We start from the raw sequence: 54,387 nt of genomic DNA on the forward strand, positions 1-54,387 counted from the left end.
CACCGGCCTGTATCCCCTTGATCTTCCACATGCTTTAGGCATGGAAGCGGCTGGTACCGTTGAAGCGGTTGGGGAAGGGGTAACGCATCTTCAGCCGGGGCAGCGGGCCGCTTACGCCGCAGCCCCGCCCGGTGCATATTGCGAGGCGCGCGTGATGCCCGCAGCGCAGGTTTGCCCGCTACCGGATGGCATCACATTCGAAGCCGGCGCCGCGATGATGCTGAAAGGTCTGACGGTTGAATACCTGTTTCATCGGACCACACCATTGAAACGGGGCGATACGGTTCTGTTCCACGCGGCAGCAGGTGGGGTCGGGTTGATTGCATGCCAATGGGCTAAATCCGAAGGCATCACCTTGATCGGAACGGCGGGGAGTGACGAAAAATGCAGCCTTGCCCGGTTTAACGGGGCCGCACATTGTATCAATTATCGGTCCGAAAATTTCGCCGAACGCGTGGCTGAGATTACAAAGGGTCAGGGCGTCGACGTGGTGATGGACTCGGTTGGGGCGGACACGTTCGAAGGATCATTGGATTGCTTGAAACCGCTGGGCATGATGATTTCCTTCGGCAACGCCTCGGGCCCGGTTCCACCGTTCAACCTTGGGATTCTGGGCCAGAAAGGCTCGCTCAAGATCACCCGGCCCACGTTATTTACACATATCGCGGATCATGCGGTGTGTCAGGCAATGGCGCGTCGCCTGTTTGGCAAAGTCGAGGGGGGTGAGGTCAAAATCCATGTCGATCAGCGTTTTGCCTTGGATCAGGTTGCTGATGCGCATCGTGCGCTTGAAGCGCGGCAAACGACCGGCAGCACAATTCTGGATGTGTAACGCAGTACCCAAACGCCATCGTCCTTAGGATGCGGATATATGTTTCGCCCGCTGGGGAAGGATGAGAGGTGTTCAAAAAACATACGGCGGCGGAAAACCCGCCGCCGCTGTGCCTGAAATAGTCAGATCTTACTGCGATTGCAGCTCTGCCGGGGATTTTTCAGCAATCGTTTCCCAGTTTGCGCTCGCGCTTTCGATGAAACCCGGGATGTCGCCTTCCCAGCGCTCCTGAATGTCTTTGGACAGATTCAGGTACAGCTTGTTGTCGACGATCTTCCAGTGGTTCGGGTCGCCGTCGAATTTAAAGCCCATGGCCGCGCCGAAGGCACAATAGCCACCATATGCGGGCAGGTATGCTTCGGGGTTGGCTTCAAAGGCTACTTTGTTTTCTTCCGACGAGAACCGGTACAGTGCCTCATCGTGCAACGCAGTGATGCGGTAGTCGCCTTTGGTTGCCTCGCCAGCAGTGAAATACGCCACCGGATCATAACCCTGCATCGCCAGACCGGTCGAGCTTGCGTTGATTTCAACACCAGCCGCCAGCGCGGAGGTTGCCAATGTGACAGACAGTGCCACGCCACTGATCAGAGATTTAAACTTGTTCATTGCTTCACCTTTCGTGAAAAGAGTCCGTTCGGCACCGCGAAAATTGCCGCCGTAAGGCCCAGATTGTTGTCCTGTGTGGCCCGTAATTGACCGTCACGATAGCGATTTGGGAAGCGGGCTGATCACGTTCAAAACAATGATTTGTGATTGTGCGCAGGTGATAGAGCCACTGTTCTTTTTTGCCGATCTCGCCTCAGGCATCCGGCCTTAGGTTCAGGACAAATGCGATGACTTTGCATGCAGACATTTCACAGGGTCTTAGCAACGCGCCGCTGCCCATGGTTTGATACAGGTTCAGGCTGATATAGTCGGCTCCGCCCAGTTCGTGTGCAACCAGCTTGTGGGAATTACCACCCGCCATTCGTTGACGCACAACAACATAGCGCCGACCGCCGCAGGTTCCGGTGAAACTGCCCAAGGGCAGTGCAAAAAGGGCAGACAGAAACCCGTCTGGCGCGATCACGGCTTTCCGATTCTGGGTTCCGTTCCGGCCTTGATCCGCGCGACGTTCGAGCTGTGCCGCCAGTAGACCAGAAGTGTCAGAATTATCCCAAGGATAAATGTAGTCCCGTTTGACAGCAACAACACCCAAGTCGTTGACAGCGCGGCCGCAGCCAATGCGCCAACCGAGGATATCCGCCAGATTGCCGCCGCGACCAGCCAGGTCAGGCAGCAGGCAACACCGATGCGCCAGTCCAGTGCCAGCCAAAGCCCCAGAAAGGTTGCCACGCCCTTGCCACCCTTGAAGCTCAGCCAAACCGGAAAGCAATGGCCTAGAAACGCCATAAGCGCGGCAACCTGGGCCGCATCTTCACCCGCATATGCGCGTGCGATCAGAACGGCTGCCGCCCCCTTGCCTGCGTCAAACAGCAAGGTCAGTGCCGCAGCGGCCTTGTTGCCGGTGCGCAGGACATTTGTCGCCCCGATATTCCCGGACCCGATCTCGCGCAGATTTCCCAGCCCCATGATCTTGGCAAGCAACAAGCCGAAGGGAATGGAGCCCATCATGTATCCAACCACCGCCCATTGGAGCAGTTCGCTAGTCGAGTTGTCGATTGGGGGCATCAGGGTCTCCGGAACACTTCATTACCTGCCACATAGGTCGAAATGACCTTACCTTGCATCCGCTGGCCGTCAAATGGAGTGTTCTGAGATTTTGATTTTAGTGCAAACCGATCAAGCACAAAAGGCACATCTGGGTCGAACAGAACCAGATCCGCTGGCGCGCCTTTCGACAGGCGACCGCTGTCCAGTCCAAGCCGCTTGGCCGGGTTAAGGGCCATGGCCCGAAACAGCGTCGGCAAATCCAGCTGGCCCGCGTGATACAGACGCAAGGCCGCGGGCAGAAGCGTTTCCAGTGCGACCGCACCCGAGGCCGCTTCTTCAAACGGCAGCCGCTTGCTCTCTTCGTCCTGAGGGGTGTGCATCGAGCTGATGATATCGATCAGCCCGGTGCGAACGGCTTCGATAACCGCCTGCCTGTCATCTTCTGATCGCAGCGGCGGTTTGACCTTGAAGAAGGTGCGATAGTCGGCCACGTCAAGCTCGTTCAGCGTCAGGTGGTGGATCGACGTCCCTGCCGTTATATCCAGCCCATTGCGCTTGGCACGCTCCAGTGCAGGCAGCGCTCGGGCAGTGGTGATTTGGTCGGCGTGATAGGCGGCGCCGGTCATCTCCAGCAGGGCAATGTCGCGGTCCAGCCCCATCCGCTCTGCCATCGGTGACACTGCGGGCAGGCCGCGCAATGCCGCGAACTTGCCACTGGTCGCTGCGGCCCCGGCGCTCAGCCCTGGCTCTTGCGGGTGGGCTATCACAAGCGCGCCACAGGATTTCGCATAGGTCAGGGCACGGGAAAACACCTTGGTATTAGTGATGACGTGATCGCAATCAGTGAAGGCGATCGCGCCCGCGTCCATCAGAAACCCGATCTCAGTCATCTCACGCCCTTCGCGCCCTTTGGTCAGGGCAGCCATCGGCAGAACATTGACTGGCGCATCGGCCTGCGACCGGCGTGTCGCGAATTCCAGCGTTTCCGGTGTGTCGACTGCTGGCAGAGTATCCGGTCGGGTGACAATCGTCGTGACACCGCCAGCTGCAGCAGCAAGTCCTGCTGACCGATAGCTTTCCTTATGACGTTCACCGGGTTCACAGACCTTGACGCCAATATCGATGATGCCAGGGGCGAGGCACTTGCCGTTGCAATCTACGATATGCCCTTCAGTACTCGGCGCGCTTCCTTCGCCTCGGGCGGTAATCCGGCCATTGTTTACCTGCAACCAGCCAGTTGACTCTGTTCCGGCTTCGGGGTCGATCAGGCGGGCGTTGGCGAAAAGAACGGAAGTCATGGAACAGCCCTTTCGATGGCGGCCTTCGTGGCGGCGGGATCGGCCTGATACTTGATCAGGTGTTTATCGCCGCCCTTGGTAACGACTTGTACGAAACTGCCCATGGTTTTGACCGCCTCGATCTGGTTCAGCGATACTTTGCGTGGACCGGGGCCGGTCAACAAAGTGCCGGTCATCTCCCAGTTAGCAGCCAGTTCTTCCGACGCCAGATACCACGCGCGGATGCCAATTGCGGCGAGGCCGGCAGGTGCTCCGGTCCAGACATAGGGGTTGCCGGTCAACCACAACACAGCCATTGCACCGGCCATGGCAGCCGCCGCAAGCCATGCATTAGTGCGGATGTACGCGCCCTTGTCCGGGGTAAAGACTACAGGATCAGCCATAGAATCCCTCCGGTGATCAAAAGTACTACCAACGCCATAACGGCCGAGCCTATGCGGAGCGGTTTGTTGCCAACCGGCGCGGTTTGCGGGGCGGAGAAAGGCTTGGCACTTTCGGTTTCGATCACACCTCCGGTCCAATTGGTTGCCACTTCCGTGAAAAGACCCGTCAGGTGAAGCCGGGGATCGGGTTCAAGGGTCGTGGCCTGGTCTTTAAACGCTGCGCTGCGCAGAACCATGACCCATCCGCCGATCTGCGCCAGCGCCGCACGGTCCAACTGATCCTCGGACACGCCGCACCCTTCGTTCAGATAGCCGTAAAGCCCAAGTTCTTCGAGGTCGGATACCGGAAAGATGTCGATCTGCTCGGGGTCCAGCCCGTCGACGCCAAGCACCTGATCGGCGGCACCCGGTTCGCGCAGGAACTTTGCCTCTTCCGGGCGCATGTCCAGTGTGAACAGGCGCAGAACGCCGCGTTCATGGGGGGCGACTATCAGAGTGCTCATGCAACCTCACGCAGGTTGCGGGCCAGAAGGTCCATGGCGGCCATGCGGACAGCGACCCCCATCTCCACCTGCTCCTGTATTACGGACCGATTGATGTCATCAGCCAGGGTTCCGTCGATCTCAACCCCGCGGTTCATTGGGCCGGGGTGCATGACGATGGCATCGGGCTTGGCCAGCGCCAGCTTATCCGCATTTAAGCCGTAACGGTGGTAGTACTCGCGTTCTGACGGGATGAAGCCTCCGTCCATTCGTTCTTTCTGAAGGCGCAGCATCATGACCACATCGACGTCTTTGAGACCCTCGTTCATGTCGTCATAAACCTCGGCCCCGAACTCGGCGAATTGCGACGGCACGAGTGTGGGCGGGCCGATCAGACGAATGCGGTTTTCCATCTTGCCCAGCAGGATCAAATTGGATCGAGCAACACGAGAGTGCGCGACATCGCCGCAAATGGCGATGTTCAGACGGTGCAGGCGACCTTTGGCGCGGCGGATCGTCAGCGCGTCCAGCAAAGCTTGAGTCGGATGTTCATGCCGCCCGTCGCCTGCGTTCAGAACAGCGCAGTTGACCTTTTGCGCCAGCAGGTCGACCGCGCCCGAATGCGGGTGACGCACCACCAAAAGGTCGGGATGCATCGCGTTCAGGGTCAGCGCAGTGTCGATCAGCGTCTCGCCCTTTTTGATCGAACTGGCCTGCATCGCCATGTTCATCACATCTGCACCCAGACGCTTGCCAGCCAGTTCGAAGCTTGCCTGCGTTCGGGTCGAGTTTTCAAAGAACATGTTGATCTGGGTGAGCCCCGACAACACATCCGAATGTTTGGTCGACTGGCGGTTCATGTCGACATAGGTTTCGGCCAGATCGAGAATTTCGGTGATATCGGATTGCGACAGATGCTCGATGCCAAGAAGGTGACGATGGGCGAAACGCATGGGCGGGCTCCTGTCTGACAATCGGGCCGCTTATAGAAAGCCACGCGGTGCAAAGCAACCTAAGGATCAGAACCCTCTGGCAGTTTTTCGCAGCCACCCTCTGGCAGACATTGTTCACCCGGTTTGCACCATTTGCCGTATCCGCAGTCGATGGCTTTGATCGGCACGCAACCCTGATGGTCCGAGCATTTGAATCCCGGACGGCACTGCGAGCCTGTTTCTTCGCATAGGAACCATCCCGGACGGGAACACCCCCCACCCGGCAGACAGGACGAGCCTCGCGCACAAGTTCGGCCATCCTCGCATATCGTAGGAGGGGCTGTATCCGGATCTGGTGTGATCCGTTCACATTCGCCGCGCCCATTGCAAAAACTGTCACCGGGGCAATCCAGACGCGATGTGCATTTGTTCACGCCTGCGGGTGCACAACGCGCTCCTCCCGCTACGCAGCGTTCAAACGGGCCGCAGCTGCGCCCGCCACCGCAATAGGTACCGCCCAGCGGTATGCAGTGCCCATCAAAGCTGCATCTTTGACCGCCGGAACAGCAGGTGGTGCCGCATTTGAACTGGCCCGCACGGCACTGGCCCTGTGCGTTGTGGAACGTCGCCAATGCCGGATTGCCGGTAAGCACCAGTCCAAGCCCGATCAGGAGGATTCGCAAGGTTCTGAGCATCGTGCTCTGATGGTCGGCGCGACAGAGCGACCGATCAAGCCCAATTCGCTTTCCATCAGCCCTCAGGCGGGTAAATTATCCATATGGAATCGGGCTTGGACTATTACTCTGCACGGGCCTTGCTGGAATGGCAGGTCGAACTGGGCGTGACCGAGGCAATCGGGGATGCTCCGGTTGATCGATATTCGGTGCCGGACACATCACCAAAGCCCAAGAAGGCAGAAGTTGCGGCAGCCATCCCGTCAAAGCCCGGGCAGACCGACCCGGTAACGGTTGCGCAAGCAGCGGCCAAGGGAGCGGGGTCACTGGATCAGCTGCGCGATGCGATGGAAGCTTTTGATCACTGCGAGCTGAAGCGCGGGGCGCGGCAGTTGGTTTTTGCTGATGGAACGCCCGGTGCGCGGGTGATGATTATTGGTGAGGCTCCGGGCCGCGACGAAGACCGCGAGGGCAAGCCTTTTGTCGGGCGCGCGGGCCAGTTGCTGGATCGCATGTTGGCCGCGATTGATCTGGATCGCAGGCAGAACGTCTATATCACAAACGTACTGCCATGGCGGCCCCCACAGAACCGTGACCCAAAGCCCGAAGAAATCGGGATGATGAAGCCCTTTCTGGAACGTCACGTGGCGCTGGCCCGGCCCGAGGTTCTGGTGGTGATGGGCAATATCAGCTGTCAGGCCGTTCTGGGCAAGCGCGGGATTACCCGATTGCGCGGCCAATGGGATCAGGCGATGGACCTGCCTGTGATCCCAATGTTTCATCCAGCTTATTTGCTGCGCCAGCCGCAAATGAAGCGGCAGGCCTGGGCTGACCTGCTGGAGTTGCAAGCCCGGCTGCGAGGTGAGTCATGAAGGTCTTGGCGTTTTCCGATCTTCATATGGCGCGCAACCGCGCCGTTGATCTGGTGGCGGCCAGCGCTGATGCCGACCTGGTTATCGGCGCAGGGGATTATTGCAATATGCGGCAGGGTCTGGATGAGGCGATGCAAATGCTTTCGGGCGTTTCAGCGCCGCTGGTCCTGATACCCGGGAATGCAGAAAGCGCAGAGGATCTGGGCAAAGCTGTGCCCGAGGGTGTGCATGTTCTGCATGGAACGGGAATGACGGTGGATGGATTGCGCCTGTTCGGGCTTGGCTACGGTGTTCCACCCACACCGTTTGGTGATTGGTCCTGTGATCTGACCGAGGGTGAGGCCGCCGAACTGCTGGCGCGCTGCAGCGGAGCAGATATCCTGATTTCGCACTCACCGCCCAAGGGCCATGGGGATGTGACCTCGCAAGGCATGGCTGTTGGTTCGGTCGCTGTTCGGAACGCGATCGAGCGGATACAGCCCCGTTTCACGTTTTGCGGCCATATTCACGACAGCTGGGGATATCGCGGCTCGATCGGCCGCACCCGGATCGCCAATCTTGGTCCCAAGGTAAACTGGTTCGAGGTCGCCGTATGATTGAGTTGGTAACACTGCTTGCCTTCATTCCCGCTGCGCTGGCGCTGAACCTGACACCGGGCGCGGATATGATGTTCTGTTTCGGTCAGGGCCTGCGATCAGGTCCGCGCGCCGCAATTGCCGCAAGTGCCGGGATATCCGCGGGTGGAATGATACAGGTCCTTCTGGCTGGGCTGGGCCTCGGCGCGGCGGTTGCGGCCTTGCCATGGCTGTTCGATGTCATTCGCTGGGTTGGTGTTGCATACCTGTTGTATCTTGCCTGGGGTGCTGTTCGAAATGGCGCAGTGTCGGCCGAGGCCCCCGTCAAACCGGCCCGGTTGTCCTTTCGGGATGGGATGCTTGTCAATCTGACGAACCCCAAGGTAATTCTGTTCGTTCTGGCCTTTATCCCGCAATTTGTAGACCCGTCGCGGGGGTCGGTCCTAATGCAGTTTTTGATCTTCGGCACAATCATCGGCATCGGTGGGTTCGTCGTGAACGGGCTGGTTGGTGTTTTCGCCGGAAGCGCGGGGCGCCATCTGGTCTCGAATCCGCGCGCCTCACGTATTCTGGGCTGGATTACAGGGGGCATTTTTGCGGCCCTTGCGGTCCGGCTTGCCATTCTGGAAAGGGCCTGACACCACATGTCGCGCATTGACGAAACCATGGAGTTCATCCCGGTTAAGATCGCCGTACTGACTGTTTCGGATACCAGATCGGTGGAAGAGGACCGCTCGGGTCAGACATTGGTGGACCGGATTGAAAAGGCAGGACATGTCGTCGCGGATCGCAGGATAATTCGGGACGAGCGCAGACAGATTGCAGATCAGTTGCGCGCGTGGGTGGCGGACGAACAGATCGACGTCGTGATTTCGACCGGCGGCACGGGTCTGACTGGGCGCGATGTCACCGTCGAGGCGCATCGCGATGTCTATGAAAAAGAGATCGAAGCCTTTGGCACTGTCTTCACGATCATCTCGATGGAAAAGATCGGAACTTCGGCGGTGCAGTCGCGGGCGACGGGGGGCGTTGCGGGGGGGACATACCTGTTCGCCTTGCCCGGCAGCCCGGGGGCCTGCAAGGACGCGTGGGACGGTATTTTGGAAAAACAGTTCGATTATCGCCATCGCCCGTGCAATTTTGTGGAAATAATGCCCAGATTGGACGAACATCTGCGACGGAAGTAGACTGGTCATACGTTCCATTCCGTATAACCGCCTTGTGGCTTGGCATATTTCCTGATCCAGCTACATGTTGTGGACGGCAGCGTGGTGCAACCGGGGTAACTGATTGATGCGATTTCTGCGGCATAGTCTTGTCGGTATTTTTCTGGCGTTTCTGGCGCTGGCTTTGTTGTTTGTTGCCGTGCAGATGATCGTTGGGGCCGCTCAGGAGGCTTTGACGCACGATAACGCGACACCTCCCGCTCGAGAAAGGATCTTTGCTGTTTCGGTTCGGCCTGCCGAGGCGGAAACCGTCACCCCATATCTTGAAGCTTTCGGAGAGGTTCAAAGCCGCCGCAGGCTGGAGTTGCGCGCGGCGCTTGGTGGTCGCGTTGTCGCGCTGGCGGAAGACTTTGAAGATGGTGGAAATGTTGAGGCTGGCGAAGTGCTGGTTGAACTGGACCCGGCAGATGCGCAATCCGCACTGGATCGGGCCAAGTCCGACCTCTTGGACGCTCAGTTTGAAGAGCGCGATGCAGAACGCTCGTTGCTGCTGGCGCAGGACGAGTTGAAATCGGCTGAGGCTCAGGCGGAACTGCGGGAAAGGGCGTTGCAACGTCAACGCGATCTGGAAATACGGGGCGTGGGGGCCGCCGCTAGCGTGGAAGAGGCCGAACTGGCTGCCGCAGCGGCGCAACAGGCCGTACTGGCGCGGCGTATTGCGCTGGCACAGGCTGAATCCCGTGTGGATCAGGCATCAACCCTGTTGGCCCGCGCCATGATTGCACTGGAAGCTGCGGAACGTGATCTGGGCGACATGACAATCCGGGCAGGCTTTGGCGGTACTTTAACGGATGTGACTCTTGTGGAAGGGCGGCTGGTATCGGCAAATGAAAAGCTGGCTGAACTGGTTGATCCCAACGACCTTGAGGTGGCATTTCGGGTGTCAACTGCGCAGTATGTGCGGCTTCTGGATGGCGGTGATCGTCTGATCAACGCGCCGGTCACCATATCTCTTGAAGTCACAGGGACCGATCTGACCGCGATTGGCCAGATTAGCCGCGACAGCGGGTCTGCCGGTGAAGGTCAGACCGGGCGGTTGGTCTATGCCCGTCTGCAAGAGGCATCGGGGTTTAAACCCGGGGATTTCGTTACGGTTTCAGTTCAGGAACAACCGCTTGCCGGAGTTTACCGACTGCCGTCCTCGGTCCTAGATGCATCCGGAACAGTTCTGGTGCTTGGCCCTGATGACCGTTTGGAAAGCCTACCGGTTCAACTCATCCGCCGCCAGGGGGACGAGGTTCTGCTGCGGGGCGACGGTTTGGAAGGGCGAGAGGTCGTCGTCGGGCGAACCCCCCTGCTTGGGTCGGGCGTGCGGGTGCGGCCCCTGCGGTTTGAGGCGGGTGCAGACCCCGGAATGGTCGAGCTGACGGACGAGAAGCGCGCCGAACTTGTGGCGCAAGTCGAGGCGAACAGTGCGATGCCTCCGAAGGAAAAGACGCAGGTTCTAACCCGGCTGCGCGAAGCTCGTGTGCCGATGTCTTTGGTGCGCAGCATTGAAACCAGGGCTGGGGGATAAACGCCATGATGCGCGAGATACCTGGCGCGGCGGGCGGCATTCTCAGTTACTTCACGCGGCATCGGACAGTTGCCAACCTGCTGTTGCTTGTCATGCTGGTTCTTGGCGCGGCAGCAATCCCGAACATGCGGGCGCAGTTCTTTCCGGACGTCATTCTGGAACGCGTCGATGTATCCGTAACCTGGGATGGTGCCGGGCCCGAGGACATGGACGCCGGGATCGTGCAGCTGCTGGAGCCTGCGCTGCTGGCTGTCGAAGGGGTGACCAGTACCGAAGCTTCCTCGCATCCAGGTTGGACCCGGATCAGGCTGGAATTCGAACCTAACTGGGATGTGTCCCGCGCTGTTGAGGAAGTCCGGACCGCTATAGACGCTGTCACAGATCTGCCGGAAGACGCTGAGGAGCCCAAGATTCAACGCGGTGCGTGGCGTGATCGGGTGACGGATGTAGTGATCACGGGGCCGACCGATACTGCTCAACTGGCGAAGCTGACGGATGAGCTTATCAATCGTTTATTCGCATCTGGTGTGACCCGCACGACAATTCGGGGTATTGCCGCACCGCGCATTGTTGTCGAGGTCACCACTGCACAGTTGATCGCAAACGATATCACGATGGCCGAAATCGCGGCAGCGATAGGTGCCGAAGTCAATACGGACCCCGCTGGCAATGTCGAAGGAGCGGGTGCTCGTGTTCGGGCGGGAACCGAGAAACGCACGCCGGAACAGATCGAAGGCATCGCGCTGCGGACGAACGAAGACGGGTCGAAGCTGAAGGTTGGCGACATAGCCACGATTCGGATTGAAGGCGTCACTCGCGACCGCAGCTATTATGTGGGCGATAATCCCGCCATGTCCATCAGAGTGGACCGGTCGAACCAGGGAGATGCGATAGGTATTCAGCACACGGTCGAGGACGTAGCCCGCGAGATGCAGGCCAGCCTGCCTGAAGGTGTGAGAATTGATCTGATCCGTACCCGGGCGCAAGCGATTACCGACCGGCTGAACATCCTCGTGGATAACGGGCTGATGGGGTTGGGGCTGGTTGTCATCCTGTTGTTCCTGTTTCTGAATGCGCGCATTGCGTTTTGGGTCGCGGCGGGTATCCCGGTGGCGATGTCGGCGGCGATTGCGCTGATGTATCTGGGCGGTCTGTCGCTGAACATGGTTTCGCTGTTTGGTCTGATCATTACCTTGGGGATCGTCGTAGATGACGCCATTGTCGTGGGCGAGCACGCCGATTATCGCGCCCGCCGATTGGGTGAGACACCTGTGGAAGCCGCTGAGCGTGCCGCCCGTCGAATGGCAATGCCGGTTCTGGCCGCCACAGTAACGACCGTGATTGCGTTTTTCGGCCTGACGTTGGTTGGAGGACGTTTCGGAGAGCTGATCCGCGATATCCCCTTCACGGTGATCGCCGTTCTGGTTGCGTCGCTGGTGGAATGCTTCCTTATCCTGCCCAATCACATGGCGCACGCAATTGCGCATTCGGCCAAGGAACACTGGTACGATCTGCCGAACCGTGTCGTCAATCGTGGTTTTCGTTGGGTCCGGGATCACTTGTTCCGCCCGTTGATCGCTTGGGTGATCTGGGCGCGTTATGTGGTCGCCGCGTTGATGATTGCTATTCTGGCCAGTCAGGTTGCATTGTTCATTCGCGGCGACGTGAACTGGCGGTTCTTCAACGCACCTGAACGCAGCTCAGTCAGCGGCGGGTTTATCATGCGCGAGGGGTCGACCCGGTCAGATACGCTTGAAATGATGCGCATTCTACAGGATGCGACCAACGAGCTGGGCCGAATCTACGAAGAGCGTCATGGCCGAAATCCAATTGACTATGTCCTGGCCGAGGTTGGTGGCAATGCCGGGCGTGCTCTTGCTGCGGCTGACGGCAAGGACGGCAGTGTGCTGGGGGGCATTTCGATTGAACTGATCGACGCCGATCTGCGCCCATATTCGAGTTTTGAGTTTGTGGGCGAGCTACAGGATTTCGTACCGCGCCACCCCAAGGTCGAGGTGATCAGCTTCCGCGGTTGGCGGTCCGGCCCCGGTGGCGACGCCATCGACGTGCAGTTCTATGGCTCGGACGTAAATGTCCTGAAAGCCGCATCAGAAGATCTGCAAACCGCGCTGTCGAAGTTTCCTGAAGTCTCGGCGCTCGAAGACACTCTGGCATATGACAAGGAAGAGTTTCTTCTGGACCTGACAGCGCAGGGTCAGGCGCTGGGCTTTCGGATCGAAACGCTGGGGCGGGCTTTGCGCAACCGTTTGAACGGGATTGAGGCCGCAACCTTCCCCGACGGGCCGCGCAGTGCCGAGATCCGTGTCGAACTGCCCGAAGGTGAACTGACGGCAGATTTTCTGGAACGAACTCTAATGCGTTCTCCTGATGGGGTCTACGTACCTTTGGCTGATATCGTTTCGGTCGAGCGCAAGTCCGGGTTTTCGACGGTTCGGCGTGAAAACGGCCTGAGGGTGGTTTCGGTAACAGGTGACATTTCGGAAGACGATCCGGCACGGGCCGCCGAAATTGAACGCGTGATGCAGGACGAGATCCTGCCCAATATCGCAGCCGAAAGGCAGGTTGAGTGGCGCATGTCGGGTCTGAGCGAACAGGAAAACGAGTTCCTGTCCGAGGCCCGCAACGGTCTGATCCTGTGCCTGACCGGTATTTACCTTGTACTGGCCTGGGTTTTTGCCAGCTGGACACGGCCCCTTGTGGTCATGGCGATTATTCCCTTTGGCCTGGTCGGGGCGATTTGGGGCCATTACATCTGGGAGGTGCCGCTTAGCATGTTCACGGTTGTCGGGCTGCTGGGCATGACAGGGATCATTATCAACGACTCCATCGTTCTTGTGACGACAATCGACGCATACCAGCAGGATCGCGGGTTGATTCCGTCAATTCTGGATGGCACGGCGGACAGGTTGCGACCTGTCATGCTGACCACGCTGACGACGGTTCTTGGGCTAGCACCCTTACTATATGAAGGCTCTCAACAAGCGCAGTTCCTGAAACCGACTGTAATCACACTGGTCTACGGGCTTGGTTTCGGAATGTTACTGGTGTTGGTGCTTGTGCCCGCCTTGCTGGGAATTCTCAATGACGTGGCACGTCCGATGGCAGCCATGCGCCGTGCTGCACGGGCCCCTGACAAGGTTGTTCGTGGCGCGTTGGCCGGAACCGGCGTGATGCTTGGGATCTGGTTTGCCTTGACGATGATCTGGCCCGCCGTCAACGGTGCACCGCTTGCCATGCTACAAAGCCTTTACCCCGGTGAGGATGGCATTGCCGCATTGAAAATGGGGCTGGGAGCGTTTGTTGCCGGCGCTGTGCCGATTGTGATTCTGAGCATTGTTGCCTCAGGCATGCTCTATGGTCGCCTCACGAAATCGGCAGGTGCTTAAACCGCACGCAAGGCATATTCCATTAGCTCTATGACGCGCGCGCTCATGGGCAGGTTGCCTTGGCGTATCTGATCAATGGGAAACCACCGGGCATCAAGTGCGTCGTCACCGGCCCTCGGCGTGCCCGAGCGATACTGACATGCGACCCCGACCAGCAGGTAATGGGACACGACCACCCCATCTGGGGCTCGGCGCAGAAGGTCCAGACTGTTCAGATAATGTGATGGCTGCGCGATCACCGAGGTTTCTTCCAACAATTCGCGTTGCGCCGCTTCCAACACGGTTTCACCCCATTCGACATGGCCACCAGGAAACCCCCACAGCCCGGCGTCGGGCTGTTTGCTGCGCTGGACCAGAAGAACCTGATCCTGATGCAGAACAACGGCCAGGGCACCGATTTTTGGCGATTGGGTCATGAATTCAGCCTGCGCTGCAGCCCTGAATATCAACTGCGTGATTGGCGCCCAGAACCGTAATCCGGATTTCAGACCGATCCAGCGCAAAGGGTGTGCCCGATGCATTGATAATCTCGGCCTCGGCCACCAACGTATCGCCCTGCCGATGCGCAACCGACTGCGAAGCCCAGAGGGTGGGATTGCCGGGTTCGATCACAGCAACTTCATGACCACCTGCCGATGGCATGGTCACCCGTGCTTCGATACGCATACCATCCTTCGTTGGCGTCAGACGACACGTGGCACTGGACACGCGAGCTTCGGCTGCGGAATAGGGGCGTTGCGCCAGTGCGGCGGCAATCGCGGGATGGCGCCCGGCATTGGCGTCGAGCGTGTGGTCAAAGCCCAGACGTTCCGGAATACAAACGTCTTTGCAAACGCCCAAATCCATTTCGCCCTGCAATCGGACCGGCTTGGCAGGGTTGCGCGGCGTAATCTCAATCGGAAGAACCAGTTGGTTCTTGTAACCAATCGACTGCAACCCGTTCTGGTCGAAGACATCGGGGGCAGGCCATGTGATCTCAACACGCCCGACATTGCTTGAGCGTTTCCAGTTGATTTCCGGCGGGATGCCAGCATCTCCCGGCGCGCGCCAGTAGGTTTTCCAACCATCCTCAAGCGTCAGCTTCAAGGCGGTAAGATAAGCGCCGTTTGCAGTCCGGCCGCCATCCAGAACATCCAGCTGAACCACACCATCCAGATCCTGTGCGGCAACCGGGGCGGACAGTTGCAGGCAAGCGAGTGCGGCGACGGCAGTGTGTTTCATCGACATCTTCATCCTTCTTAAATGCGCGGCGTTGGCCCGGATTCCAAGTCACGTTCTGTTCACTGGGATGAAATCCGCCAAAATACCTGTTGTTCTCTTGCCAATAGACATGCTGCGGGGCCATTGTTGAGGTGTTCTGAGAAAGAGATGGCGGCCCATGGACCTGACCGGAAAACTGTTGATTGCGATGCCCGGTATGGGAGATCCGCGATTCGACCATTCGGTGGTGTATGTGTGCAGTCATGGTGACGACGGTGCCATGGGTTTGATTGTGAACAAGCCCTCGGACCTGCGGATAAAGACCTTGCTGGGTCAACTGAATATCGCCTGCCGTGTACCGATTGTCGGCGAACGCCTTGTGCATTTCGGTGGGCCAGTCGAGATGTCACGCGGCTTTGTCCTTCACAGCGCCGATTACGAGGCCAACCTGCATTCAATGCAGATTTCCGAGGATTTCAGCATGACGGCGACACTTGATGTGCTCGAGGATTTGGCGTCAGGCACTGGGCCGCTGAACTCGATGCTGGCGCTGGGTTATTCCGGCTGGGGGCCCGGTCAGCTTGAGGATGAAATTGCGATGAACGGCTGGCTAACCACTGAGGCAACGTCGAAACTTGTTTTCGATGTGCCCGATGATGCGAAATGGGAGGCAGCGTTGGCTTCTTTGGGCGTGGACCCGCTGACCCTTTCTGCCAGCGCGGGGCGAGCGTGATCAGCTGTCACGGGGTGCCGCCGCGCGCCGCAGCCGGTCATTGATTGCCGCCCCCAAACCCGTGTCAGGGATCGGAGAAACGGCAATCGGTCGCCCGGTTTCGTTCAGCTGATGCAGAAACGCAAACAGATTTGCCGCCGCTTCGATCAAGTTGCCAGTGGCGGACAAGTTCAGGTCGCACTCTACCTGCCCAAATCCCAGTAACACCTCGTCACCCTGACGGGTTATGGCATTCAAACGGACCGGAGCGTCCGGCGCATAGTGTGATTGCAACTGGCCGGGGGCGGTCAGAAGATCACCGGATTGATGCAAATGCAGACGCGTTTTCAGCGTCTCTTCGACCTGCTCCAGCGCGATGCCTCCTGGACGCAAAAGTGCAGGTTCCCCAGCCAGGCCGATGATGGTGGATTCAAGCCCGACATCGCACGGCCCGTCATCCAGAACAGCCGCAATTTTGCCGCCAAGACCCGACCAGACATGACTTGCCGTGGTCGGACTGATCTGACCCGACGGGTTTGCCGAAGGCGCCGCAACCGGGCCATCAAATTCGGCCAGCAGCGCGCGCGCTGTCGGATGTGCCGGAACGCGCACGGCCAACGTATCCAAACCTGCCGTCACCAGCGATGAAATCCCGTGCCCTTCGCGCAAGGGCAAAACCAAGGTAAGCGGACCGGGCCAAAAGGCCTGCGCCAGATGCTCGGCCTGATCTGACCATTGCACATACCGTTGCGCCGCGGCGACCGATGCGACATGTGCGATCAGCGGATTGAAGCTGGGCCGCCCCTTGGCCTCGTAGATCGATGCCACCGCCTGCCCGTTGCGGGCATCGCCGCCCAGGCCATAGACCGTCTCGGTCGGGAAAGCGACCAGAAGGCCCTGTCGCAACATATCTGCAGCCCGCGCGATACCGCCGGGATCCGCCGTCAATTCCTGAGTGCCGGTTGAGATCATAACTGGTGACGCCGCGTTTTGGTTGCTTGAAACATAAGGGACAGTAGGTAATTGATCCAAGCTCATACGCTTACCGGCGCTTGCCCACAATTCCAAGCCTGCCGATATGTTCTGAATTGTTAGCCTTCGAGAGTGATCATGCCCTATCGCACCCCAATTTCAGATTACCAGTTCCTGCTGGACCAAGTGGTCGGGTTCGACCAGGTCGCTGCGACGGATAAATTTGCTGATGCCAGCGGGGATGTGGTCAATGCGATCCTGACCGAAGCTGGAAAGATGTGCGAAGAGGTGATGGCCCCTCTGCAGCGTCCCGGTGATCTGGAACCTGCACGGCTTGAAAACGGCGTGCTGCGAACTTCTCCGGGATATGCAGACGGCTGGAAGGCAATTGCCGAAGGTGGCTGGATCGGGATCAGTGGTAATCCTGAATACGGGGGGATGGGGCTGCCTATGACCATCACCACGGCGGTCAACGAGATGATGAGTGCCGCCTGCCTGTCGCTGCAACTTGCGCCGCTTATGTCTCAGGGCCAGATCGAGGCGTTAGAGCATCACGCCAGCGACGAATTGAAAGCGCTGTATCTGCCTAAGATGATGACGGGGGAATGGTCGGGCACCATGAACCTGACCGAAGCTCAGGCTGGATCGGATGTTGGCGCGCTGTCTGCGAAGGCTGAGCCGAACGGTGACGGGACATATTCGATCACCGGTCAAAAGATCTTCATCTCGTGGGGCGATACCGATTTCACCGAGAATGTCTGCCATCTGGTACTGGCCCGCCTTCCCGATGGGGTGCCCGGCACCAAAGGGATCTCGTTATTCCTTGTCCCCAAATTCTTGCCTGATGAAAATGGTGATCCTGGCGCGGCCAATGATCTGAAAGTGGTTTCGCTGGAACACAAGATGGGCTTGCACGGGTCGCCCACCTGCGTGATGCAATATGACAAAGCCAAAGGCTGGCTGGTGGGCGCCAAACATGGCGGTATGGCGGCCATGTTTACCATGATGAACAATGCGCGTCTGGGTGTGGGCGGACAGGGTGTGGGTGTGGCCGAAGGTGCATATCAGCACGCGGTGGCTTATGCGCTGGAACGGAAACAAGGCAAAACGCCGTCCGGGACGATCATCGATCATGCGGATGTGCGCCGTATGCTTTTGGATATGCGTGCTGATGTTTATGCCGCGCGCGCGATCCTGTTGGCCAATGCGGTTGCGATCGATATGGCAGAGGCCACTGGTGACGCCGATTGGGCTGCGCGGGCCGCGCTGTTGACGCCGATCAGCAAGGCGTTTGGTACTCAGACCGGGATGCGTGTGGCTGAAACAGGGGTCCAGGTGCATGGTGGCATGGGATATATTGAGGAAACCGGCGCAGCTCAGTTCTATCGCGATGCGCGTGTCACCGCGATCTACGAGGGCACCAACGGCATTCAGGCGATGGACCTTGTTGCGCGGAAGATGATGGACGGGGGCGAGGCTGCTTCGAACCTGCTGGATGAGATTGAAGACCAGGCTGAACGCGCCCGTGCATCACTGCCTGATCTGGCGGGCCCTGTTTGGGAAGCCACCGAAACGCTGCGCGAGGCGACAGAATGGCTGGTGGCACAGGACGATATGAATAACCGCTTTGCAGGCGCAGTTGCTTATCTGCAGGCTTTTGCCCGAGTGCTGGGCGGGCACTATCACCTGACCGCCGCCCTTGCCGACCCAGAGGGGCCGCGGGTGAAACTGGCGCGGTATTATATCAACGCCCTGTTGCCCGAACATACGGGCCTTTTGGCACGGGCACAGAACGGGGCGGATGACCTTTTCGCGCTGAGCACGGACGAGTTTGCAGTTTGATGGACGGGGATCACGTATTGGGGATCAGATATCCGTGGTCTGAACCGCCCGCGCAGGGCGAAGCCACCGAGATTGCCCAAGGTGTTCTCTGGATGCGCCTGCCCCTGCCTATGGCGCTGGACCATGTAAATATCTATGCACTGGACGATGGCGACAGCTGGACGGTGATCGATACGGGGCTGTCCTCGAACAAGACGCGGCGCATCTGGGAAGCGTTGATGGCCGGACCTCTCGCAGGCAAGCCGATCAGGCGGGTGGTGGTGACTCACCATCATCCCGACCATGTTGGCAATGCCGGATGGTTTCAGACGGAACACGGCGCCGAGCTGGTGACAAGCCGCACCTCGTGGCTGTTCGCGCGGATGCTGACGCTGGATGTGCAGGAAACCTGGCCGCAAGAAACGCTGGATTTCTATCGCAGCGCGGGCATGGCATCCGAAGTTTTGAACAAACGGATGGCGGACCGGCCCTTTAATTTTGCCGACACGGTCTATCCCATGCCGCTGGGTTTTACCGGGATCCAGCAGGGTGATGTGATCCGTATGGGCGGACGTGACTGGGACGTTCATATGGGCAATGGCCATGCACCGGAACACGCCACCTTCTGGAGCCGCGATGACAATCTGGTACTCAGCGGCGATCAGATCTTAAGTTCGATCAGTCCCAATCTGGGTGTCTATGCGACCGAACCCATGGCCGATCCGGTGTCAGGATGGATGGAGGCCTGTGAGAGGCTTCAGGCGCTCGCCCGTCCCGATCATCTGGTTTTGGGCGGGCACAAACTGCCCTTCACGGGTCTACCGTTGCGTATGAAGCAGCTGATTGACAACCACCATGGCGCGCTGGAACGGCTGCTGGATCATCTGGATCAGCCCAAATCTGCCGCTGACTGCTTTATGCCGCTGTTCAAACGTACAATCCGCGAGGGTGAGTATGGCCTTGCGCTGGTCGAGGCGGTTGCACATGTAAATCACCTCTACCACATTGGTGCAGTAACCCGGACGCAACGCGCGGATGGGGCATGGTTGTATCAACGCAAAGGGTAGACGAATGCAGGACCAGATCGAAACCTCGGCCGAGGCCGCAGAAGCCGCAGCTTTGCCAAAGTGTTACGAGGTGCACGCCGATCCCAAAGCCGAATCCGGAAGCAAAAAACTGCCCGAGACGTTGAAAAAACCGGTGGCTAGCAAGAGCCCCGCACAATGGGCATACGAGCGGTTAATCCTGTACATCCAGAATTTCGAACAGACGCTGGACGGCGATCATGAGGTCGCGATGGGGTTCACCGGTGGCGATGCAGGTGTAATGCGGATCGAGGGGATGGGTTATTTCGACCCCGACATGATAACCTTTTACGGGTCCGACGGGACCGGAGCCCGCACGCAACTGGTGCAACATGTCAGCCAGTTGAACGTGATGTTGCGTGCGCTTCCCAAATCGGTTGAAGACAAGCCAGCCAACCGCATCGGGTTCCGCCTAGCTGCAGACCTGAAAGACAGCTGACTTGCAATTCACGTTTGCGCGCCTTTGAATGAATGTATCAGTTCGGAGGCGACCGCGTGAGCAGATATTTCCATGCCGTAACACATGCCTACGCGGGGGCCTGGGCCCGGCGTCGGGTTTTTGTGCCTATCTATATCGCTGTCCGGTTGCTGCTTGTGGCGTTGATTGCGCCAGGGGTGGCGCTGGCGGTCAATCTGGCAGTCTCTCTGTCTGACCAGACGGCCTTGACCGATCAGGACATTGCCATGTTCCTGCTGTCTCCGGTCGGGTTTATCTCGTCTGTTGTAGTTCTGAGTTTGTTTCTGTTGGCTGAGGTCTTTGTGTTCTCGGTCATGGCCGGGTCGCTGCGCATGGGCGAACAGGATCCCTGGCGTGCTGGCAGTGCGGCGCTCGCATTGATCCTGTCCCGTTTCCCGGCGTTGTTCGGATTTGCCGTGCGTTTCATCCTGCGTGTCCTGTTGCTTGCCCTGCCATTCGTGGCTGTCGCTGGCCTGATCGCTTGGTGGACGCTGACTGAATATGACATCAACTATTACCTGACCTTCCGCCCCCCCGCCTTCAAGGTGGCGGTTCTTCTGATCGGAGTGGTTGTTCTTGTACTGGCGTGGCTTTTGATCCGCCGCCTGTCCGCCTGGGCGCTGGCCCTGCATTTGGTCCTTTTCGAACGAACTGCGCCCCAAGCAGCGTTTGCCCAAAGTGCGCAGAAAATGGAGGGCAAGCGCGGGCGGTTGAAGATCGAGCTTGTCCTTTGGCTGGGGATGCGCCTTGTCATCGCCGCTTTGATTGCCGCAGTGGCCAGCCATTTGTTTACTTTCGTACCCGTGCAGGACGGCGGCAACCTCAAGCTGGCCCTGACCTTCAGTTTTGTCGTCGCTGGGCTCTGGTCATTGGCGGGGCTGGTTTTGGCAGCAACGGCGCTGGGCGCGCTGGCCGTCTTGCTGGACGGGTTTTTCGATACAGACGGAAAAAAGATCGCTCACCCAGAGCCCCGGAAAATTCGGGTGCCTGTATTTGTGACAGTGGGTGCATCCCTAGCCGCGTTGGGTATTGGCCTTTGGTCAGGTCAAAGTCTGCTGGAACGTGTGCAGGCCCCAGATCATGCCGAGGTCATTGGCCACCGAGGTGCTGCGGCCTTGCGGCCGGAAAACACGATGGCCTCGGTTCTGAAAGCCATCGAGGACGGCGCGGATTGGGTTGAAATCGATGTTCAGGAATCCGCGGATGACGTAATCATCGTGGCCCATGACAGCGATTTCATGAAGCTGGCGGGTGTTAACCTGAAGGTCTGGGATGCCACAATGGCGGATGTGGCCGATATCGACATCGGCAGCTGGTTCGACCCGGAATACGCCTCGGAACGCACGCCAACTCTGCGTGATGTGCTGGAGGCGGCCAAAGGCAAGTCCAGGGTTCTTATCGAACTGAAATACTATGGCCATGATATCGATCTGGAAAACCGGGTGATCAAACTGGTGGAAGAGTTGGAGATGCAGGACGACGTCGCCACCATGTCGTTGAAATACCCGGCTGTCCAAAAGATGAAGAAACTGCGCCCGGACTGGCGTTCGGGTGTATTGGCGGCCACAGCCGTTGGTGATCTGTCGGGGTTGGAGGGCGAGTTTGTCGCCGTTAACGCAGGGATGGCGACGCCGGGCCTGATCCGAAAGGTTCACGATGCCGGCAAGGATATCTATGTCTGGACAGTGAACGATCCGCTGCAGATGTCCAAAATGGCGTCTATGGGCGTTGATGGTCTGATTACCGATCGCCCGGCTATGGCCAATGAGGTTCTGCGCGTGCGCGCTGAAATGGGACCGGCAGAGCGGCTGATGTTGTGGCTGGCCACGGCGTTCGGATTACAGGTCGACACCAAGGCGATGCGCGATGAAAGCCCTTAATCTGTCGCTGCTGTTACTCATCATTCCGCATGTTGCCTTGGCACAGGACTTGATGCGCCGGTTCGAAATGCCTGCCCATCGCGCCTTGATGGACCAGAGCAACGGAGCCGAGCTGCAACCATTTGAAACAGACGGGTGTTCGGGTGGGTTGTCTGCAAGCTGGCGCTGGGTGGCAAAGCAATTCCCGCAGGTTGGTGAACTTTTTGAAGAACATCCACCTTGGGAAAACTGTTGTGTGATCCACGACCGGGCATATCACAATGCTGGCGGCGCGGATTCGGCCGAGGAAAGCTATGACGCGCGTTTGGCGGCGGACGATGCCCTGCATGCCTGTGTTGCGGCGCATGGAGATCTGAACGCCGACGAATATGCGGATCGCTACGATATGGAACCTGATCAGATCCGCACCATTCATGCGATCACTGCGGATGCCATGTATGGGGCGGTTCGTTTCGGTGGCGGGCCGTGCAGCGGCCTGCCCTGGCGGTGGGGGTTTGGGTATCCAGGATGCTCGGTCCTCAAGTAAGCGCGCCCTGCGCGCGAATGACGTGGTGACAGGCGTTTTGTTTTCCATTATCCAACAGGTCAAACACGCGAATTGGGATTCTGAGACTCATGGCTGAATACAAGCACGGCGAAATGAACATCGACGTTCAAACCAAAACTTTTAACGGTTTCATCAAAGCCACTACCTGGTGTGTGGTTGCAATCGCCTTGTTGTGCCTGTTCCTGGCAGTTTTCGCCTCGTAAGCAACTCGGGGGCGGCTTTGCTCAGGATATTGACTGCGTGTCTTTTGGCCGCAACGTTGACTGGTTGCGCTGCATCACAGCGCCCGCAGGCGGATCAGACTGAAATCACGTCCCGCTCCTATCGCGATCCGGGGCCATCGACCCTGACCTTGTACACGATGATCAGCACCCGGACTGGTTCGGGCGCGCATACGTCGCTGATGATCAGCGGCAGTGAGCGGGTTATTTTCGACCCGGCAGGATCGTTCCGGGCGGATGTTGTACCGATCAGGAACGATGTGCTGTACGGTATTACCCCGAATGTCGAACGTGCATATCGCAGCAGCCACGCCCGCGAAACACATTATGCGCGCATCCAGACGATCGAGGTCACTCCGCAGCAGGCCGAAATTGCACTGCAACTGGCCAAGCAGATGGGCCCGGTAGCTGGTGCATTCTGTGCAAACTCTACCTCGCAACTGTTGCAGCAGGTTCCGGGGTTCGAACAGATCACGACCACATTCTATCCGGTCAAACTGTCCGATCAGTTTGGAGCGTTGCAAGGCGTTCAAACGGCGGAGTACCGTGAAAACGACGACGCGGACCTGCAGAAGGGACTGGCGTTCAACAATGCGCGCCTGAACCAGCTGGACGCGGCTTCATCCAACTAAATACAGCAATATGTAAAGTGTTGCCGCCCCGGTAAAGATGGCGGCCAGCACATTCTTGGTTAGAATGCCCACAGACAATGCAACCGCTGCGGCCGACATACGGGGTATATCCGGTTGTCCTTCGGTGGCTGCAGGCCAAACCACCAGCGGCGCGATCAGTGCGGGCAGGATGGCCACGGCTGTATATCGAAGGTGACGTAACAACCAGGGCGGCATCGGGCGATCACCGACGAGACCGATGAAGGTAAAGCGCAAAGCATAGCTGCCCACCGCAAGACCCGCGATGATGATCCATATTGTTGTCTGGTCGATCTGGTTCATGGCGCGTTCCGCTTTAGCATCAATTCTGCCTGCGCACCGGCCATCATCCCTGCTGCGCCCGCGATCAGCAGGCCCAGATTGAACGGCACACTCACGGTCAGCAGGGCAACAACAATGGCGACCAGGGCGGCAATGACATGGGCCAGCGTACGCATCATTGGCCCAATCATCGCCAGAAAGGTGATCGGCAGGGCAAAGTCCAGCGCCCAGCTTTCCGGTATTTGAGCACCCAGCACGGCACCCAGACAGGTTCCCAAAACCCACAGCGGTGTGATCGGAGTGACCGAACCCAGGAAATAGGCCATTCGCTGGGGGATCGTCAGATCAGGCTCTTTTTCGAACTGCGCGATTGAACAGGCGTAAGACTGATCAACGATCAGGTAAGCCGCACATGCTCTCTGCCACAAGGGCGCGGCACCCAGAAACGGCGTCAGTGATGCGGAATACATCGCAACCCGCAGGTTCACTGCCAGGGCCGAGATCAAAACGATGATTGTCGGCGTTTCATCCTGCAGAAGTTGCAGAGCTGTAAACTGCGCAGCGCCTGCAAAAACGGTGATGGAAAAGGCGATGGTCTGCACGATATTCAACCCGGCTTCTGTCGAGAAGACACCGAACAACAGACCAAAAGGCACAGCCACGAAGACAAACGGCGTGCCGTCGCGAAAACCTTTCCAGAAGTATGACTTGGATGTGGCAGAGGCCATGGCTAAATCCTATGGTGACGCCAGCAGCAGTATCGGTCTTGTGGAGGGGTTGCAATTGGTCACCGAAACCGACGTGTCAGACTATGTAATCGCTCCTGATCCGGGCGCGGCCCGCCTGACCCGTGCGGTCGAGGGTGTGGACCAGAATGGCGAGGTCAGCCAGATTTCAGTAGTTGAAGAGCGCCCACTGACGATCTTCCTCAACGCGCAGGAAATTGTGACGGCGATGACCATTGGCGATTATCCCGAGTACCTGGCGCTGGGTTTTCTGCGAAATCAGGGCATGTTGCTGGCTGATGATGAGATTACCCGTGTCGATTACGATGATGATCTTGAAACCGTTGTTGTCCGCACCGCACGCGCGACTTCGTACGAAGACAAGCTGAAGAAAAAGACACGCACCAGTGGCTGCGCTGTGGGAACGGTGTTCGGGGACATGATGGAGGGCCTTGAGGGCGTTCAACTGCCACAAGTGCAGGTGCGGACCTCGTGGCTTTACGAACTGGCGGCCAAGATCAACCGCACCCCGTCGCTTTATCTTGAGGCCGGGGCAATTCATGGGACTGTACTGTGCCGCGAAAACCGCCCGCTGGTTTATATGGAAGACGTGGGTCGCCATAACGCTGTCGACAAGATCGCAGGCTGGATGCTGTCCGAGGGTGCTTCGGCAGAGGACAAGATCCTTTACACCACCGGTCGCCTGACATCCGAGATGGTGATCAAAACGGCGATGATGGGCATTCCCGTGTTGGCGTCCCGTTCCGGCTTTACCGCCTGGGGTGTCGAGATCGCGCGTGAGGTCGGCCTTACGCTGATCGGTCGGATGCGCGGACAGCGCTTTGTTTGTCTTTCCGGTGAGGAACGGTTGGTTCGTGATGTGGACCCGTCGACGGTTGTGGCCGAAGACAGGAAACACCGGCGGAAGAGTAGCCAATGAGTGATGAAAACAGAAAACCTCTCGGCGTTATCCTCGCAGGCGGGCAGGCCACCCGGATGGGCGGTGGTGATAAAGGCCTATTGAAGATTGGCGGGCAGACCCTACTGTCCCATGTCGCTGACCGGCTGTCTCCTCAAGTCGATGGTTTGGCCCTGAACGCAAATGGTGACCCCAAGCGTTTCAGCGGTCTGACACTACCTGTTCTGCCTGACACAATTGAAGGCTTCGCTGGCCCTTTGGCCGGCGTTCTGGCGGGGCTAGATTGGGCGGCAGATCAGGGGGCCGACAGCATCGTAACGGCTGCCGCAGATACACCGTTCTTCCCTCGTGATCTGGTGGCGCGTCTGCAAGAGGCGGCAGCGGGGCAGGTGCATCCTCTGGTCTTGGCCACTACTCCGCGAACGGGCGACGAAGCGCTGAAATCCGGTGGGGGCAGGCGGGTCAACCGGCACCCGACCTTTGGGCTCTGGCCTGTGGCTCTGCGCGATGATCTGCGGGCGGCTCTGACGGACGGGTTGCGCAAGGTCGTGCTGTGGACTGATAAACACGACGGGCGCGAGGCTTTGTTCCAGGCCGACCCGTTTGATCCGTTCTTCAACGTCAATACGCCTGACGATTTGGACCGCGCCCGGACATTGTTGGAGCAGGTATGAGAGTCTACGGCGTCACTGGCTGGAAAAACGCAGGCAAAACAGGGCTGATGGAACGGCTGGTGGCCGAGATCACGGGGCGGGGCTTTACCGTCTCAACCGTCAAGCACGCGCATCACGGCGTCGATGTGGATCAGCCGGGCACGGACAGTCATCGTCACCGCGTTGCTGGCGCCAGCGAGGTGTTGCTTGCGTCGGGGCAGCGCGTTGCCTTGATGCAAGAGCTGCGCGGCGCACCCGAGCCGCCATTGGGCGAACTGCTGGCGCGGCTTTCACCGGTTGATCTGGTGCTGGTTGAAGGCTTCAAGCGGGAAGGCCACCCAAAGATCGAGGCGTTTCGCGCCGAGGCGGGAAACCCTCTGATCGCGATTGAAAACGATACCATTCGAGCCGTTGCCAGCGACACGGCGCTGGAACTAGATCGCCCGGTTTTCGACCTGAACGACACAGTCAGGATCGCGGACTTCATATTGGATGAGGTCGGTTTGTGACCCTGTTCCAGACCTTTGCCATGGTGGACTGGTCTGGTGGAAATGACACCGGACCAACACCGCGCAAAGACGCGATCTGGGTCTGTCTTGCGCGTGAAGGGCAGGCACAGGAACCCGAATACCTGCGCAACCGGGCGCTTGCCGAGGCGTGGCTGGATGCCCTGATCCGCACCGAACTGAAGGCAGGTCGCCGCCTGTTTCTGGGGTTCGATTTCCCTTTTGGATACCCGAAGGGCTTTGCCCGCGCGATCACCGGAACGGATGACCCCTTGACCTTGTGGGACTGGTTCGAACAGCATGTCGAAGACGGTCCGAAAACGAACAATCGTTTCGACTTGGCGGGCCGGGTCAATCGACAACTCGGAGGAAGAGGCCCATTTTGGATGAATGGCCTCGGGCGTGACATTGATGGTTTGCCGCGAACCAAGACGGGCTATTCCAATCCGTTTTCCGACCGTCGTGCGGTTGAAGCCTTGGCAAAAGGCAGTTTCACCTGCTGGCAGATGGCGGGTGCAGGCGCGGTCGGTGGGCAGGTGATGATGGGGCTTCCAGTTCTGAGCAGGCTCCGCCATCGCTTTGCCGGACAAGTCGCGGTCTGGCCGTTCGAGTCGTTGGATAGACCCGTTGCCTTTGTGGAAATCTGGCCGTCGCTCAGCTTGGGTGCGCCACCGGACGGGCGGATCAAGGATGCTTGGCAGGTCGAACAGGTCGCCTTGACTCTGTCGCGTTTGACAGAGCAGGAGTTGAAAGCGCAATTAGATGTTTCAGCGGCAGAGGAAGGCTGGATATTGGGTGTGACTCAGAAAAAGCCGAACATAGCCCCGCCACCATTGCGCAACGATTGTTTTGCGCTGCCAGCGGGTGTGGAGTGGACGCCGGTTGATGACGCCTTGGCCTATTTGCGCGGCAGGTTGCATCCGATTACCTCGGTCGAGGTGGTCGCGCTGAAAAAGGCGAGTGGGCGCATTCTGTCAGAAGATGTGACAGCCCAACGTTCCAACCCGCCGCAGCCGAATACAGCCGTGGATGGGTTCGGGTTCGCTGGTCCGGTTTCAGATGGGCCACAGGTCCTGCCGCTGGTCGATGGGCGTGCAGCAGCCGGTATCCCGTTCGACGGTGATGTTCCCGAGGGTCAGGCAGTGCGCGTTCTGACGGGTGCCGCGCTGCCTGACGGGGTGGATACGGTTATTCTGGAAGAGGATGTCACAGTTAAAGACGGGCATATCGCATTCCACGGCCCGCTGAAAAAGGGGGCAAATACCAGGCAAGCGGGCGAGGATGTGGCCGCAGGCGATCTGGCCCTGCCTACAGGGCGCCGATTGACACCGGCTGACCTTGCGCTGCTCACCGCTTTGGGCATTGCCGAGGTGAAGGTGCGCGAGCCGCTGCGTGTCGCCGTGGTATCGACCGGCGATGAACTGATCGACGCCGGAGAGTGCGCCGGACCGGGTCAGATATTCGACGCCAACCGCCCGATGCTGTTGTCTCTGGTCGAAAGGCTGGGGTTTGTACCTGTGGATATGGGGCGTGTTTCAGATGATCGGGACGCCCTGCGGGAACGGCTGGATCAGGCTGCGGAACAGGCAGATGTGATACTGACGAGTGGTGGCGCTTCTGCTGGTGACGAAGACCACGTATCTGCCTTGCTGCGCCAGGCGGGGGCGATGCAACACTGGCGGATCGCCTTGAAACCCGGTCGCCCTCTGGCTTTGGGGTTGTGGTCCGGAACTCCGGTCTTTGGACTGCCCGGCAATCCCGTTGCCGCCTTGGTCTGCACCCTAATCTTTGCGCGACCGGCGCTGGGCCTGATGTCTGGCGAAGGCTGGATCGAGCCGCAAGGGTTCGAAGTGCCCGCTGCCTTTGAAAAACGCAAGAAACCGGGCCGCCGCGAATACCTGCGCGCGCGCATACGGGAAGGCCGGGTTGAAGTCTTCAAGTCAGAAGGGTCGGGCCGGATCAGCGGGCTCAGCTGGGCCGAAGGGCTGGTCGAAATAGAAGATGGTGCCCGGCATATCCAACCCGGTGATATGGTTCGGTTTATCCCGTATGGCAGTTTTGGGTTGTGAAAATAACGGTCTCACGCGGTTTTTCTGATGCGGAACGCCCACTGGTGGCGACCCTGTTCTGGCAGGCATTTTCGGCGAAACTGAACAAAGTCATGGGTCCGGATGAAAAGGGGCTGGCTTTTTTCGAAACTTCGTTGAACCCGGATTTCGCGCTTGTTGCACGGGACAAGGAAGACCGGATTTTGGGGCTTGCAGGTTTCAAGACACGCGATGGTGCATTGGCCGGAGGCGGAATGTCAGACCTAGCAAAGGTCTATGGCTGGCTTGGGGCCATTTGGCGCGCCCTCATCCTCAGCATTTTGGAGCGCGAACTGAAACCCGGCGTGTTTCAGATGGATGGCATATTTGTGGCCGCGGGCTCGCGTGGCAAAGGGGTTGGTACTGCCTTGCTGGGTGCCGTTAAGTGTGAAGCGCGGAAACAAAACATGTCAGTGGTTCAGCTTGACGTTATCGACACAAACCCCCGCGCCCGCGCTTTATATGAGCGCGAAGGATTTCGGGCTGTGGGTGAAGAAAAAACTGGGCCTTTAAGTTATGTGTTTGGTTTCAGCAGCGCGACCAAGATGTCTTGGATCGTTTTGCCTGATTAATCAAACGTCCCGGCTACGCGCCCCAGCAACATGAACGCCCGCGCGGTGCGGGTCTCACCCAACGCGCTCAGTTCTGCATCGCTTGCGGTGGGCTCGAACTCGGCCATCATCTTGTCGAAGCGGCGAAGAAAATGGTGGGCGGCGTCGCGAAAAATGGGATCCTGTTTCATCCGCGCAGCTGTCAGCGCCAGCGAGGACCTGTCGCGTACACCCCCCAGCGCGGCAACGGCGCGACCCCGCGCGCCCTTCGCGAACTGACGCCAGATTTCGGGCCGGGCCATGTCAGGGCGCAGGTCGTCCATATAGATGCCTTCCTGGCTGAGCAGTGTAAGAACATCCTGCGAGGCTTGCACGATCTGCGCCGTCTTGCGGTCTTTCAGCGCCACGCGCAGGGCATTGAACCCTTCGGTGTCATTCTGAGTTTCCGGGAAGTTCAAGGCGCGGATAAAGGTATCGGTGCTCAGCGGTGGCGCAATTTCTTCCGCAGATGTGCCCAGTTCAAGCGAGGTTTGAGCACCCGCAACGAGTGGTTTTGCAGGGGCGTAAGGGGGCGTTGTGCGCTTGGTCGAAAATGTTGCCAGCGCGCTTTCGGTTTTTCGCGTCGCGGCTGCGATCTCATCCAGTTTCTTTGCTACCGCAGGTTCGTAGGTGCTGGATGCGCGCTGCTGCTGCGCGACATACGCCTGACGGATCGCATCAATCGCAGTTTGCAGCCGCGCGCTTTCCTCGCGCATCACGCGGCTGGCACGCATGGCAGTCGCGGCGACCCAGATCATCGCCACAGGCATGAAAACGGCCAGAAAGGTGACAACAAAACCACCGCTCTGCGCCTTACCCGGCAACACCAGAAAAACAACCGACACCACCAGCCAAATCAGGCTGAGCACCAATGCGGCAATCTCAATCTCGGTGACAGACGGTGCCTTTGGGCGGTCATAGATGCCCAGCGAAGTCGGTCTTTCAGTTTCCGGGTCAGGTTTGGGCCCCGACATTACATGCGCTCCGGTCAGGCGTACTTGATACTCAGAATTTCATAAGAGCGCACGCCGCCAGGGGTGCGCACCTCGACACTGTCACCTTCGTCCTTGCCGATCAGGGCGCGGGCGATGGGGGATTTGATATTCAAAAGGCCAGCTTCGATATTGGCTTCATATTCACCGACGATCTGCCACGTCTTTTCTTCGTCGGTATCCTCGTCAACCAATGTAACCTTTGCGCCAAACTTGATCGCGCCGGACAGTTTTGCAGGGTCAATTACATCCGCCAGTGACAGGATACCTTCCAGTTCCTTGATGCGACCTTCGATAAACCCCTGCTTTTCGCGGGCTGAATGATATTCGGCGTTTTCTTTCAGGTCGCCAAGTTCTCGCGCCGATGCGATGGCTTCGATGATCGCAGGGCGTTCGACGGATTTGAGGTTCTTCAGCTCAGCTGCGAGTGCGGCATTGCCCGCAGGCGTCATCGGGATCTTTTCCATACTCTCTACGTCCACGCATAAACTGACTCGCCCCGCCGCACAGAAGCGTCGGGGCGAGTCCTAGGTTGACGATTACCTGACCCAAATACCACGTGAATTGCAAGGGGTGTCAGCAGGTGCAGCGATCAATTTGCAACATTGCGCCGGCGGGATTGTTTCGGGTGTGGCCTATGGCGATGGTCCGGTTGCCCACCCTTGCACCATCGCTTTGAAGGCGTGCAGAGCCACAGCATCTCAATCATATTGAACCACTTCAAACTCGATGCCGTTGTCATCCCTGAAATAGAACCGACGCCCCGGTTCGTAATCGGCATGATTATGGGGTTCGAACCCGGCCTTGCGCACCTTGGCCTCGGTTGCATCGATATCTTCGACCAGAACACCAACATGATTCAGCCCGCCGACGATATCGTAGCTGCTTTCGACCAATGGTTTCGGCGCATCTGGTTTGTAAAGCGCAAGATAGGTGTGGGCCGATCCGACATGCACCGTGTATCCGCCTGATATTGCGGGTCCTTCCCACCGTGTTTTCCAGCCAAAGACCTGCTGCATCCAGGCGGCCGAGGCCTGTGGGTCGCTGACAGTGAAATTGGTATGTTCAAGCGTTGCCATCATGGGATCTCCTTTTTTGGCTTGTTTCGACTCACCGTAATTTCTAAACCTAACTTTAGGTCAAGGTATTTCTTCGAGGGCGACATGGCTGTTTCAGAAGGGTTGGCAATCGGGGCATTGGCCCGACGTACGGGGTTGGCCGTTTCAGCGATCCGGTATTACGAAGCACAGGGTTTGATTGCGCCCTGGCGCAATGCGGGTGGGCAGCGACGTTACCAGCGGGCGGATATCCGGCGGCTGAGCTTTGTCATGATCGCACAGCAGTTCGGCCTGACCTTGCCTGAAATTCGCGAGGTCTTGTCGGGCTTGCCGGGAAAGCGAACACCGACACCTCAGGATTGGAAAGCCATAAGCGTGCGGTTGCGCACTCATCTGGATCAGCGAATCGATACCCTGATGCGATTGCGCGACAATCTGGACGGCTGCATCGGGTGTGGGTGCCTCAGCTTGCCGAAATGCAAGCTTTATAACCCCGATGACAGGGCAAAATCCCATGGTAGCGGTCCCAGATACCTGATGGGTGATGCACCAGAGGACTGATGTGTCGAATAGCGCCCTTGTTACGCCGTGTTTCGATTGACCAAAGTCTTACTGACCATGTAATCAGCCGTGAAACAAAATTGCGCAGATCCTGCAGTGACAGCGCCAATTCGGAAAGTAAGCTAGGGAGCCCGCGATGGCCGAGATTGAACGCGAAGCAATGGAATATGACGTGGTGATCGTAGGCGCAGGTCCTGCGGGCCTGTCGGCGGCCATTCGTCTGAAACAGCTGGATGCGGATCTGAACGTTGTCGTTCTGGAAAAGGGCTCGGAAGTGGGCGCTCATATCCTGTCTGGCGCAGTTCTCGATCCCTGCGGGCTGGATGCTTTGATCCCGGATTGGAAGGCTAAGGGTGCTCCGCTGAACGTGCCGGTGCATGAAGACAATTTCTACATGCTGGGCGAGGCAGGTAAAATCCGCATCCCCAACTTCCCGATGCCGCCGCTGATGAACAACCATGGCAACTACATCGTTTCGATGGGCAATGTTTGCCGCTGGATGGCCGAGCAGGCTGAGGAACTGGGCGTGGAAATCTTCCCCGGCATGGCCTGTTCCGAACTGGTTTACGGCGATAACGGTGAAGTCAAAGGCGTAGTGGCCGGTGTCTTTGGTCTGGAAGCGGACGGCTCTTATGGCCCCAACACCGAGCCGGGTATGGAATTGCACGGCAAATACGTCTTCCTGTCGGAAGGTGTGCGCGGCTCACTGTCCAAGGAAGTCATCGCCAAATACGACTTGTCTGCCGGCAAAGAGCCGCAGAAATACGGCGTCGGCATGAAAGAGATCTGGGAGATCGATCCGGCCAAGCATAAGGAAGGTACGGTCACGCACACAATGGGCTGGCCTCTGGGCGGCAACGCAGGCGGCGGGTCGTTCATCTATCATCTTGAAAACAATCAGGTCTATGTCGGCTTTGTGGTTCACCTGAACTACAAGAACCCGCACCTGTACCCCTACATGGAATTCCAGCGCTTCAAGCATCACCCGATGGTGGCCGAGCTGCTGAAAGGCGGCAAGCGCGTGGCTTACGGTGCCCGTGCGATCACCGAAGGCGGCCTTCAATCGATGCCCAAGCTGGTGGCGCCGGGCGTGGCGCTGCTGGGCTGTTCCGCGGGCATGGTCAACGTGCCGCGCATCAAGGGCAACCACAATGCGATGCTGTCGGGTAAGGCCGCGGCTGAGGCTGCTTATGACGCGATCAAGGCTGACCGTTCGGGCGATGAGCTGACCGCTTATGAGGCCGATGTCCGCAATGGCGCAATTGGCAAGGACCTGAAGAAGGTGCGCAACGTCAAGCCGATGTGGTCCAAGTGGGGCATGATCCCCTCGCTGGTGCTGGGTGGTTTGGACATGTGGACCAACACATTGGGCTTTTCGCTCTTTGGTACGCTAGGGCATGGCAAGAACGATGCCCAGTCGACCGAGGAAGCCAGCAAGCACAAGCCGATCGATTATCCCAAGCCCGATGGCACGCTGTCCTTTGACCGTCTGACCAACGTGTCCTTTGCGGCAACCAATCACGAGGAAAGCCAGCCCTGCCACCTGCGCCTGACGGACCCGGATATCCCGGTCAAGGTCAACCTGCCCAAGTTCGACGAACCGGCGCAGCGCTATTGCCCGGCAGGCGTGTACGAAATGGTCGAGGATGACAACGGTCCGCGATTCGTCATCAACTTCCAGAACTGCGTTCACTGCAAAACCTGTGACATCAAGGATCCAAGCCAGAATATCACCTGGACCACGCCGCAGGGTGGCGACGGACCAAACTATCCGAACATGTAAGCAAAAAACCGGCAATGGCAGGGTCGTGAAGGCTCTGCCATTGCCTCTTGCCGACCGAAGCCCTAGCTTAACCGTCAGTCAACGATAGTAAGGCAGGATTTCGGTGGTTTCCCTGGTTCGTCGCGCGGCATTGTCCGTGCTGCTCATGTCGTCGGTCGCAGTTCCGGCCTATTCGGATTCGGGTGCCGGTTCATATCTGGCCGGGCGTCAGGCGATCTACGAAAGCGACTATTCTGCGGCGGAAAGATACTACGCCCAGGCTCTCAGGTTTGATCCGGAAAACGCGCTGCTCTTGGAAAGCGTTGTTGTCGCCCGCCTTGCGCTGGGGGAAATTGCCCGTGCTTTGCCCGTTGCAAAGCAGATCGAGGAAGCCAACCTTCCCAGCCAGGCCGCGCGCATGGCGATTTCGGCCAATTTGATTGCTGACGGCAAGTTTGACGAACTTCTGGCGCGTGACCCTGAAACGCAGGGGATCGGTCCTTTGGTTGATGGGCTGATGATCGCATGGGCCCATCTGGGGCAAGGTGAAATGACGAAGGCCATGGAGCAGTTCGATGCCGTGGCCACGCAGGAAGGCCTCAGGGAATTTGCGCTGTATCACAAAGCCATGGCACTGGCCTCTATCGGCGATTTCGAAGGTGCCGAGGTGATATTTGCGGATAATAACGGCGCGGTTGCGCGGTTCTCGCGTCGGGCCGCGCTGGCCCGTACAGAGGTGCTGTCACAGCTGGATCGCAACGAAGACGCCATTCGATTTCTGGACGATGTGTTTGTTTCCGGTAGCGATCCGACCATTGAAGCCTATACCGGCCAATTGACCGCGGGCGAGACGCTTCCGTTCACCCATGCGGGCTCTGCGCTGGATGGCATGGCGGAAATATTCTTTACCGTTGGTGCCGCATTGAACAGCGAGGCTTCGGCTGACTATGTCCTGCTTTACGCGCGACTGGCGAGCTTTCTGCGCCCTGACCACGTGGACGCCATTCTGCTGAGCGCGGAATTGCTGGACAAGCTGCAACAGTATGATCTGGCTGTTGCCGCCTATCGTATGGTCCCGGCAGGCAGCAATGACCACCATGCCGCAGAACTTGGACGAGCCGAAATCCTGGATAAATCCGGAAAAACCGATGCGGCCATCGAAGTTCTGCAAAACCTGGCGCTGCAAAACCCTGATTTGCCCAGCGTGCATGTTTCTCTGGCAGATCTTCAGCGTCGTCAGGAAAACTATGCGGCTGCGGTTGCCTCTTATGACACTGCGATTGCTTTGACGGACAGTCAGGCAGGTGGGAATTGGTTCCTGCACTACGCGCGCGGCATAAGCCACGAGCGGCTGAAGCAGTGGGATCAGGCTGAAACCGATTTCCGCCGGGCGCTGGAGTTGAATCCGGATCAGCCGCAGGTGCTGAACTACTTGGGCTATTCTTTGGTAGAACGGAAAGAAAAGCTGGATGAAGCGCTGGACATGATCCAACGCGCGGTCGAAGCCCGCCCGGATAGTGGCTACATCGTGGATAGTCTGGGTTGGGTTCTGTTCCGTCTGGGTCGTTACGAAGAAGCGGTCGAGCATATGGAGCGCGCGGTCGAGCTGATGCCTGTTGATCCGGTCGTCAATGATCATCTGGGGGATGTCTATTGGGCTGTTGGACGTGCGCGCGAGGCCGAGTTCCAATGGAAGCGGGCGCTGTCCTTTGTTGACCCCGAAGACACAGATGGCGAGGCTGACCCAGATCGCATTCGACGCAAGATCGAGGTCGGACTAAGTGCCGTTCTGGCCGAAGAAGGTGCGGAACCTTTGAAAGTCGCAAATGGAAATTAAGGCGTTTGCGCCCGCCAAGATCAACCTGACCCTGCATGTGACCGGACGTCGTAAGGACGGTTATCACCTGTTGGATTCGTTAGTGGTTTTTGCTGATCTCGGCGATCAGTTGACATTCACACCCGGCCCCGAGCTGACTATGGACGTGAGTGGGGAGTTTGCTGAAGGCGTGCCCACGGACAGCCGTAATCTGGCCTGGAAAGCGGCCGAAGGCGCCGGCTGGACCGGGCATATCGACCTGATCAAGTGTCTGCCCCACGGGGCAGGTATAGGGGGTGGGTCATCGGATGCGGCGGCCACGCTGAATATGCTGGGCGGTCTGGGCCGTGACATCCCGCCTGACCTGCCGTTGTCACTGGGGGCAGATGTGCCCGTTTGTCTCGAAAACCGGGCGATCAGAATGCAAGGCATTGGCGATTGTTTGGCGGCGGTGAACCTTCCGAACCTTCCTGCCCTTTTGGTCAACCCGAATGTGCCGGTGCCGACAGGAGCCGTTTTCAACGCGCTGGCGTCCCGAGACAATCCGCCGATGCCTGAGCTGGTTCCAGATTTTGAAGACGCTGTAGCCTGTGCCCTTTGGTTGCGTGATCAACGCAACGACTTGCAGGTACCTGCCATGGGCGTTGCACGTGAGATCGAGCAGGTTCTGGACGAGTTGAACATGACCAGTCGTGCCCTTGTGACGCGCATGTCGGGGTCAGGATCAACCTGTTTTGCCCTATATCCCACAATGAAAGACGCGCATCTCGCGGCCTATGAGATCGGTGCGGCGCATCCTGACTGGTGGTGCCGCGCGACGCAGCTTAACTAAGACGCGAGACCACGTAATCGGCCAGTTCGCGCAGCAGGCTGCGAATTTCATGATCGGGCAGAACATCCAAAGAAGCCTTTGCCTTTTTCGCCCAGCCCAAAGCGTCCTGCCGGGTTTTTTCCAGCGTTGCGTATTTGTCCATCAAACCCAGCGCATGATCCAGATCACCGTCCTGTTGGCGGCCTTTTTCGATCGTACGCTCCCAGAATGCGCGTTCTTCGGGCGTGGCCTGTGCAACAGCCTTGATGACAGGCAGGGTCAGCTTTCGTTCGCGGAAATCATCGCCCACATTCTTGCCGGTTGTCTTGCTGTCCCCTTGATAGTCCAGCAGGTCGTCTGCAATCTGGAATGCGATCCCCAATGCGTCACCATAATCGAACAGGGCCTTGATCTGTTCTTCCGATGCACCGGCGATCACGCCGCCCACCTCGGTCGCAGCTGAAAACAAAGCTGCTGTCTTACCGCGCACGACCTGTAGGTAAACGCTTTCATCTGTCCGCAGGTCGGTTGCTGCGGTCATTTGCAGCACCTCGCCCTCGGCGATGGTTGCTGAGGCATTGGCCAAGATATCCAGAACCCGCAGCGAACCCGTTTCGACCATCAATTGGAAGCTGCGAGAAAACAGGTAATCACCGACCAGCACACTGGATTTATTGTCCCAAAGTAGATTTGCGGTCGGGCGTCCGCGCCGCTGCGCGCTCTCATCCACAACGTCGTCGTGCAGAAGGGTAGCGGTATGGATGAACTCGACCGTGGCAGCAAGGCGTACATGGTGCTCGCCCGAATAGCCAAACAGCCGCGCGGCTGCCAATGTCAGCATCGGGCGCAGGCGCTTTCCGCCCGCTTCGACCAGATGCTGGGTCACTTCGGGGATACGTGGGGCATGGTCCGACGCCATCCGGGTGCGGATCAACGTATTCACAGCCTCCATTTCACCCGCCAATATATCAGCGAGGCGCTCATGCGGTTTTGAGATCATGCCGACGGTCATCATTCTCCTGATACAAGGCTCGACTTCCGCCCCGCCTTGCCCTTACATCCATCCCCATGAAAGAACTATTGCGCAGTACCGATCCGACGATCCTGGCCTTTGCATCCGCTCTCCTTGAAGGCGAGGATATAGACTGCTTTCAGATGGACGTAAATATGAGCATCCTCGAAGGTGGGATCGGAATCTTTCCCCGCCGACTGATGGTTCGCGCCGAAGACCTGACCCGTGCCGAACGTGTGATGCGCGACAATGAAATTCCGCTGGGCCGATGACCCGGTTTTCCGATAGTGAACTCAGCTGCAATGATTTCTTGGGGGGCAGGGTCCGATTGCTGCAACCTCAGTCGGGTTATCGTGCCGGGGTCGACCCGGTATTGCTTGCCGCATCCGTTCCGGCCAGCGCAGGTCAGTCCGTGTTGGAGCTGGGGTGCGGCGCAGGGGCTGCCATTCTTTGCTTGTCCTCCCGAGTGCCCGGTCTGCATCTGACAGGTATCGAGCTACAGCCTGCCTATGCGGAATTGGCCCGCAGAAATGCGGAAATCAACCGGATAGAGCTGGAAGTTGTCCAAGCTGATCTGACCGCTTTGCCTGAGGCGTTTCGGCAGCGCCAGTTCGATCACGTCATTGCGAATCCGCCCTATTATCGGGCGGGGGCGCACAGCCCTGCAAAGGATGCGGGACGAAGTGTGGCCCTGAGCGAAGACACCCAGTTGGCCGACTGGATTGCAGTGGCTGCCAAACGCCTTGCGCCAAAAGGGTACCTGCACATGATCCAGAAAGCCGATCGACTGCCCGACATGCTGGCAGCGTGCCAGGGGTTGCTGGGATCGGTAGAGTTGTTGCCGCTAAGCCCACGGACAGGGCGAGAGGCTGAGCTGATCATTCTGCGCGCCCGCAAAGGAGGGCGTGCGGCATTTCGCCTCCACCCACCTTTGATTGTGCACGCGGGTGAACGTCACGAAAAAGACGGCGAAAGCTATACGGATGCAATTTCGGCCGTGCTCCGGAAGGCCGCTGCCCTGCCCGGGTTTTGACGACGACCGGCAATGTCCAGCCGATTTTGTCGGATTTGTTTCAGATTCTGTGCGTCTGCAGCGTGACAGGGTGGAAACGATGTGATCAACTTCTTACGTGACATTCAGACACGTATAAAAGGAGGATCGCAATGAGCGTGAGCGCACATCTGACAGAACTGAAGAAAAAGCACGAATCTCTCGGTTTAGAAGTAGAACAAGCCCAACGCTCGCCAGGCATCGATGATCTCCACATAGCCCAGCTGAAGAAACAGAAGCTCAAGCTGAAGGAAGAGATCGAGCGACTGTCTGCTTAAGATTTCAAACTGGAACGGGCCGCGATCAAGGCCCCGCCGGTAATCAGAAAGGCCGCGATCGCCAGCACCCAGGATGGGGCAGCGATCCCGGCCATCACCAAAGCAAGTGTCGACAAAAGCGGGGCCGCATAAGATGAGGTCCCGAGCATTTGAATATCACCCTGCTTTACCCCGATATCCCATACATAAAAGGCCAGTCCAACGGGCCCGAGGCCAAGTGCCAATACCGATAACCACCCCAGTGTCGTGTCGGGCAGCACGGTGTCTTCTATGGCCAGATGCAGCAGACCCGAAGCCATCGCAGCCATCAGACAAAAGACCGCAACCGAACTGGTCGGTGTACCCCCCAATTTGCGCGACAAAACCGAATAGCCTGACCATGTCAGGGCGCAAAGCAGGGCCAATGCATATCCCGGCAGGTGTTGTGCCTGAAAACCGGCGCTCCCGCCTCCGGTGATGATCAAAGCAGCCCCAGCAAAGCCAAGGCATGCCCCGATCAAGTGACCAGTGCGAAGCTGCTCGCCCGGTAGCAGGCCGGAAAACAGAACGATAAGAAGGGGCCAGAGATAGGCAATCAACCCGGCCTCGGCCGCGGGGGCCATACGCAGGGCTGAAAAATACAATGCGTGGTACCCGAACAGACCCAATGAACCGAGCAGGTAGGTCGTCCAGGGGACCTGTTTCAACCCGCTAAACCCACCGGTTGCGGCTGTCCAGATCAACCCAAGCGTACCACCAATCGAAAAGCAGATCGTGTTCAACAGCAATGGCGGTGTGGGTGCAGAGCCGACGGTCAAAAGCGCCAGCAAAGCCCATAATAGTACGGCCCCAAAGCCGATGGCTGTTGCGCGCGTTTTGGTCATGATCCGGAAACCTCTTCGATCGGAATAATGTCGAACTCATCCGAAAAATGCGCGGTCTTTTCAATCTCGGTCAGGAACCAATCCCGAAAGGCTGCGATCTGAGGGCGTTTCTCGGCCCCAGGAAGGCACAGGAACCGGAACCGGCCCTGCGTTTCCAGCGCGACCTTGAAGGGGGCAACCAGCCGACCCTCGGTCAAGTCCTTGAGGATCATGGCGCGCCGTCCAAGGGCGACACCAACACCGGCGACAGCGGCGTCAATCGCGTGATCTGCGTTGGAAAAATGCGCGCCATGAGTGGGGATGAAATCGATACCCACAGCGCGGAACCAGGCAGGCCAGTCGCAGGGCGGGGTCAGAAAATTGATCGAATCGTCGTGGATCAACGGTGCGTCGCGCAGGCTGTCTGGGGTGGCGAATTGTTCTGCCAGTTCCGGGGTCATGACCGGGGTCAGCCACTCTTTTCTTACAGGTACGGAATACAGCCCCTCATCGGCGGAATTGCCAAACCGGATGGCAACATCCACATCATCCCGCTCCAGATCCATGTTGCGCAATGTGGCCGAGAATTTCAGGTCGATTTCCGGATGTGCACGGGCGAATTCGTAAAGGCGAGGTGCGAGCCACTTTGCAGTCAGTGCCGGGCCTGCGGTGACGGTCAGTCCGGTGTCTTCCTCCTGCCTGCGTACAGCACGCCACGCGCTTTGCAATGTGGCAAAGCCCTCTGCCGCGCCGGGGGCCAAGGCGCGGCCCGCATCGGTCAGTTCCACAGCACGGTTCAGACGGCGGAACAGAGGGCGACCCAGATGCTCCTCAAGCGATTTGATCTGAAAGGACAGGGCCGCTGGCGTCACGTGCAGCTCTTCCGCCGCTTTCGCGAAGGACATGTGCCGGGCCGCGGCATCAAAAGCTCGAAGCGCGGTAAGTGGGGGCAGATAATCACTCATGGTCGAGAAATTCTTAACTGAAGGTTCAGGAAACTTCGTTTGTCATGATCATAGGTGACCTTCATATTCACATCAGGTCAAGCAAAACTGAATTGAAAGGCGGCTACCATGATCGAGATGACAACAAATCCCGCCGCCCAAGTGGCGATCCTGCGCGCGCATGAAGAGCGTGGCAAGGTGGTCCGGCAGTTGTGGAATTGGGTATTGGGTTCCCGCTGATCGCAGCGCGCGCGATCTTACGGGATAAGGATGGGCCGGCCCTAATGGACCGGCCCGTTTTCACAATTCTGATTGCAGATCAGACGAAGAACTGGGCGCCGTTGGCCGAGATGGTCGAGCCGTTGATGAACTGAGATTCGTCCGAGGCCAGGAAGGTCACACAGCGTGCAATCTCTTCGGGCTCGCCCAGACGACCGGCGGGGATCTGGCCAATAATCGATTCGCGTACCTTTTCGGGCACCGCCATCACCATCTCGGTTGCAATATAACCGGGGCAGATCGCGTTGGCCGTGATGCCCGCTCGCGCGCCTTCCTGCGCCAGAGATTTAACGATGCCCAGATCGCCCGCCTTGGTCGCAGCATAGTTCACCTGAGCGAACTGACCTTTCTGGCCGTTGATCGAGCTGATGACGATGACACGGCCAAATTTGCGCTCGCGCATGCCGGGCCAGACAGGGTGCACAGTGTTGAACACGCCGGTCAGGTTGGTGTCGATCACGTCTTTCCACTGATCGGGTGTCATTTTGTGGAAAGGTGCATCACGGGTGATGCCTGCGTTGGCGACAACGATGTCGATGGGGCCAACCTCGGCCTCGACCTTTTCGATGCCCGCTTTGGATTCGTCATAATCGGCGACGTTCCACTTGTAGGTCTTGATGCCGGTTTCTTCGGTGAATTTCGCGGCGGCTTCGTCATTCCCTGCATAGGTGGCCGCAACGTTGTATCCTTCGGCTTTGAGCGCCTTGGAAATTGCTGCGCCAATGCCGCGGGAACCGCCGGTAACGAGTGCTGTACGTGCCATTTAGGACTCCTCCAATTTTAGTCGCCTTGGTAATGCTGTTACTTTGAGAGATGTTTGTGCGCAATATTGTTTCGTCGTTAAGGTGTTTATTTCGGATGGCAATATCGTCGCATCTAAGGGGTACGACCCCAGTGTAACAAAAAAGGGCGTCCCATGGACGCCCTTTTTTATTTGGTTATTGGCGCACTTAGTCGCGCTCCACACACAGGGCGACACCCATGCCGCCGCCGATGCACAAGGTGGCCAGACCTTTCTTTGCGTCGCGGCGCTTCATTTCGAACAGCAGCGTGTTCAGAACGCGGCAACCTGATGCGCCGATTGGGTGGCCGATGGCAATTGCGCCGCCGTTCACGTTCACAATCGACGGATCCCAGCCCATGTCTTTGTTCACTGCGCAGGCCTGCGCGGCAAAGGCTTCGTTGGCTTCAACCAGGTCCAGATCGTCGACGGACCAACCTGCTTTTTCCAATGCCTTGCGCGAAGCGTAGATCGGGCCAACGCCCATGATCGACGGGTCCAGCCCGGCAGTTGCGTAGGACGCGATGCGCGCCAAAGGTTCGATTCCGCGCTTCTCTGCGTTTTGAGCTGACATCAGCAGGGTTGCGGCCGCGCCGTCGTTCAGGCCCGAAGCGTTTGCAGCAGTGACCGATCCGTCCTTGGTAAAGGCGGGGCGCAGCTTTGCCATGGCTTCCATTGTAGCGCCGTGGCGGATGTATTCGTCCTTGTCCATCACGATGTCACCCTTGCGGGTCTTGATGGTGAAGGGCACGATTTCGTCGACAAATTTGCCAGCTTTTTGCGCCGCCTCGGCCTTGTTCTGCGAAGCAACAGCGAATTCATCCTGCATGTCGCGGCTGATCTGCCATTTCTCGGCAACATTTTCCGCCGTCTGACCCATGTGATAACCGTTGAAGGCATCCCACAGACCATCGCGGATCATGGTGTCGATATACTTCATATCGCCCATCTTGTGACCGGCGCGCAGGGCAGCTGCGTGGGGCGACAGGGTCATGTTCTCTTGACCGCCAGCGGCGACGATGTCGGCATCGCCGAGTTGGATATGCTGAGCGCCCAATGCGACCGCACGCAGGCCCGAGCCGCAAACCTGGTTGATGCCCCAGGCGGCACTTTCTTGCGGCAAACCAGCGTTGATATGCGCCTGCCGAGCCGGGTTCTGCCCCTGAGCCGCAGTCAGCACCTGACCCAAGATGGTTTCGCTGACTTCGCCTTTTTCAATCCCGGCGCGCTCAACAACTGCTTCCAGGACGGCCGCGCCCAGATCATGTGCGGGGGTGTTCGCAAACGAACCACTAAAGCTGCCGACACCTGTTCGTGCGGCGGATGCGATTACTACGTTGGTCATATGATCAGTCCTTTACCGTCATTGTCTGGCGGAATGTCTGACGGCGCAGGCCGAGAGTTTCCCTCTCGAAACAAGAGCGCCCCGTTATCCCCCGCTCAAGTACTTCTGCAATAGCGTAATGCTGCACTTGCAGCAACGGGCAGCTTGTCTCAGCTTGGGAAATGGCGGAAAAATGTCGATCACCCACGGGTCAACTTGCTGTTTTTGAAATTTTTTCCTGTTTCCACGGGGGCGAAACACTGGGCGCGCCAAACAAAAAACCCTGCATGCAATCCACGCCACTTTCAAGCAAAAATGCCGCATCCTTCTGAGTTTCGACCGATTCGGCAGTGACCAGAATTTCAAACTCACGCGCCACGGCAATCAGGGCCCGCACCAAAGCCTGGTTGTCGGGGCTGTTGCTGATGCCCCTGATAAACTGACCATCGATCTTGGCGGCGTCGAACAGAAACTCGCGAAAGTGGCGGAAACTGAAGTTGCTGGCACCAAAGTCGTCCAGCGCAAAGGCGATGCCGCGATCCTGTAGGCGGTCCATAAAGTCGACCACCAATTCCGGCACCTGCATGGCAGAACTTTCGGAGATTTCTAGGATCAGACGTTCGCCCAGCTGCTGATCCCGTTTCAGAAACCGGTCCAGTATACCGGACCAGTTGGAATAACCGATCGAGCGGGCGGACATGTTGATCGACAGGCGGATCTGGGGGTTCTTCACCAACGTGCGCAGACCAAGTTCCAACGCGACGCAGTCGAGATCACGTCCGATCGGAGTGTTTTCAACCTGTGGCATGAACTCACGCGCGGGGATAACGCGCCCTGTTTCATCCAATACACGAATGAAGCCTTCGTAAAACGCGATGTCATGCGGCGGGTGCGCCTGAACAACCGGCTGAAAGGCCAACCGACATTGCTTGTGCTTCACAGCATCGGTTGCCATCTGAACCACCGAACGATCCCGTGTTGACACTGCTGCATTCAAAGGGGTGTCCAACCCTTCGGGAAGATTGGTGAGCTTTTTGTTTCCCATAGGCGCAGATTCCCGTGTGTCCGGAACAGGTGTTTTGACACAGTTTCGGGGCAAACAGATGAATCTGCGGTTAAAGCGTCAGATGAAGTTGCTTATTGCGGTTTTCAGCGCGCGGAATGCCCGGCACGGGCCAGCGACGCCGCGGCTCCAAGAAGGGCTCCTGTCGCACCCAGAATCATCAGGACAAAACCCAATGCGATCAGAGTGCCAACAAAGCTGCCAAGCGCAGCAAGCATGGCCAGCAACAGGCCAAACAACCCGACGAAGGTCGAAATGGTTGCCAAACGTTTCATGCCGCCCCTCGCTCAGTTATGCGCCACATTCACTCACCGATATGGCGTGCAAAGACCGGAGTTCAAGTCTGGGCGGGGCCTGTTGGCTGTGTCAGGCCTGTTCTGCCTGTCCTTTGGGCAGGATCTTGTCGACCTGCTCAAAACCGGGCGTTCCCCGGTCCTCGGGGTGGCGAGCCAAGTGCTTGGCTTTTATCTGCTCCGAGTTGTCGCGGCTGCCGTCGTGGCTGTACCCAGGAGGTGCGAAACAATAGGCCAGACGTTGCCGCAGTGTCAGGCCGGGCTGCGTGGCGTCGTGCCAAATGCCGACCCATTCGTGAAACGCAACGCGCAAAGGGTTGAAGGTGCCGATATTGTGAACCAGCCCGTAATCGACCCGGTCGTTTTCCTGTTCAGGCACAAATGTCCCGAACATCTTGTCCCAGATGATGAAAACTCCGGCGTAATTGCAATCCAGATACCGTGCGTTCCGGCCGTGATGCGCGCGATGATGGCTGGGGGTATTCATGACCGCCTCAAACCATCGGGGCATTTTGCCGATGGCCTCGGTGTGAATCCAGAACTGATAGATCAGGTTCAATCCGCCAACGAACAGAACCATGGCCGGATGGAAACCCAGCAGTATCAGCGGCGCGCGAACGACCATCATGAACGTAAAGGTATAGGTCCAAGTCTGCCGCAGAGCTGTGGTCAGATTGTAGTGCTGCGAGCTGTGGTGGTTGACATGGCTGGCCCAGACCCAGCGAATGCGATGCCCAAAACGGTGTACCCAGTAATAGCGAAGATCATCCAGGACAAAGCACAGAATGATAATGGGAATTGACGTGCCCAGGTCCAAAGGAGTGATCTGCCACAGCCACATGAAAAACGCATAGGCAATAAAGCCCAGCAAAAAGCCCGACGCGATGTTCCCGGCCCCCATGATCAGCGAGGTTACAGCATCGCGCGTTTCATACCGCCCGCCTTTGCCTTTGACTGCGATCCACAGGAATTCTGCCAGAATAGCAGCGATGAAAAACGGGACGGCCCATTGCACCGCATCGGGAAAGCTTACCTGGACTGTCATGCGGGCCTCATCAAGTGTTGCCAGTGCTGGCGTTCGGTCTGGTCAAGGTGAAGAGTCGCGCGCGGGGTGCTGAAGTCGTGAAACCGAACTTCGATGCCATTGGCGGTCTCAAACCAGTCGAAGTCCTGGAGATGCCGCGCTACTGTGTCGGCGCCGAAGGACCAGATCAACCCAGCCCCGTTCTGGGTTCTTACCAGCGCCGTGTGACCGTCATGGGCGATTGTTACGTCGATCACCGTGTCATCAGGGAAATGCCGCAGCCACTGGCGTGGCGCCGTGTCCGGCGTCAGCACGTGCAACCGCGACTTGCCCGTCAGATGCAACAATACCGTAATCCCGGCTATGCCCCCAACGACCAACACCAATAGAATTTCCAGCGGCATTCCATCCTCCTGAGCGCAGAGTGCAAAGGAGGATGGAAACTGTCAAAGGTGGCGTCGCGTCAGTTGTGTTCCAAAACCAAGGCTTTGACCGGAACCATTCGACAAGCGGGAATACAGGTCGGAGATCGTGTAGGTTACCGGATCTCCCTTGCCCTTCTTGAGTACAACCTTGGTGATAGCAGCATCGGCGGCCATCCAGAAAACACCCGCCGTCGCCGCAATTCCTGCAATTGGTTTCACCAAAATATCCTCCGGGTTGAATGCCCGGAGGATATCATGATTCACTGATCTTTAAGCTATTTCCTCAGCTTTCTGCGCCAACAAGCGTCGAGATAATCGCCTTGGCGCTGTCCGAATTCCATTCGGCGTCGCCGATCAACCGCGCGATTTCCTGACCTTCGGGATTCAGAATGACCGTGATGGGCAAGGCAATTACGCCAAATTCGCGCGCGGCGGCCGAGCTGAGGTCCTGATGACGCGGCAGGTTGGATATGCCATTTTCTTCAAAAAACTTCTTGATCCCTGCTGGCGAGTTGCGGCCTGTGGCAAGGGTCAGAACCTGGAACATGTCACCCCCGAACTCGTTCTGCAATTCGGCGATCTGAGGCATCTCTTTGCGGCAGGGGGCGCACCAGGTGGCCCAGAAGTTCAGCAGCACATACTTGCCCTCATAATCGGCCAGCGTGCCGACACCCCCGTCATCTTCCAGCTGAAACTCGATCACTTTTGCCGGTTTCGGTTCTTCATGCAGGATAAGGCGCTTCAGACTGCCTTCCCGTAAGGGGCCCAGTGTCGCAGCATCGGTTGCAAAAGCGGCATTTGCACCTAGCGCAAGGGCCATATAAAGGGGGATCAAACGAAATAGGCGCATATCAACTCCGGGTTTTCTTACATGACCGATCAATCCTCGAACCAGATGTGGGGCGGCCGCTTTGCCGCCGGTCCTGACGCGATCATGGAGGCGATCAACGCCTCGATCGGGTTCGATCAGCGGATGGCAGCCCAGGACATCGAAGGCTCGCGCGCCCATGCGGCCATGTTGGCTGCTACAGGCGTCATAAGTGATAGTGATGCGCAGGCCATTCGGGAAGGGCTGCTCACCGTTTTGTCAGAAATCCAGAGCGGCACGTTTAAGTTCTCAACAGCGTTGGAAGACATACACATGAATGTCGAGGCGCGGCTTAAAGAGATCATCGGCGAGCCTGCTGGCCGTTTGCACACAGGGCGTTCGCGCAACGATCAGGTGGCGACGGATTTCAAACTGTGGGTCCGGGATCAGCTAGATGCGGCTGAAACTGGCCTGCTGGCTTTGATTCGTGCGCTTTTGGCGCAGGCCGAAGCAGGCGCCGATTGGGTCATGCCCGGCTTCACCCACCTGCAAACTGCGCAACCCGTAACATGGGGCCACCACATGATGGCCTATGTCGAGATGTTTGGCCGCGACCTGAGCCGTGTCCGCGACGCCCGTGCCCGAATGAACGAATCCCCGTTGGGGGCCGCCGCGCTGGCAGGCACATCTTTCCCCATTGATCGCCATATGACGGCGCAGGCGTTGGGCTTTGATCGCCCCGCCGCCAACTCGCTTGATGCCGTCAGCGACCGCGATTTCGCGCTGGAGTTCCTGTCGACCGCCTCGATCTGCGCTGTGCACCTGTCGCGCTTTGCCGAGGAGCTGGTGATTTGGTCGTCGGCCCAGTTCCGTTTCGTGTCCCTTTCCGACCGGTTTTCGACCGGCTCGTCGATCATGCCGCAGAAAAAGAACCCGGATGCAGCCGAGCTGATCCGCGCCAAGGTTGGGCGCATCTATGGGGCCAATACCGCGCTGATGATGGTGATGAAGGGCCTGCCGCTGGCCTATTCAAAGGACATGCAGGAGGACAAGGAACAGGTCTTTGATGCCGCCGACAACTGGATGCTGGCTCTGGCGGCGATGGAAGGGATGGTCAAGGACATGACCGCCAACCGCGACAGCCTTGCCGCCGCCGCCGGGTCGGGTTTCTCGACCGCGACGGATCTGGCCGACTGGCTGGTGCGCGTGCTGGGCCTGCCCTTCCGCGACGCGCATCACGTCACAGGATCGCTGGTGGCCATGGCCGAAGGTAAGGAGTGTGACCTGCGCGACCTGGCTCTGGACGATATGCAATCGGTCCATGGTGAAATCTCGGATGACGTCTACTCTGTCCTTGGCGTCGACAATTCGGTAAACTCGCGCCAGTCCTACGGCGGTACTGCCCCCGAACAGGTGCGGGCTCAGATCGAACGATGGAAGGCAATGGTATGACGACCGCGCTACGTGCGATCCTGATAACGGTTTCCGGCTTGGTGCTGGCCGGGTGCGGGGCTGATGGCGAGCCTGATCAACCAACTGCCCCTCAACCCACGGTCAATGCCACCATTGGGGTTGGATCAAGCGGCGCGTATGTTGGCGGGGGTGTCGGCCTAAGCCGCGGACCGCTGGGCATTTATCTTGGATTCTGATCCTTTTGAATGTTGCGCCCATGGTCCCGGCACCTCATGTTGGGTCCACGTATCGATTACCTGTCACACAAAGAAATGGTATTGAAATGAGAATTCTGGGATTGGTTTGTGCACTTGCTGTTTTGGCGGCTTGCGAGCCTTCGTCAGCGCGACGTCCGGAACCTGCGGCCGAACCAAAACAATCGGGCACCGGCATTTCAATCTCGGGCTATGGCCGAGTTGGTGTTTCAACGCAAAACTAAACCGGGACCAAGGATACAGAATCCATTGATCCGAAGTCCTTTTATGGTCTAAGCGCGCAAGCATGGATCACTTTTTGTACCGCGACGGCGCGCTTTACGCCGAAGATGTCCCCATCTCCGAAATCGCAGCCGCGGTCGGAACACCGTTCTATGTCTATTCCACGGCTACATTGCTGCGGCATTTCAAACTGTTCGATGACGCGTTGGACGGCACCGATCATCTGGTCTGCTACGCGATGAAAGCGGCCAGCAATCAGGCGATCCTTAAGACATTGGCCCAAGCAGGTGCGGGGATGGACGTGGTCTCGGGCGGAGAATATCTGCGTGCGAAGGCGGCTGGTGTTCCCGGTGACAAGATCGTGTTCTCAGGTGTGGGGAAAACAGCGGACGAGATACGCATGGCGCTGAGCGGCGGCATTCGCCAGTTCAATGTCGAATCCGAGCCCGAAATGGAAGTGATCAACGCCATTGCGCTTGAGCTTGGCGTGATCGCGCCGATTACCGTCAGGGTGAACCCGGATGTTGATGCCAGGACGCATGCCAAGATTGCCACGGGCAAGTCCGAGAACAAGTTTGGCATTCCGATTGCCCGCGCCTCGGAAGTTTATGCTCACGCCGCCGACCTGCCGGGGCTGGAGGTGATTGGCATCGACGTTCACATCGGCTCGCAACTGACCGAACTTGAACCGTATGAGTTGGCCTACACAAAGCTGGCCGAGCTGACCGAGCGCCTCCGCTCTGAAGGTTACAACATTAGGCGCCTCGACCTGGGCGGTGGTTTGGGCATTCCATACACCCGGTCGAACGACGCACCGCCCTTGCCGATTGAATATGGTGCGCTGGTCAAGAAAACACTGGGCCATCTGGGCTGTGAGATCGAGATTGAGCCGGGCCGCCTGATCGCGGGCAATGCCGGGATCATGGTCAGCAAGGTCATCTATGTGAAATCAGGCGAAGGTCGCGACTTTTTGATCCTTGATGGGGCGATGAATGACCTGATCCGGCCTGCAATGTACGAAGCGTACCACGATATCGTAGCGGTGCAGGAACCGGCGGCTGGCGTGGAACAGCAAGCCTATGACATCGTAGGCCCGGTCTGCGAATCCGGGGATACCTTTGCCAAGCAGCGCAATATGCCACCGTTGAAATCGGGTGATCTGGTCGCATTTCGCAGCGCGGGTGCATACGGTGCGGTGATGTCCAGCGAATACAATACCCGTCCGTTGATCCCTGAAGTTCTGGTGAATGGCGATCAATTTGCAGTCATTCGTGAACGGCCAAGCTTTGACGAAATCATAAACCGCGATACCATACCATCGTGGCTTTGACGCGATAACCGCGCGGGCCCGTCCCGGAGGCCCGTCTTGACCAACAGTACGAACCTGCCCATTCCGCGCCTGTCCCTGTGGCTAACCCATCTTGGCATGGTGGCTGAACAGGTACTGCGCGCGTTCTGGCCTGCGTTCTCTATTGTTCTGGCTTTGCTCGCCGCTCTGATGCTGGGGCTGCAGGATCATCTGCCCGTTGAAATCGTCTGGGGTGCTGGTGCGCTCTCGTTGATCTCTTTTGGTGCAATATCCGTCTGGGGTGTCACGAAATTCAAACTGCCGTCCCGCGCTGATGCGCTGGCGCGGCTGGATGAGGCTCTGCCCGGTCGGCCGATTCAGGCTTTGCTGGACGATCAGGCAATCGGTACCAACGATGGGGACTCGGTTGCCTTGTGGCAGGCGCACAAAGCCCGCATGGCACAGCGTGCGGCCACTGCTGAGGCTGTGAAACCAGATCTTCGGCTTGCGTCGCGCGACCCGTATGCGCTGCGCTATGCCGCTCTGCTGGCATTTGTCGTGGCGCTGATCTTTGGTTCGTTGTGGCGCGTGGGTTCAGTGGCGGACATGGCGCCGGGTACAGCCGTCGCTGGACAGGGCCCAACTTGGGAAGGATGGGTGGAACCCCCCAGATACACAGGTTTGCCGACCTTATATCTTGCTGATCAGACGGGGGCGGCGCTTTCTGTTCCCAAGGGCAGTCGCATCACCTTGCGACTTTACGGTGAGGTCGGTGCACATAGTCTGACCGAAAGCAGTTCTGCCAGCGGAACCGAGGCGGCAACAGACCCGGAACAGGAGTTTGTCGCCGAACGCTCGGGTCAGTTGCGCATTGATGGACCGGCGGGGCGGGACTGGTCGGTGCAGGTCATTGACGACGCGGCTCCGCAGATTGCAGTTTCCGGCACCGCCCAGTCTGAAGCGGGCGGGCAGATGAAGCTGCCATTTTCCGCCAGCGACGATTACGGAGTGGTTTCGGGCTTGGCCCGGATCGAACTGGATTTGCCGGCGATTGACCGTCGGTACGGACTGGCGGCCGAGCCAGAGCCGCGCGAGGTGATCGAAATTGAATTACCCATGCCGATCACCGGTGATCGGGCAGATTTCACCGAAGACCTGATCGAGGACTTCTCGCAGCATCCGTGGGCGCATTTGCCGGTCAGGATTACCTTGATGGCAACGGATGCAGCGGAGCAGCAAACGTCTTCGGATTCCTATGAGACGGCATTGCCAGCACGGCGCTTCTTTGATCCGCTGGCGGCAGCCGTGATTGAGCAAAGGCGCGATCTGCTTTGGTCGCGATCCAATGCGCCTCGTGTCTCGCAATTGCTGAGGGCTGTGTCGCACCGCCCTGAGGATCTGTTTCGTTCTGACACAGCCTATCTGCGACTGCGGGTTGTTCTGCGGCGATTGGAAACTTTTCATCGATACGGGTTGAAGCCCAAACAACAGGAAGAGATTGCACAAGCCCTGTGGGACCTTGCCGTGGTGATCGAGGACGGGACGCTGGCGGATGCATTGGAACGGATGCGCCGCGCGCAGGAACGTCTGACCGAGGCGATGAAGAACGGGGCCAGCGATGACGAAATAGCGGAGTTGATGCAGGAATTGCGCGAGGCGACGCACGATTACCTTCAGCAACTACAACGTCTGGCACAGCAAGATGGAGAAGACGGCGAACGTCAGCCCGGCCAGAATAGTGAATCTTTGCAAATGACGCAGGATGACCTGCAGCGCATGATGGACCGCATTCAGGAACTGATGGAACAAGGTCGCATGGCCGAAGCCCAGCAGGCGCTGGAAGAATTCCAGCAGATGATGGAGAACATGCGTGTAACTCAGGGTCAGGGCCAAGGGCAGCAATCCGAAGGCCAGCAGGCCATGGAAGGTCTTGCCGAAACCCTGCGCGAACAGCAGGGTCTTAGCGATCAGGCCTTTCGTGATTTGCAGGAACAATTCAACCCCGGCGCGCAATCAGGTGAAAGCCAAGGGAACGAAGGCCGCAACGGCGGGCAAGGCCGGGGGCAAAGCCACGAAGGACAGGGCGGACAAGGTGAAGGTTCGGATCAGGCTGGAGACGGTGAGCAGGGGCAAGGCTCGCTCGCCGACCGACAGCAAGCGTTGAGAGACGAGTTGGGTCGTCAGCAACAAGGTCTCCCCGGTGTCGGCACACCCGAAGGTGACGCCGCGCGCGAAGCGCTGGATCGGGCCGGGCGTGCCATGGACGAGGCCGAGCAAGCTCTGCGTGGCGATGATCTCGCCGAAGCTATCGACCGTCAATCCGAAGCGATGGAAGCGTTGCGCGAAGGGATGCGGTCGCTGGGTGAAGCCATGGCGCAGGAACAGCAGAACCAACCGGGGCAGGGAACGCAGGACGGCGATATGCAGGCCAACAACCGCGATCCGCTGGGTCGAAACCCAGGCGCTGCGGGTTCGATTTCAACCGACGAGAACCTGTTGCAGGGCGAAGACGTTTATCGCCGGGCGCGCGAGTTGCTGGATGAAATCCGCCGCCGGACCGGTGAAACAGATCGTCCCCAGATCGAGCTGGAATACCTCAAGCGGTTGCTGGAGCGGTTCTAGCCCTTAGTTCTGCGCACCGGATCCTGCCTGAGTTTCGAGCCAGATGCGCGCCTGATCCACCAGCGACACATATGAGCTGAGCAACGGATCGGCCTGCGGTACAGCCTCGCTGATCTGGCGGGCATTCCCGTAGATCAGGTACAGAACCACGCCGATTATCAGCATCAGCGCAAAACCGCGCAAGAACCCACCGGACTTGCGAGGCGCCTGCGCCTCATCTTCTGCCGGGTCCGACCGCATGCTCGAGTTGATGGCATCGACATCCGGCAGTGCATCCTTTTGCCCGGCATCTACGGCGGTTTCCGAAGTTGCAGGGCGTTTAGGCCTGACCTTTGGCTCTGGCGGTGCTTCCAGGCCCAGATCGGGCTGGCTTTCCAGACCACCGCCTTCCTGCGCGCGCAACTCCGCTTCTCGTGCGGCTTCTTCTTTCAGGATACTGGCGACTGATGGGGCAACATTTCCCGTGGATGCCGCAGGTTTTTCAACCTCTGGCGCTGTTTTTTCGGCAGGCTCAGAGTCCTTCTGGGCCTCGACCTCGGTGTCCGATGTATCTGCCTCAACAGGCTTGTCCTCGGGCGCGTTCGGCTCATCCGTCGCCTCGGATGGATGCTTGGCCTGAAACCAGGTCTGATCGCAGTTCGAACACTGCACGTCGCGGCCTTCCTCGGGGATGACCTCGTCAGGAACTTCGTACTGCGCAGTGCAATTCGGACATGTAAGACGCATACTGCCTCCTCGGCCGGGTGAAGGGCCGATAATAGTTTTTTCAGGGATGATATTCCGTTAAGACCCAACAGCAAAGGGCGTTTTCGGTTTCATGGGCCAAGTGTCACCAATTGGACTCGGTAGAGCCATTGAAACCGTCGCCCTGCTCGGGCAAGAAGAGCGGCAAAATATTGGGGGCACGTGTGATCGAGCTGGAAAATGTCAGCTATACCTACGGTGGCGGCGAGTTGCTGAGCGATGTCTCGGTTCAATTGCAGCCGGGGTCGTTCCATTTTCTGACCGGGCCATCGGGGGCGGGAAAGACGACATTGCTCAAGCTGTGTTACGGGGCACTGTTACCAACCTCAGGACGTCTTAGCGTGTTTGATCAGGATATCTCGGCCCTTGATCGGGATCAGCTGGCCGTGCTCCGCCGACGCGTTGGTGTTGTTCATCAGGATTGCCAGTTCCTTGACCATATGACGCTTGCCGAGAATGTCGCCTTGCCACTGATGGTCTCTGGGCGCGGGGAATCGTCCGGGCAAGACAATTTGACCGAACTGCTCAGCTGGGTGGGGCTTGGTTCACGTCTCGAAGCGCGGCCACCGGAATTGTCCGGCGGTGAACGTCAACGGGCGGCTCTGGCGCGCGCCGTCATCCTGTCGCCCGATGTCATATTGGCTGATGAGCCCACGGGCAATGTCGATTGGGAGATGTCGCAACGTTTGTTGCACCTGCTGGTCGAGCTGAACCGTATGGGAAAGACCGTTCTGATTGCCACCCATGACCTGAGCCTGATCCGTGCGGCAAAAAGTCATGTTCAGGCCCGTGTTTTGCGGATTTCGCAGCGAAAGCTGCATCTGGCGGGGGCAGACCTGTGACTGGGGCTGATATCCAAAACCTGCTGCGCGGCGATACCCGTGCTGACCGTGTTGTTCCGCCAACCGGCTACACAGCGCATCTGACGCTGTTTGTCGCTGGTGCCATGGCATTTCTTGCTGTTTTTGCTTTGGCTTTGTCCCTCGCCTCTGGCCGCATCGCGGATCGGTGGGCCTCGGAACTGGCGGGCGCTGCAACCTTGCGCATCAACGCACCGGCCGAGCAGCTTGCTGCCCAGACAGAAGCGGCATTGACCGTCCTCAGCCAAACACCCGGTGTCGCGTCTGCCCGTGCGCTTAGCGCAGATGAACAAGCCGCGTTGCTGGCACCATGGTTCGGGCCGGACCTGCCGTTGGATACTCTGCCAATCCCGCAGCTGATCGAGATCATCGAGGGCGAACCGGGACTGGATGCACTCGGGCTGCGATTGCGATTGGGGGCCGAGGTGCCCGGCGCGGTTCTGGATGATCACACGCGATGGCGCGAACCGCTGGTCGATGCAGCGATGTCCCTGCGTCGCCTGGGGTGGATATCAATCCTGCTGATTGGCGGTGCGACCGCTGCGATGATTACCCTTGCAGCCAACGCCTCACTTGCGGCCAATGCGCAGATTATCGAAGTTCTGCGATTGGTTGGCGCGCAGGATGGTTTCATCGCGGGGGCTTTTGTACGGCGGTTTACCTATCGCGCGTTTTTCGGCGCCTCGGTTGGGACCCTGCTGGG

Annotated in this window: 60 protein-coding genes (2 of these 60 only partly in view); 33 read left to right on the forward strand and 27 right to left on the reverse strand. The window is 58.4% G+C overall.

Translation table 11 applies throughout. From position 1 onward, the window contains the following. On the forward strand, window positions 1–832 hold the 3' portion of the coding sequence (locus AC2FPW_RS07905; protein WP_496813142.1) for a quinone oxidoreductase family protein. It extends 152 nt beyond the left edge of the window; only the last 832 of its 984 coding nucleotides appear in the window; the start codon falls outside the window, past its left edge; the stop codon is at window positions 830–832. 129 nt (window positions 833–961) lie between these two features. Here AC2FPW_RS07905 and AC2FPW_RS07910 read toward each other — a convergent pair whose 3' ends face one another. The 7 genes from AC2FPW_RS07910 to AC2FPW_RS07940 all read right to left on the reverse strand — a co-directional run bounded on the left by AC2FPW_RS07910 (window position 962) and on the right by AC2FPW_RS07940 (window position 5,601). Continuing rightward, window positions 962–1,438, reverse strand: coding sequence for a YHS domain-containing (seleno)protein (locus tag AC2FPW_RS07910; protein ID WP_267365535.1), 477 nt, complete (start codon window positions 1,436–1,438; stop codon window positions 962–964). Window positions 1,439–1,631: 193 nt separating this feature from the next. Beyond that, window positions 1,632–1,901: a hypothetical protein gene (locus AC2FPW_RS07915; protein WP_496813144.1), complete on the reverse strand. Its 270-nt coding sequence runs from the start codon at window positions 1,899–1,901 to the stop codon at window positions 1,632–1,634. Continuing rightward, on the reverse strand, window positions 1,898–2,503 hold the full coding sequence (gene plsY / locus AC2FPW_RS07920; protein ID WP_496813145.1) for a glycerol-3-phosphate 1-O-acyltransferase PlsY: 606 nt from the start codon (window positions 2,501–2,503) through the stop codon (window positions 1,898–1,900). The genes AC2FPW_RS07915 and plsY overlap by 4 nt, the downstream gene beginning before the upstream one ends. Further along, window positions 2,503–3,783: a dihydroorotase gene (gene pyrC, locus AC2FPW_RS07925; RefSeq protein ID WP_496813146.1), complete on the reverse strand. Its 1,281-nt coding sequence runs from the start codon at window positions 3,781–3,783 to the stop codon at window positions 2,503–2,505. The genes plsY and pyrC overlap by 1 nt, the downstream gene beginning before the upstream one ends. Beyond that, the gene (locus AC2FPW_RS07930) at window positions 3,780–4,166 is read right to left on the reverse strand and encodes a hypothetical protein (protein WP_496813147.1); all 387 of its coding nucleotides are present in this window, start codon (window positions 4,164–4,166) and stop codon (window positions 3,780–3,782) included. The genes pyrC and AC2FPW_RS07930 overlap by 4 nt, the downstream gene beginning before the upstream one ends. Then, window positions 4,151–4,669 carry a hypothetical protein gene (locus AC2FPW_RS07935; protein WP_496813149.1) on the reverse strand — a complete coding sequence of 173 codons (519 nt, stop codon included), beginning with the start codon at window positions 4,667–4,669 and terminating at the stop codon, window positions 4,151–4,153. The genes AC2FPW_RS07930 and AC2FPW_RS07935 overlap by 16 nt, the downstream gene beginning before the upstream one ends. Next, window positions 4,666–5,601 carry an aspartate carbamoyltransferase catalytic subunit gene (locus AC2FPW_RS07940; RefSeq protein WP_480622962.1) on the reverse strand — a complete coding sequence of 312 codons (936 nt, stop codon included), beginning with the start codon at window positions 5,599–5,601 and terminating at the stop codon, window positions 4,666–4,668. Before AC2FPW_RS07940 ends, AC2FPW_RS07935 begins: the two co-directional genes overlap by 4 nt. A gap of 757 nt (window positions 5,602–6,358) precedes the next feature. Here AC2FPW_RS07940 and AC2FPW_RS07945 point away from each other — a divergent pair. The 6 genes from AC2FPW_RS07945 to AC2FPW_RS07970 all read left to right on the forward strand — a co-directional run bounded on the left by AC2FPW_RS07945 (window position 6,359) and on the right by AC2FPW_RS07970 (window position 13,850). Further along, complete coding sequence (locus AC2FPW_RS07945) at window positions 6,359–7,126, forward strand: uracil-DNA glycosylase (RefSeq protein ID WP_480539023.1); 768 nt, start codon at window positions 6,359–6,361, stop codon at window positions 7,124–7,126. Continuing rightward, window positions 7,123–7,722: a metallophosphoesterase family protein gene (locus tag AC2FPW_RS07950; protein ID WP_496813150.1), complete on the forward strand. Its 600-nt coding sequence runs from the start codon at window positions 7,123–7,125 to the stop codon at window positions 7,720–7,722. The genes AC2FPW_RS07945 and AC2FPW_RS07950 overlap by 4 nt, the downstream gene beginning before the upstream one ends. Then, on the forward strand, window positions 7,719–8,339 hold the full coding sequence (locus AC2FPW_RS07955; RefSeq protein WP_267366057.1) for a LysE family translocator: 621 nt from the start codon (window positions 7,719–7,721) through the stop codon (window positions 8,337–8,339). The genes AC2FPW_RS07950 and AC2FPW_RS07955 overlap by 4 nt, the downstream gene beginning before the upstream one ends. Window positions 8,340–8,345: 6 nt before the next feature. Next, on the forward strand, window positions 8,346–8,888 hold the full coding sequence (moaB, locus tag AC2FPW_RS07960; RefSeq protein WP_496714680.1) for a molybdenum cofactor biosynthesis protein B: 543 nt from the start codon (window positions 8,346–8,348) through the stop codon (window positions 8,886–8,888). Between the two features lie 106 nt (window positions 8,889–8,994). Beyond that, the gene (locus tag AC2FPW_RS07965) at window positions 8,995–10,443 is read left to right on the forward strand and encodes an efflux RND transporter periplasmic adaptor subunit (RefSeq protein WP_496813298.1); all 1,449 of its coding nucleotides are present in this window, start codon (window positions 8,995–8,997) and stop codon (window positions 10,441–10,443) included. A gap of 5 nt (window positions 10,444–10,448) precedes the next feature. Continuing rightward, entirely contained in the window at window positions 10,449–13,850 is a 3,402-nt protein-coding gene (locus AC2FPW_RS07970; protein ID WP_496813151.1) for an efflux RND transporter permease subunit, read from the forward strand. On the opposite strand, the gene AC2FPW_RS07975 is transcribed toward AC2FPW_RS07970, so the two are convergent. Further along, complete coding sequence (locus AC2FPW_RS07975) at window positions 13,847–14,266, reverse strand: NUDIX hydrolase (RefSeq protein WP_496813153.1); 420 nt, start codon at window positions 14,264–14,266, stop codon at window positions 13,847–13,849. The genes AC2FPW_RS07970 and AC2FPW_RS07975 overlap by 4 nt on opposite strands. A 4-nt stretch (window positions 14,267–14,270) precedes the next feature. Further along, on the reverse strand, window positions 14,271–15,071 hold the full coding sequence (locus AC2FPW_RS07980; protein WP_496813154.1) for a protein-disulfide reductase DsbD domain-containing protein: 801 nt from the start codon (window positions 15,069–15,071) through the stop codon (window positions 14,271–14,273). 157 nt (window positions 15,072–15,228) lie between these two features. Here AC2FPW_RS07980 and AC2FPW_RS07985 point away from each other — a divergent pair, with 157 nt between their 5' ends. After that, window positions 15,229–15,783, forward strand: coding sequence for a YqgE/AlgH family protein (locus AC2FPW_RS07985; RefSeq protein ID WP_480483069.1), 555 nt, complete (start codon window positions 15,229–15,231; stop codon window positions 15,781–15,783). On the opposite strand, the gene AC2FPW_RS07990 is transcribed toward AC2FPW_RS07985, so the two are convergent. Further along, window positions 15,784–16,734, reverse strand: a complete 951-nt coding sequence (locus AC2FPW_RS07990; RefSeq protein WP_496813156.1) for an L-threonylcarbamoyladenylate synthase — start codon at window positions 16,732–16,734, stop codon at window positions 15,784–15,786. Between the two features lie 138 nt (window positions 16,735–16,872). Between AC2FPW_RS07990 and AC2FPW_RS07995 the strand changes: the two genes are divergently transcribed. From AC2FPW_RS07995 to AC2FPW_RS08025, 7 genes are all read left to right on the forward strand, one after another. Next, window positions 16,873–18,576: an acyl-CoA dehydrogenase gene (locus AC2FPW_RS07995; RefSeq protein ID WP_496813157.1), complete on the forward strand. Its 1,704-nt coding sequence runs from the start codon at window positions 16,873–16,875 to the stop codon at window positions 18,574–18,576. After that, window positions 18,576–19,622, forward strand: coding sequence for an MBL fold metallo-hydrolase (locus AC2FPW_RS08000; protein WP_496813158.1), 1,047 nt, complete (start codon window positions 18,576–18,578; stop codon window positions 19,620–19,622). Before AC2FPW_RS07995 ends, AC2FPW_RS08000 begins: the two co-directional genes overlap by 1 nt. 4 nt (window positions 19,623–19,626) lie before the next feature. Continuing rightward, window positions 19,627–20,079 (forward strand): DUF6173 family protein, encoded by a 453-nt coding sequence (locus AC2FPW_RS08005; RefSeq protein WP_267364542.1) that lies wholly within the window; start codon window positions 19,627–19,629, stop codon window positions 20,077–20,079. A 56-nt stretch (window positions 20,080–20,135) separates the two neighbouring features. Next, window positions 20,136–21,977 carry a glycerophosphodiester phosphodiesterase gene (locus tag AC2FPW_RS08010; RefSeq protein ID WP_480832345.1) on the forward strand — a complete coding sequence of 614 codons (1,842 nt, stop codon included), beginning with the start codon at window positions 20,136–20,138 and terminating at the stop codon, window positions 21,975–21,977. Continuing rightward, window positions 21,964–22,503: a hypothetical protein gene (locus AC2FPW_RS08015; protein ID WP_480832343.1), complete on the forward strand. Its 540-nt coding sequence runs from the start codon at window positions 21,964–21,966 to the stop codon at window positions 22,501–22,503. The genes AC2FPW_RS08010 and AC2FPW_RS08015 overlap by 14 nt, the downstream gene beginning before the upstream one ends. An 89-nt stretch (window positions 22,504–22,592) precedes the next feature. After that, window positions 22,593–22,727, forward strand: coding sequence for an aa3-type cytochrome c oxidase subunit IV (locus AC2FPW_RS08020; RefSeq protein ID WP_267364539.1), 135 nt, complete (start codon window positions 22,593–22,595; stop codon window positions 22,725–22,727). A gap of 17 nt (window positions 22,728–22,744) precedes the next feature. After that, window positions 22,745–23,377, forward strand: a complete 633-nt coding sequence (locus AC2FPW_RS08025; protein WP_496813160.1) for a hypothetical protein — start codon at window positions 22,745–22,747, stop codon at window positions 23,375–23,377. Here the strand turns inward: AC2FPW_RS08025 and AC2FPW_RS08030 are convergent. Next, window positions 23,366–23,698: an AzlD domain-containing protein gene (locus tag AC2FPW_RS08030; protein WP_267364537.1), complete on the reverse strand. Its 333-nt coding sequence runs from the start codon at window positions 23,696–23,698 to the stop codon at window positions 23,366–23,368. The genes AC2FPW_RS08025 and AC2FPW_RS08030 overlap by 12 nt on opposite strands. Then, entirely contained in the window at window positions 23,695–24,405 is a 711-nt protein-coding gene (locus AC2FPW_RS08035) for an AzlC family ABC transporter permease (protein WP_267364536.1), read from the reverse strand. The genes AC2FPW_RS08030 and AC2FPW_RS08035 overlap by 4 nt, the downstream gene beginning before the upstream one ends. Between AC2FPW_RS08035 and fdhD the strand changes: the two genes are divergently transcribed. The 5 genes from fdhD to AC2FPW_RS08060 are packed head-to-tail and all read left to right on the forward strand — an operon-like array spanning window position 24,404 to window position 29,139. Continuing rightward, complete coding sequence (fdhD, locus tag AC2FPW_RS08040) at window positions 24,404–25,342, forward strand: formate dehydrogenase accessory sulfurtransferase FdhD (RefSeq protein WP_480899223.1); 939 nt, start codon at window positions 24,404–24,406, stop codon at window positions 25,340–25,342. The genes AC2FPW_RS08035 and fdhD overlap by 2 nt on opposite strands. Next, window positions 25,339–25,995 (forward strand): molybdenum cofactor guanylyltransferase MobA, encoded by a 657-nt coding sequence (gene mobA, locus AC2FPW_RS08045; protein ID WP_496813162.1) that lies wholly within the window; start codon window positions 25,339–25,341, stop codon window positions 25,993–25,995. Before fdhD ends, mobA begins: the two co-directional genes overlap by 4 nt. Then, on the forward strand, window positions 25,992–26,483 hold the full coding sequence (mobB, locus tag AC2FPW_RS08050) for a molybdopterin-guanine dinucleotide biosynthesis protein B (RefSeq protein WP_496813164.1): 492 nt from the start codon (window positions 25,992–25,994) through the stop codon (window positions 26,481–26,483). Before mobA ends, mobB begins: the two co-directional genes overlap by 4 nt. Then, a complete protein-coding gene (locus AC2FPW_RS08055; RefSeq protein ID WP_496813165.1) occupies window positions 26,480–28,549 on the forward strand; it encodes a molybdopterin-binding protein in 2,070 nt (689 codons plus the stop codon). Before mobB ends, AC2FPW_RS08055 begins: the two co-directional genes overlap by 4 nt. A gap of 44 nt (window positions 28,550–28,593) precedes the next feature. Further along, window positions 28,594–29,139, forward strand: coding sequence for a GNAT family N-acetyltransferase (locus tag AC2FPW_RS08060; RefSeq protein WP_496813166.1), 546 nt, complete (start codon window positions 28,594–28,596; stop codon window positions 29,137–29,139). Here the strand turns inward: AC2FPW_RS08060 and AC2FPW_RS08065 are convergent. The 3 genes from AC2FPW_RS08065 to AC2FPW_RS08075 all read right to left on the reverse strand — a co-directional run bounded on the left by AC2FPW_RS08065 (window position 29,136) and on the right by AC2FPW_RS08075 (window position 31,231). Further along, on the reverse strand, window positions 29,136–30,131 hold the full coding sequence (locus AC2FPW_RS08065) for a hypothetical protein (protein ID WP_496813167.1): 996 nt from the start codon (window positions 30,129–30,131) through the stop codon (window positions 29,136–29,138). The genes AC2FPW_RS08060 and AC2FPW_RS08065 overlap by 4 nt on opposite strands. A 14-nt stretch (window positions 30,132–30,145) precedes the next feature. Then, window positions 30,146–30,616 (reverse strand): transcription elongation factor GreA, encoded by a 471-nt coding sequence (gene greA / locus AC2FPW_RS08070; RefSeq protein ID WP_209506599.1) that lies wholly within the window; start codon window positions 30,614–30,616, stop codon window positions 30,146–30,148. A gap of 234 nt (window positions 30,617–30,850) precedes the next feature. Further along, window positions 30,851–31,231, reverse strand: a complete 381-nt coding sequence (locus AC2FPW_RS08075) for a VOC family protein (protein WP_209598670.1) — start codon at window positions 31,229–31,231, stop codon at window positions 30,851–30,853. A gap of 81 nt (window positions 31,232–31,312) precedes the next feature. On the opposite strand from AC2FPW_RS08075, the gene soxR reads away from it, so the two are divergent. From soxR to AC2FPW_RS08095, 4 genes are all read left to right on the forward strand, one after another. Then, entirely contained in the window at window positions 31,313–31,768 is a 456-nt protein-coding gene (gene soxR, locus AC2FPW_RS08080) for a redox-sensitive transcriptional activator SoxR (RefSeq protein ID WP_209598669.1), read from the forward strand. A 136-nt stretch (window positions 31,769–31,904) separates the two neighbouring features. Beyond that, on the forward strand, window positions 31,905–33,551 hold the full coding sequence (locus AC2FPW_RS08085; RefSeq protein WP_480899229.1) for an electron transfer flavoprotein-ubiquinone oxidoreductase: 1,647 nt from the start codon (window positions 31,905–31,907) through the stop codon (window positions 33,549–33,551). 145 nt (window positions 33,552–33,696) lie between these two features. After that, window positions 33,697–35,367: a tetratricopeptide repeat protein gene (locus AC2FPW_RS08090; protein ID WP_480910341.1), complete on the forward strand. Its 1,671-nt coding sequence runs from the start codon at window positions 33,697–33,699 to the stop codon at window positions 35,365–35,367. Further along, window positions 35,357–36,178 (forward strand): 4-(cytidine 5'-diphospho)-2-C-methyl-D-erythritol kinase, encoded by an 822-nt coding sequence (locus tag AC2FPW_RS08095; protein WP_496813168.1) that lies wholly within the window; start codon window positions 35,357–35,359, stop codon window positions 36,176–36,178. The genes AC2FPW_RS08090 and AC2FPW_RS08095 overlap by 11 nt, the downstream gene beginning before the upstream one ends. Here the strand turns inward: AC2FPW_RS08095 and AC2FPW_RS08100 are convergent. Beyond that, entirely contained in the window at window positions 36,171–37,169 is a 999-nt protein-coding gene (locus tag AC2FPW_RS08100; RefSeq protein ID WP_496813300.1) for a polyprenyl synthetase family protein, read from the reverse strand. The two genes, AC2FPW_RS08095 and AC2FPW_RS08100, sit on opposite strands and share 8 nt — an antisense overlap. A 56-nt stretch (window positions 37,170–37,225) precedes the next feature. Here AC2FPW_RS08100 and AC2FPW_RS08105 point away from each other — a divergent pair, with 56 nt between their 5' ends. The 3 genes from AC2FPW_RS08105 to AC2FPW_RS08115 all read left to right on the forward strand — a co-directional run bounded on the left by AC2FPW_RS08105 (window position 37,226) and on the right by AC2FPW_RS08115 (window position 38,498). After that, entirely contained in the window at window positions 37,226–37,441 is a 216-nt protein-coding gene (locus tag AC2FPW_RS08105) for a putative signal transducing protein (protein WP_050604033.1), read from the forward strand. Further along, window positions 37,438–38,202 carry a tRNA1(Val) (adenine(37)-N6)-methyltransferase gene (locus tag AC2FPW_RS08110; protein ID WP_496813169.1) on the forward strand — a complete coding sequence of 255 codons (765 nt, stop codon included), beginning with the start codon at window positions 37,438–37,440 and terminating at the stop codon, window positions 38,200–38,202. The genes AC2FPW_RS08105 and AC2FPW_RS08110 overlap by 4 nt, the downstream gene beginning before the upstream one ends. Window positions 38,203–38,333: 131 nt before the next feature. After that, window positions 38,334–38,498 carry a YdcH family protein gene (locus AC2FPW_RS08115; RefSeq protein ID WP_083445267.1) on the forward strand — a complete coding sequence of 55 codons (165 nt, stop codon included), beginning with the start codon at window positions 38,334–38,336 and terminating at the stop codon, window positions 38,496–38,498. On the opposite strand, the gene yddG is transcribed toward AC2FPW_RS08115, so the two are convergent. The 10 genes from yddG to AC2FPW_RS08165 form a co-directional block, all read right to left on the reverse strand. Then, window positions 38,495–39,361, reverse strand: a complete 867-nt coding sequence (yddG, locus tag AC2FPW_RS08120) for an aromatic amino acid exporter YddG (protein ID WP_496813170.1) — start codon at window positions 39,359–39,361, stop codon at window positions 38,495–38,497. The two genes, AC2FPW_RS08115 and yddG, sit on opposite strands and share 4 nt — an antisense overlap. Continuing rightward, entirely contained in the window at window positions 39,358–40,305 is a 948-nt protein-coding gene (locus AC2FPW_RS08125; protein ID WP_496813171.1) for a transcriptional regulator GcvA, read from the reverse strand. The genes yddG and AC2FPW_RS08125 overlap by 4 nt, the downstream gene beginning before the upstream one ends. A gap of 298 nt (window positions 40,306–40,603) precedes the next feature. Then, window positions 40,604–41,326: an acetoacetyl-CoA reductase gene (gene phbB / locus AC2FPW_RS08130; RefSeq protein WP_209506587.1), complete on the reverse strand. Its 723-nt coding sequence runs from the start codon at window positions 41,324–41,326 to the stop codon at window positions 40,604–40,606. Between the two features lie 187 nt (window positions 41,327–41,513). Beyond that, window positions 41,514–42,689 carry an acetyl-CoA C-acetyltransferase gene (locus tag AC2FPW_RS08135; RefSeq protein ID WP_209598663.1) on the reverse strand — a complete coding sequence of 392 codons (1,176 nt, stop codon included), beginning with the start codon at window positions 42,687–42,689 and terminating at the stop codon, window positions 41,514–41,516. Window positions 42,690–42,879: 190 nt separating this feature from the next. Continuing rightward, window positions 42,880–43,713, reverse strand: a complete 834-nt coding sequence (locus tag AC2FPW_RS08140; protein WP_496813173.1) for an EAL domain-containing protein — start codon at window positions 43,711–43,713, stop codon at window positions 42,880–42,882. Between the two features lie 104 nt (window positions 43,714–43,817). Beyond that, on the reverse strand, window positions 43,818–44,006 hold the full coding sequence (locus AC2FPW_RS08145) for a hypothetical protein (protein WP_480585514.1): 189 nt from the start codon (window positions 44,004–44,006) through the stop codon (window positions 43,818–43,820). Window positions 44,007–44,097: 91 nt separating this feature from the next. Beyond that, on the reverse strand, window positions 44,098–45,069 hold the full coding sequence (locus AC2FPW_RS08150; RefSeq protein ID WP_496813174.1) for a sterol desaturase family protein: 972 nt from the start codon (window positions 45,067–45,069) through the stop codon (window positions 44,098–44,100). Beyond that, window positions 45,066–45,452 (reverse strand): hypothetical protein, encoded by a 387-nt coding sequence (locus AC2FPW_RS08155; RefSeq protein ID WP_496813175.1) that lies wholly within the window; start codon window positions 45,450–45,452, stop codon window positions 45,066–45,068. Before AC2FPW_RS08155 ends, AC2FPW_RS08150 begins: the two co-directional genes overlap by 4 nt. Window positions 45,453–45,494: 42 nt before the next feature. Then, entirely contained in the window at window positions 45,495–45,692 is a 198-nt protein-coding gene (locus AC2FPW_RS08160) for a hypothetical protein (protein WP_480538995.1), read from the reverse strand. Between the two features lie 64 nt (window positions 45,693–45,756). After that, a complete protein-coding gene (locus AC2FPW_RS08165; protein WP_496752214.1) occupies window positions 45,757–46,323 on the reverse strand; it encodes a TlpA disulfide reductase family protein in 567 nt (188 codons plus the stop codon). A 21-nt stretch (window positions 46,324–46,344) separates the two neighbouring features. Here AC2FPW_RS08165 and argH point away from each other — a divergent pair, with 21 nt between their 5' ends. From argH to AC2FPW_RS08185, 4 genes are all read left to right on the forward strand, one after another. Continuing rightward, the gene (argH, locus tag AC2FPW_RS08170) at window positions 46,345–47,733 is read left to right on the forward strand and encodes an argininosuccinate lyase (protein WP_496813176.1); all 1,389 of its coding nucleotides are present in this window, start codon (window positions 46,345–46,347) and stop codon (window positions 47,731–47,733) included. After that, window positions 47,730–47,930: an argininosuccinate lyase gene (locus tag AC2FPW_RS08175; protein WP_480483118.1), complete on the forward strand. Its 201-nt coding sequence runs from the start codon at window positions 47,730–47,732 to the stop codon at window positions 47,928–47,930. Before argH ends, AC2FPW_RS08175 begins: the two co-directional genes overlap by 4 nt. Before the next feature lie 304 nt (window positions 47,931–48,234). Next, entirely contained in the window at window positions 48,235–49,500 is a 1,266-nt protein-coding gene (gene lysA, locus AC2FPW_RS08180; protein WP_496813178.1) for a diaminopimelate decarboxylase, read from the forward strand. Between the two features lie 96 nt (window positions 49,501–49,596). After that, window positions 49,597–52,080 (forward strand): TIGR02302 family protein, encoded by a 2,484-nt coding sequence (locus AC2FPW_RS08185; RefSeq protein WP_496813302.1) that lies wholly within the window; start codon window positions 49,597–49,599, stop codon window positions 52,078–52,080. Between the two features lie 3 nt (window positions 52,081–52,083). Here the strand turns inward: AC2FPW_RS08185 and AC2FPW_RS08190 are convergent, their stop codons facing one another. Next, on the reverse strand, window positions 52,084–52,806 hold the full coding sequence (locus AC2FPW_RS08190; protein ID WP_496813179.1) for a zinc-ribbon domain-containing protein: 723 nt from the start codon (window positions 52,804–52,806) through the stop codon (window positions 52,084–52,086). A gap of 182 nt (window positions 52,807–52,988) precedes the next feature. Between AC2FPW_RS08190 and AC2FPW_RS08195 the strand changes: the two genes are divergently transcribed. Continuing rightward, window positions 52,989–53,666, forward strand: a complete 678-nt coding sequence (locus AC2FPW_RS08195; protein WP_480585531.1) for a cell division ATP-binding protein FtsE — start codon at window positions 52,989–52,991, stop codon at window positions 53,664–53,666. Then, a protein-coding gene (locus AC2FPW_RS08200) for a cell division protein FtsX (RefSeq protein ID WP_480483124.1) crosses the window boundary here: on the forward strand, window positions 53,663–54,387 show its 5' portion. Its footprint extends 175 nt past the window's final position; only the first 725 of its 900 coding nucleotides appear in the window; it begins with the start codon at window positions 53,663–53,665; its stop codon lies beyond the right edge, outside the window. The genes AC2FPW_RS08195 and AC2FPW_RS08200 overlap by 4 nt, the downstream gene beginning before the upstream one ends.

This window comes from Ruegeria sp. SATB027, assembly GCF_059613825.1.

Excerpts from the sequence above, each read along its gene's own strand:
- greA (WP_209506599.1), bottom strand. The coding sequence starts at position 30,616 with ATGGAAAAGATCCCGATGACGCCTGCGGGCAATGCCGCACTCGCAGCT.
- AC2FPW_RS07930 (WP_496813147.1), bottom strand. The coding sequence starts at position 4,166 with ATGGCTGATCCTGTAGTCTTTACCCCGGACAAGGGCGCGTACATCCGC.
- AC2FPW_RS08145 (WP_480585514.1), bottom strand. The coding sequence starts at position 44,006 with ATGAAACGTTTGGCAACCATTTCGACCTTCGTCGGGTTGTTTGGCCTG.
- AC2FPW_RS08085 (WP_480899229.1), top strand. The coding sequence starts at position 31,905 with ATGGCCGAGATTGAACGCGAAGCAATGGAATATGACGTGGTGATCGTA.
- AC2FPW_RS08125 (WP_496813171.1), bottom strand. The coding sequence starts at position 40,305 with ATGAGTGATTATCTGCCCCCACTTACCGCGCTTCGAGCTTTTGATGCC.
- AC2FPW_RS07975 (WP_496813153.1), bottom strand. The coding sequence starts at position 14,266 with ATGACCCAATCGCCAAAAATCGGTGCCCTGGCCGTTGTTCTGCATCAG.
- AC2FPW_RS08075 (WP_209598670.1), bottom strand. The coding sequence starts at position 31,231 with ATGATGGCAACGCTTGAACATACCAATTTCACTGTCAGCGACCCACAG.
- AC2FPW_RS08100 (WP_496813300.1), bottom strand. The coding sequence starts at position 37,169 with ATGACCGTCGGCATGATCTCAAAACCGCATGAGCGCCTCGCTGATATA.
- AC2FPW_RS07990 (WP_496813156.1), bottom strand. The coding sequence starts at position 16,734 with ATGATCTCAACCGGCACTCAGGAATTGACGGCGGATCCCGGCGGTATC.
- AC2FPW_RS08030 (WP_267364537.1), bottom strand. The coding sequence starts at position 23,698 with ATGAACCAGATCGACCAGACAACAATATGGATCATCATCGCGGGTCTT.
- fdhD (WP_480899223.1), top strand. The coding sequence starts at position 24,404 with ATGGCTAAATCCTATGGTGACGCCAGCAGCAGTATCGGTCTTGTGGAG.
- AC2FPW_RS08140 (WP_496813173.1), bottom strand. The coding sequence starts at position 43,713 with ATGGGAAACAAAAAGCTCACCAATCTTCCCGAAGGGTTGGACACCCCT.
- yddG (WP_496813170.1), bottom strand. The coding sequence starts at position 39,361 with ATGACCAAAACGCGCGCAACAGCCATCGGCTTTGGGGCCGTACTATTA.
- AC2FPW_RS08150 (WP_496813174.1), bottom strand. The coding sequence starts at position 45,069 with ATGACAGTCCAGGTAAGCTTTCCCGATGCGGTGCAATGGGCCGTCCCG.
- plsY (WP_496813145.1), bottom strand. The coding sequence starts at position 2,503 with ATGCCCCCAATCGACAACTCGACTAGCGAACTGCTCCAATGGGCGGTG.
- AC2FPW_RS07940 (WP_480622962.1), bottom strand. The coding sequence starts at position 5,601 with ATGCGTTTCGCCCATCGTCACCTTCTTGGCATCGAGCATCTGTCGCAA.
- AC2FPW_RS08000 (WP_496813158.1), top strand. The coding sequence starts at position 18,576 with ATGGACGGGGATCACGTATTGGGGATCAGATATCCGTGGTCTGAACCG.
- AC2FPW_RS07980 (WP_496813154.1), bottom strand. The coding sequence starts at position 15,071 with ATGAAACACACTGCCGTCGCCGCACTCGCTTGCCTGCAACTGTCCGCC.
- phbB (WP_209506587.1), bottom strand. The coding sequence starts at position 41,326 with ATGGCACGTACAGCACTCGTTACCGGCGGTTCCCGCGGCATTGGCGCA.
- AC2FPW_RS08105 (WP_050604033.1), top strand. The coding sequence starts at position 37,226 with ATGAAAGAACTATTGCGCAGTACCGATCCGACGATCCTGGCCTTTGCA.
- moaB (WP_496714680.1), top strand. The coding sequence starts at position 8,346 with ATGTCGCGCATTGACGAAACCATGGAGTTCATCCCGGTTAAGATCGCC.
- AC2FPW_RS07965 (WP_496813298.1), top strand. The coding sequence starts at position 8,995 with ATGCGATTTCTGCGGCATAGTCTTGTCGGTATTTTTCTGGCGTTTCTG.
- argH (WP_496813176.1), top strand. The coding sequence starts at position 46,345 with ATGACCGATCAATCCTCGAACCAGATGTGGGGCGGCCGCTTTGCCGCC.
- AC2FPW_RS08095 (WP_496813168.1), top strand. The coding sequence starts at position 35,357 with ATGGAAATTAAGGCGTTTGCGCCCGCCAAGATCAACCTGACCCTGCAT.
- AC2FPW_RS07910 (WP_267365535.1), bottom strand. The coding sequence starts at position 1,438 with ATGAACAAGTTTAAATCTCTGATCAGTGGCGTGGCACTGTCTGTCACA.
- mobA (WP_496813162.1), top strand. The coding sequence starts at position 25,339 with ATGAGTGATGAAAACAGAAAACCTCTCGGCGTTATCCTCGCAGGCGGG.
- AC2FPW_RS08020 (WP_267364539.1), top strand. The coding sequence starts at position 22,593 with ATGGCTGAATACAAGCACGGCGAAATGAACATCGACGTTCAAACCAAA.
- AC2FPW_RS08165 (WP_496752214.1), bottom strand. The coding sequence starts at position 46,323 with ATGCGCCTATTTCGTTTGATCCCCCTTTATATGGCCCTTGCGCTAGGT.
- AC2FPW_RS07995 (WP_496813157.1), top strand. The coding sequence starts at position 16,873 with ATGCCCTATCGCACCCCAATTTCAGATTACCAGTTCCTGCTGGACCAA.
- AC2FPW_RS08065 (WP_496813167.1), bottom strand. The coding sequence starts at position 30,131 with ATGTCGGGGCCCAAACCTGACCCGGAAACTGAAAGACCGACTTCGCTG.
- AC2FPW_RS08135 (WP_209598663.1), bottom strand. The coding sequence starts at position 42,689 with ATGACCAACGTAGTAATCGCATCCGCCGCACGAACAGGTGTCGGCAGC.
- AC2FPW_RS08190 (WP_496813179.1), bottom strand. The coding sequence starts at position 52,806 with ATGCGTCTTACATGTCCGAATTGCACTGCGCAGTACGAAGTTCCTGAC.
- AC2FPW_RS08005 (WP_267364542.1), top strand. The coding sequence starts at position 19,627 with ATGCAGGACCAGATCGAAACCTCGGCCGAGGCCGCAGAAGCCGCAGCT.
- AC2FPW_RS08185 (WP_496813302.1), top strand. The coding sequence starts at position 49,597 with ATGGTGGCTGAACAGGTACTGCGCGCGTTCTGGCCTGCGTTCTCTATT.
- AC2FPW_RS08175 (WP_480483118.1), top strand. The coding sequence starts at position 47,730 with ATGACGACCGCGCTACGTGCGATCCTGATAACGGTTTCCGGCTTGGTG.
- AC2FPW_RS07945 (WP_480539023.1), top strand. The coding sequence starts at position 6,359 with ATGGAATCGGGCTTGGACTATTACTCTGCACGGGCCTTGCTGGAATGG.
- AC2FPW_RS08155 (WP_496813175.1), bottom strand. The coding sequence starts at position 45,452 with ATGCCGCTGGAAATTCTATTGGTGTTGGTCGTTGGGGGCATAGCCGGG.
- soxR (WP_209598669.1), top strand. The coding sequence starts at position 31,313 with ATGGCTGTTTCAGAAGGGTTGGCAATCGGGGCATTGGCCCGACGTACG.
- mobB (WP_496813164.1), top strand. The coding sequence starts at position 25,992 with ATGAGAGTCTACGGCGTCACTGGCTGGAAAAACGCAGGCAAAACAGGG.
- AC2FPW_RS08035 (WP_267364536.1), bottom strand. The coding sequence starts at position 24,405 with ATGGCCTCTGCCACATCCAAGTCATACTTCTGGAAAGGTTTTCGCGAC.
- AC2FPW_RS07985 (WP_480483069.1), top strand. The coding sequence starts at position 15,229 with ATGGACCTGACCGGAAAACTGTTGATTGCGATGCCCGGTATGGGAGAT.
- AC2FPW_RS07935 (WP_496813149.1), bottom strand. The coding sequence starts at position 4,669 with ATGAGCACTCTGATAGTCGCCCCCCATGAACGCGGCGTTCTGCGCCTG.
- AC2FPW_RS08110 (WP_496813169.1), top strand. The coding sequence starts at position 37,438 with ATGACCCGGTTTTCCGATAGTGAACTCAGCTGCAATGATTTCTTGGGG.
- AC2FPW_RS08115 (WP_083445267.1), top strand. The coding sequence starts at position 38,334 with ATGAGCGTGAGCGCACATCTGACAGAACTGAAGAAAAAGCACGAATCT.
- AC2FPW_RS07970 (WP_496813151.1), top strand. The coding sequence starts at position 10,449 with ATGATGCGCGAGATACCTGGCGCGGCGGGCGGCATTCTCAGTTACTTC.
- AC2FPW_RS07955 (WP_267366057.1), top strand. The coding sequence starts at position 7,719 with ATGATTGAGTTGGTAACACTGCTTGCCTTCATTCCCGCTGCGCTGGCG.
- AC2FPW_RS08015 (WP_480832343.1), top strand. The coding sequence starts at position 21,964 with ATGAAAGCCCTTAATCTGTCGCTGCTGTTACTCATCATTCCGCATGTT.
- AC2FPW_RS08090 (WP_480910341.1), top strand. The coding sequence starts at position 33,697 with ATGTCGTCGGTCGCAGTTCCGGCCTATTCGGATTCGGGTGCCGGTTCA.
- lysA (WP_496813178.1), top strand. The coding sequence starts at position 48,235 with ATGGATCACTTTTTGTACCGCGACGGCGCGCTTTACGCCGAAGATGTC.
- AC2FPW_RS07950 (WP_496813150.1), top strand. The coding sequence starts at position 7,123 with ATGAAGGTCTTGGCGTTTTCCGATCTTCATATGGCGCGCAACCGCGCC.
- pyrC (WP_496813146.1), bottom strand. The coding sequence starts at position 3,783 with ATGACTTCCGTTCTTTTCGCCAACGCCCGCCTGATCGACCCCGAAGCC.